This window comes from Pseudoduganella rivuli (genome assembly GCF_009674485.1).
Taxonomy (GTDB): Bacteria; Pseudomonadota; Gammaproteobacteria; order Burkholderiales; family Burkholderiaceae_D; genus Rugamonas; species Rugamonas rivuli_B.
Genome location: NZ_WKJJ01000017.1, coordinates 1 through 56676 on the forward strand (window position 1 = coordinate 1; position 56676 = coordinate 56676).

52 protein-coding genes are annotated in these 56676 nt (G+C 62.4%); 18 read left to right on the plus strand and 34 right to left on the minus strand.

All coding sequences use genetic code 11. The features are described from left to right. The 4 genes from GJ700_RS24355 to ndk form a co-directional block, all read right to left on the minus strand. Positions 1–605 (minus strand): helix-turn-helix domain-containing protein (locus GJ700_RS24355; RefSeq protein WP_195764001.1); only part of this gene is annotated, 605 nt, incomplete at its 3' end. Between the two features lie 13 nt (positions 606–618). After that, positions 619–1437, minus strand: coding sequence for a type IV pilus biogenesis/stability protein PilW (gene pilW, locus GJ700_RS24360; protein ID WP_154378843.1), 819 nt, complete (start codon positions 1435–1437; stop codon positions 619–621). Then, on the minus strand, positions 1437–2609 hold the full coding sequence (rlmN, locus tag GJ700_RS24365) for a dual-specificity RNA methyltransferase RlmN (protein WP_154378846.1): 1173 nt from the start codon (positions 2607–2609) through the stop codon (positions 1437–1439). The genes pilW and rlmN overlap by 1 nt, the downstream gene beginning before the upstream one ends. A gap of 123 nt (positions 2610–2732) precedes the next feature. After that, a complete protein-coding gene (gene ndk / locus GJ700_RS24370) occupies positions 2733–3158 on the minus strand; it encodes a nucleoside-diphosphate kinase (protein WP_154378848.1) in 426 nt (141 codons plus the stop codon). Between the two features lie 240 nt (positions 3159–3398). On the opposite strand from ndk, the gene GJ700_RS24375 reads away from it, so the two are divergent. Continuing rightward, positions 3399–4079: a Bax inhibitor-1/YccA family protein gene (locus tag GJ700_RS24375; protein ID WP_154378850.1), complete on the plus strand. Its 681-nt coding sequence runs from the start codon at positions 3399–3401 to the stop codon at positions 4077–4079. A 62-nt stretch (positions 4080–4141) separates the two neighbouring features. On the opposite strand, the gene rlmD is transcribed toward GJ700_RS24375, so the two are convergent. The 7 genes from rlmD to GJ700_RS24410 all read right to left on the minus strand — a co-directional run bounded on the left by rlmD (position 4142) and on the right by GJ700_RS24410 (position 11743). Next, on the minus strand, positions 4142–5539 hold the full coding sequence (rlmD, locus tag GJ700_RS24380) for a 23S rRNA (uracil(1939)-C(5))-methyltransferase RlmD (protein WP_195764002.1): 1398 nt from the start codon (positions 5537–5539) through the stop codon (positions 4142–4144). Positions 5540–5649: 110 nt separating this feature from the next. Continuing rightward, positions 5650–6672: an RNA polymerase sigma factor RpoS gene (gene rpoS / locus GJ700_RS24385; protein ID WP_154378854.1), complete on the minus strand. Its 1023-nt coding sequence runs from the start codon at positions 6670–6672 to the stop codon at positions 5650–5652. 9 nt (positions 6673–6681) lie between these two features. Further along, on the minus strand, positions 6682–7623 hold the full coding sequence (locus tag GJ700_RS24390; RefSeq protein ID WP_154379135.1) for a peptidoglycan DD-metalloendopeptidase family protein: 942 nt from the start codon (positions 7621–7623) through the stop codon (positions 6682–6684). Positions 7624–7657: 34 nt separating this feature from the next. After that, positions 7658–8536 (minus strand): protein-L-isoaspartate(D-aspartate) O-methyltransferase, encoded by an 879-nt coding sequence (locus GJ700_RS24395; RefSeq protein WP_154378857.1) that lies wholly within the window; start codon positions 8534–8536, stop codon positions 7658–7660. After that, complete coding sequence (surE, locus tag GJ700_RS24400) at positions 8533–9270, minus strand: 5'/3'-nucleotidase SurE (protein WP_154378859.1); 738 nt, start codon at positions 9268–9270, stop codon at positions 8533–8535. The genes GJ700_RS24395 and surE overlap by 4 nt, the downstream gene beginning before the upstream one ends. Before the next feature lie 78 nt (positions 9271–9348). Beyond that, positions 9349–11127: a tetratricopeptide repeat protein gene (locus GJ700_RS24405; RefSeq protein ID WP_154378861.1), complete on the minus strand. Its 1779-nt coding sequence runs from the start codon at positions 11125–11127 to the stop codon at positions 9349–9351. Between the two features lie 10 nt (positions 11128–11137). Further along, on the minus strand, positions 11138–11743 hold the full coding sequence (locus GJ700_RS24410) for a toll/interleukin-1 receptor domain-containing protein (RefSeq protein ID WP_154378863.1): 606 nt from the start codon (positions 11741–11743) through the stop codon (positions 11138–11140). Between the two features lie 166 nt (positions 11744–11909). Here GJ700_RS24410 and GJ700_RS24415 point away from each other — a divergent pair, with 166 nt between their 5' ends. Further along, positions 11910–12890, plus strand: coding sequence for an NADPH:quinone oxidoreductase family protein (locus GJ700_RS24415; RefSeq protein WP_154378865.1), 981 nt, complete (start codon positions 11910–11912; stop codon positions 12888–12890). Positions 12891–12931: 41 nt separating this feature from the next. On the opposite strand, the gene GJ700_RS24420 is transcribed toward GJ700_RS24415, so the two are convergent. The 3 genes from GJ700_RS24420 to GJ700_RS24430 form a co-directional block, all read right to left on the minus strand. Next, the gene (locus tag GJ700_RS24420) at positions 12932–13606 is read right to left on the minus strand and encodes a DUF6683 family protein (RefSeq protein ID WP_154378867.1); all 675 of its coding nucleotides are present in this window, start codon (positions 13604–13606) and stop codon (positions 12932–12934) included. Positions 13607–13686: 80 nt separating this feature from the next. Beyond that, on the minus strand, positions 13687–15711 hold the full coding sequence (gene yoaA / locus GJ700_RS24425; protein WP_154378869.1) for a DNA repair helicase YoaA: 2025 nt from the start codon (positions 15709–15711) through the stop codon (positions 13687–13689). Positions 15712–15749: 38 nt separating this feature from the next. Next, complete coding sequence (locus GJ700_RS24430) at positions 15750–15950, minus strand: YdcH family protein (RefSeq protein WP_154378871.1); 201 nt, start codon at positions 15948–15950, stop codon at positions 15750–15752. A 138-nt stretch (positions 15951–16088) separates the two neighbouring features. Between GJ700_RS24430 and GJ700_RS24435 the strand changes: the two genes are divergently transcribed. Next, complete coding sequence (locus tag GJ700_RS24435; protein ID WP_154378873.1) at positions 16089–16889, plus strand: PP2C family protein-serine/threonine phosphatase; 801 nt, start codon at positions 16089–16091, stop codon at positions 16887–16889. Position 16890: 1 nt separating this feature from the next. On the opposite strand, the gene GJ700_RS24440 is transcribed toward GJ700_RS24435, so the two are convergent. The 6 genes from GJ700_RS24440 to GJ700_RS24465 all read right to left on the minus strand — a co-directional run bounded on the left by GJ700_RS24440 (position 16891) and on the right by GJ700_RS24465 (position 25803). Next, positions 16891–17619, minus strand: coding sequence for a hypothetical protein (locus tag GJ700_RS24440; RefSeq protein WP_154378875.1), 729 nt, complete (start codon positions 17617–17619; stop codon positions 16891–16893). Between the two features lie 68 nt (positions 17620–17687). Continuing rightward, positions 17688–18785: a cell division protein ZapE gene (gene zapE / locus GJ700_RS24445; RefSeq protein ID WP_154378877.1), complete on the minus strand. Its 1098-nt coding sequence runs from the start codon at positions 18783–18785 to the stop codon at positions 17688–17690. Between the two features lie 82 nt (positions 18786–18867). Then, on the minus strand, positions 18868–20301 hold the full coding sequence (gene lpdA, locus GJ700_RS24450; protein ID WP_154378879.1) for a dihydrolipoyl dehydrogenase: 1434 nt from the start codon (positions 20299–20301) through the stop codon (positions 18868–18870). 154 nt (positions 20302–20455) lie between these two features. Continuing rightward, the gene (odhB, locus tag GJ700_RS24455; RefSeq protein ID WP_154378881.1) at positions 20456–21703 is read right to left on the minus strand and encodes a 2-oxoglutarate dehydrogenase complex dihydrolipoyllysine-residue succinyltransferase; all 1248 of its coding nucleotides are present in this window, start codon (positions 21701–21703) and stop codon (positions 20456–20458) included. A 93-nt stretch (positions 21704–21796) separates the two neighbouring features. Further along, complete coding sequence (locus GJ700_RS24460; protein WP_154378883.1) at positions 21797–24652, minus strand: 2-oxoglutarate dehydrogenase E1 component; 2856 nt, start codon at positions 24650–24652, stop codon at positions 21797–21799. 215 nt (positions 24653–24867) lie between these two features. After that, complete coding sequence (locus GJ700_RS24465) at positions 24868–25803, minus strand: LysR family transcriptional regulator (RefSeq protein ID WP_154378885.1); 936 nt, start codon at positions 25801–25803, stop codon at positions 24868–24870. A gap of 112 nt (positions 25804–25915) precedes the next feature. On the opposite strand from GJ700_RS24465, the gene GJ700_RS24470 reads away from it, so the two are divergent. From GJ700_RS24470 to GJ700_RS24490, 5 genes are all read left to right on the plus strand, one after another. Next, entirely contained in the window at positions 25916–26779 is an 864-nt protein-coding gene (locus tag GJ700_RS24470; RefSeq protein ID WP_154378887.1) for an MBL fold metallo-hydrolase, read from the plus strand. A 175-nt stretch (positions 26780–26954) separates the two neighbouring features. Continuing rightward, positions 26955–27662, plus strand: coding sequence for a YjjG family noncanonical pyrimidine nucleotidase (locus GJ700_RS24475; RefSeq protein WP_371868108.1), 708 nt, complete (start codon positions 26955–26957; stop codon positions 27660–27662). A 7-nt stretch (positions 27663–27669) separates the two neighbouring features. Continuing rightward, positions 27670–28986, plus strand: a complete 1317-nt coding sequence (locus GJ700_RS24480; protein WP_154378889.1) for a leucine-rich repeat-containing protein kinase family protein — start codon at positions 27670–27672, stop codon at positions 28984–28986. A 19-nt stretch (positions 28987–29005) separates the two neighbouring features. Then, the gene (locus tag GJ700_RS24485; protein WP_154378891.1) at positions 29006–29392 is read left to right on the plus strand and encodes a BlaI/MecI/CopY family transcriptional regulator; all 387 of its coding nucleotides are present in this window, start codon (positions 29006–29008) and stop codon (positions 29390–29392) included. A gap of 174 nt (positions 29393–29566) precedes the next feature. Next, positions 29567–31591 carry a putative bifunctional diguanylate cyclase/phosphodiesterase gene (locus GJ700_RS24490; RefSeq protein ID WP_195764003.1) on the plus strand — a complete coding sequence of 675 codons (2025 nt, stop codon included), beginning with the start codon at positions 29567–29569 and terminating at the stop codon, positions 31589–31591. Here the strand turns inward: GJ700_RS24490 and GJ700_RS24495 are convergent, their stop codons facing one another. The 8 genes from GJ700_RS24495 to GJ700_RS24530 all read right to left on the minus strand — a co-directional run bounded on the left by GJ700_RS24495 (position 31592) and on the right by GJ700_RS24530 (position 38353). Next, on the minus strand, positions 31592–32089 hold the full coding sequence (locus tag GJ700_RS24495) for a DUF1444 domain-containing protein (protein ID WP_154378895.1): 498 nt from the start codon (positions 32087–32089) through the stop codon (positions 31592–31594). Between the two features lie 181 nt (positions 32090–32270). Continuing rightward, complete coding sequence (gene gltA / locus GJ700_RS24500; protein WP_154378897.1) at positions 32271–33572, minus strand: citrate synthase; 1302 nt, start codon at positions 33570–33572, stop codon at positions 32271–32273. A gap of 97 nt (positions 33573–33669) precedes the next feature. Next, positions 33670–33951: an FAD assembly factor SdhE gene (locus tag GJ700_RS24505; protein WP_154378899.1), complete on the minus strand. Its 282-nt coding sequence runs from the start codon at positions 33949–33951 to the stop codon at positions 33670–33672. A gap of 3 nt (positions 33952–33954) precedes the next feature. Continuing rightward, positions 33955–34665, minus strand: coding sequence for a succinate dehydrogenase iron-sulfur subunit (locus GJ700_RS24510; RefSeq protein ID WP_154378901.1), 711 nt, complete (start codon positions 34663–34665; stop codon positions 33955–33957). A 16-nt stretch (positions 34666–34681) separates the two neighbouring features. Continuing rightward, on the minus strand, positions 34682–36460 hold the full coding sequence (gene sdhA / locus GJ700_RS24515; protein ID WP_371868109.1) for a succinate dehydrogenase flavoprotein subunit: 1779 nt from the start codon (positions 36458–36460) through the stop codon (positions 34682–34684). A 3-nt stretch (positions 36461–36463) separates the two neighbouring features. Beyond that, the gene (gene sdhD / locus GJ700_RS24520; RefSeq protein ID WP_154378903.1) at positions 36464–36829 is read right to left on the minus strand and encodes a succinate dehydrogenase, hydrophobic membrane anchor protein; all 366 of its coding nucleotides are present in this window, start codon (positions 36827–36829) and stop codon (positions 36464–36466) included. Between the two features lie 2 nt (positions 36830–36831). After that, positions 36832–37251, minus strand: a complete 420-nt coding sequence (sdhC, locus tag GJ700_RS24525; RefSeq protein ID WP_154378905.1) for a succinate dehydrogenase, cytochrome b556 subunit — start codon at positions 37249–37251, stop codon at positions 36832–36834. Between the two features lie 313 nt (positions 37252–37564). Beyond that, on the minus strand, positions 37565–38353 hold the full coding sequence (locus tag GJ700_RS24530; protein WP_195764004.1) for a GntR family transcriptional regulator: 789 nt from the start codon (positions 38351–38353) through the stop codon (positions 37565–37567). A gap of 369 nt (positions 38354–38722) precedes the next feature. On the opposite strand from GJ700_RS24530, the gene GJ700_RS24535 reads away from it, so the two are divergent. From GJ700_RS24535 to GJ700_RS24560, 6 genes are all read left to right on the plus strand, one after another. Continuing rightward, complete coding sequence (locus GJ700_RS24535; RefSeq protein WP_154378907.1) at positions 38723–39712, plus strand: malate dehydrogenase; 990 nt, start codon at positions 38723–38725, stop codon at positions 39710–39712. Positions 39713–39844: 132 nt separating this feature from the next. After that, a complete protein-coding gene (locus tag GJ700_RS24540) occupies positions 39845–40840 on the plus strand; it encodes an HpcH/HpaI aldolase/citrate lyase family protein (protein WP_154378909.1) in 996 nt (331 codons plus the stop codon). Continuing rightward, the gene (locus GJ700_RS24545; RefSeq protein WP_195764005.1) at positions 40837–41340 is read left to right on the plus strand and encodes a hypothetical protein; all 504 of its coding nucleotides are present in this window, start codon (positions 40837–40839) and stop codon (positions 41338–41340) included. Before GJ700_RS24540 ends, GJ700_RS24545 begins: the two co-directional genes overlap by 4 nt. A gap of 75 nt (positions 41341–41415) precedes the next feature. After that, positions 41416–44124, plus strand: coding sequence for an aconitate hydratase AcnA (gene acnA / locus GJ700_RS24550; protein ID WP_154378911.1), 2709 nt, complete (start codon positions 41416–41418; stop codon positions 44122–44124). A 128-nt stretch (positions 44125–44252) separates the two neighbouring features. Beyond that, complete coding sequence (locus GJ700_RS24555; protein WP_154378913.1) at positions 44253–45521, plus strand: DUF2863 family protein; 1269 nt, start codon at positions 44253–44255, stop codon at positions 45519–45521. A 147-nt stretch (positions 45522–45668) separates the two neighbouring features. Further along, positions 45669–46961, plus strand: a complete 1293-nt coding sequence (locus GJ700_RS24560; RefSeq protein WP_154378915.1) for an NHL repeat-containing protein — start codon at positions 45669–45671, stop codon at positions 46959–46961. A gap of 61 nt (positions 46962–47022) precedes the next feature. Here GJ700_RS24560 and GJ700_RS24565 read toward each other — a convergent pair whose 3' ends face one another. The 4 genes from GJ700_RS24565 to GJ700_RS24580 all read right to left on the minus strand — a co-directional run bounded on the left by GJ700_RS24565 (position 47023) and on the right by GJ700_RS24580 (position 51345). Next, on the minus strand, positions 47023–47487 hold the full coding sequence (locus GJ700_RS24565) for a CYTH domain-containing protein (RefSeq protein WP_154378917.1): 465 nt from the start codon (positions 47485–47487) through the stop codon (positions 47023–47025). Positions 47488–47490: 3 nt separating this feature from the next. Continuing rightward, on the minus strand, positions 47491–48615 hold the full coding sequence (locus GJ700_RS24570) for a M14 family metallopeptidase (protein ID WP_154378918.1): 1125 nt from the start codon (positions 48613–48615) through the stop codon (positions 47491–47493). Between the two features lie 89 nt (positions 48616–48704). Beyond that, positions 48705–50180: a catalase gene (locus GJ700_RS24575; RefSeq protein ID WP_154378920.1), complete on the minus strand. Its 1476-nt coding sequence runs from the start codon at positions 50178–50180 to the stop codon at positions 48705–48707. Positions 50181–50283: 103 nt separating this feature from the next. Continuing rightward, positions 50284–51345: a patatin-like phospholipase family protein gene (locus tag GJ700_RS24580; protein ID WP_154378922.1), complete on the minus strand. Its 1062-nt coding sequence runs from the start codon at positions 51343–51345 to the stop codon at positions 50284–50286. A gap of 161 nt (positions 51346–51506) precedes the next feature. Here GJ700_RS24580 and GJ700_RS24585 point away from each other — a divergent pair, with 161 nt between their 5' ends. The 3 genes from GJ700_RS24585 (at position 51507) to GJ700_RS35630 (ending at position 53796) form a co-directional block, all read left to right on the plus strand. Further along, positions 51507–53186: an AMP-binding protein gene (locus GJ700_RS24585; RefSeq protein ID WP_154378924.1), complete on the plus strand. Its 1680-nt coding sequence runs from the start codon at positions 51507–51509 to the stop codon at positions 53184–53186. Between the two features lie 27 nt (positions 53187–53213). After that, the gene (locus GJ700_RS24590; protein ID WP_154378926.1) at positions 53214–53405 is read left to right on the plus strand and encodes a hypothetical protein; all 192 of its coding nucleotides are present in this window, start codon (positions 53214–53216) and stop codon (positions 53403–53405) included. A 79-nt stretch (positions 53406–53484) separates the two neighbouring features. Then, complete coding sequence (locus tag GJ700_RS35630; RefSeq protein WP_229507224.1) at positions 53485–53796, plus strand: PEP-CTERM sorting domain-containing protein; 312 nt, start codon at positions 53485–53487, stop codon at positions 53794–53796. A gap of 304 nt (positions 53797–54100) precedes the next feature. Here the strand turns inward: GJ700_RS35630 and GJ700_RS24600 are convergent, their stop codons facing one another. Together GJ700_RS24600 and GJ700_RS24605 are read right to left on the minus strand one after the other, a co-directional pair. After that, entirely contained in the window at positions 54101–54763 is a 663-nt protein-coding gene (locus GJ700_RS24600) for a PEP-CTERM sorting domain-containing protein (protein ID WP_154378928.1), read from the minus strand. Between the two features lie 140 nt (positions 54764–54903). Continuing rightward, the gene (locus GJ700_RS24605; RefSeq protein ID WP_371868110.1) at positions 54904–55788 is read right to left on the minus strand and encodes a dienelactone hydrolase family protein; all 885 of its coding nucleotides are present in this window, start codon (positions 55786–55788) and stop codon (positions 54904–54906) included. 305 nt (positions 55789–56093) lie between these two features. Here GJ700_RS24605 and GJ700_RS35635 point away from each other — a divergent pair, with 305 nt between their 5' ends. Further along, complete coding sequence (locus GJ700_RS35635) at positions 56094–56666, plus strand: hypothetical protein (protein WP_229507225.1); 573 nt, start codon at positions 56094–56096, stop codon at positions 56664–56666. The last annotated feature ends 10 nt before the right edge of the window (positions 56667–56676 follow it).

Genomic DNA, 56676 nt, shown 5'->3' on the forward strand with positions numbered 1-56676 from the left:
GCCGTCGTGGCGGGCGCGGATGCCGGCGCATTCGGATCGGCCGGCGGCGCCACGGAAATCAGCGGCACATTGGCCGATTGCAGCGGCGCGGACGCGGCCGGCGCCGGCGCCACCACGGGCACGCTGGCCGCCGGCGCCGCGGCATCCTTGTGGCCCGGGGTCAAGTTCGGGAACAGGCCCACGTAATACGCGCCCACGGCGGCGGCCACCACGGCCGCACCGGCCACGCCCATCAGCCAGCCGCTGGGCTTGGACGAACGCTCGGTCATGGTCGGGAAACGCGAACCGGAAAACGACGCGGAAATCTCGCGGCGTGCCGGTTGCGGGTGTTCATGGCCCGCCACCGGATTGACTTCGATCATGGCCACCAGCGGCGCCGCATCGAGCTTCACCACCTTGGCATAGGCGCGTACGAAACCGCGCGTCACCGCCATGTTCGGCAGCGAGTTGTAATCGTCCGCTTCCAGCGCCACGACCTGGCGCGGCGCCAGTTTCAGCTGGTCGGCGATCTGGTCCACCGTCAAGCCCATGGCTTCACGCTGGGCCGCCAATTGCGCACCGGGCAACGCCTTGGACTTCGGCTGTTCCGTCCATTCGGAATTCATATTGGTACTCGTGTCACTCATCAAACGCCCCACGTTGATAGGCAGCATATTCAGGCGAGCCGGCATGGTGCCGGCGCAATTGCGTTGCCCAAGCGGCTTCCGCAGCTGTATCGCCCACATGATGCTGCACCCTGATCGCGAGCCAGAGGATGTCGGCAGTCAGCCCATCCATCCTGGCCACCTTGCTCAGCCGGGTAATGAAAAAACCGGCGCGCGCATAATCGCGCCGCTCGAAGTAGATGCGCGCCAGGCCGGCGTTGGTCACGGCCACGTCCGGCGCGAATTTCAGGGCCTGAAGCAAATACTTTTCGGCCGTGTCGTAATCTTTCCGTTTCAGCGCACAGGCGCCGGCATTGTTGTTGGCCGTCGCCGGCGCCTGGTACGCCGGGTTCGACAGCGCCGCGTCAAAGTACTTGAACGCATCCGCCTCGCGGCCCACGCTGCACAGGAAGGACCCGTAATTATTGCTGATGTCCGGGTTGCGCGGCGCCAGTCTCAGTGCACGCTGGAAATTATCTTCCGTCAATTCCCGCTCGCCCATGGCCATGTAAATCAGCGCCCGCATGCCATACGCTTCGGCCAGCTCGGGATCGGCGGCCAGCGCCAGCTTCACTTCATCGAGCGCCACCGCGTACTGGCCCTGCTGGTAATAACCGACCGCCAGCTGCATGCGGATTTCCGCGCGCTTTTGCGCGGCGGTCTGGTCCGACGCCGTGGTCAATTCCGCCTTGCCGGACGAGTGCGACGCACAGCCGCCCGCCAGCATGGCCATGCCCAGGCATACCGTGCCCAGCACGGTTGCCAATGGGCGGCGGGCGGCCGGCCGTGTCATCAGGAACGGATCTCCACGATCTTGCCGAAATCGGCGCCGAACTTTTGCTGGTACTCCGCCATCTTGCCCATGCGCTCCTGCACGCGGGTGCGGTCCTGCACTTCGCCGGCCAGCTGGCCGCAGGCGGCGTCGATATCGTCGCCGCGCGTCTTGCGGATGGTGGTGACGATGCCCGCGTCGATCAGGATTTGCGCAAATTCCTTGATGCGGGGATTTTTCGAACGCAGCAAGCCCGATTCCGGGAACGGGTTGAACGGGATCAGGTTGAACTTGCAGTTGACGCCATAGTCGCGGTGCTTGACCAGCGCCACCAGTTCGCGCGCATGCTCGTCGGTGTCATTGACGCCGTCCAGCATGCAATATTCAAACGTGATGAAGTCGCGCGGCGCAAATTCCAGGTAGCGCTTGCAGGCCGCCATCAAGTCGGCCAGCGGGTATTTCTTGTTCAGCGGCACCAGGCCATTGCGCAACTCGTCGTTCGACGCGTGCAGCGACACCGCCAGCGCCACCGGCACTTCCTGCGACAGCTTGTCCATCATCGGCACCACGCCGGACGTCGACAGGGTCACGCGGCGGCGCGACAGGCCGTAGGCATTGTCGTCGAGCATCAGTTTCAATGCGGTGGCGGTCGGCTCGAAGTTCAGCAGCGGCTCGCCCATGCCCATCATCACCACGTTGGTGATCTGGCGCTCGCCTTTCGGGCCCGGCTCGATGCCTTTGGTGCGGCGCAATTCGAATTCCGCCATCCACAGCTGGCCGATGATTTCACCGACCGTCAGGTTGCGCGAAAAGCCCTGCTTGCCCGTCGAGCAAAAACGGCAGTTCACGGCACAGCCCGCCTGCGTGGAAATGCACAGCGTGCCGCGATTTTCTTCAGGAATGAATACGGTTTCCACCGCGTTGCCATTGCCGACGTCGACCAGCCACTTGCGCGTGCCGTCCGACGACGTGTGGTCGCTGATGATGGCCGGCGCCACAATGCGGGCGCGGGTCTTCAGCTTTTCGCGCAGCGATTTGGCCAGGTCCGTCATCTCGTCGAAATCGGCGGCGCCAAACTGGTGGATCCAGCGTTGCAACTGTTTCGCGCGGAACGGCTTCTCACCCAACTCCGCACAGTAGGCGACCAGTTGCGCCGGATCGAAATCCAGCAAATTGGTGAGGGTCGTGTCCATATTCATGCTCAAAGAAAATCAGTCCAGAAAAGACCGTACCCCGGCCAATGGCCGGGGCGCGGGGTACTACCTATTGCAGTCTACTACTTGCACCACACAAGTGGTGGCAGGCATGGCCGCGAATTAACGCGAGTAGATGTTCAGTGCCGGGAAGTAGTAAGCGATTTCAACGGCTGCGGTTTCAGCAGCGTCGGAACCGTGTACGGCGTTCGCGTCGATGGAGTCAGCGAAGTCAGCGCGGATGGTGCCTTTTTCAGCTTTCTTCGGATCGGTTGCGCCCATCAGGTCGCGGTTTTTCAGGATTGCGCCTTCGCCTTCCAGAACCTGGATCATGACCGGGCCGGAAACCATGAAGTCCACCAGATCTTTGAAGAATGGGCGCTCGCGGTGCACAGCGTAGAAGCCTTCGGCTTCAGCGCGGGACAGTTGGGTCATACGCGCAGCGATCACTTTCAGGCCAGCGCCTTCGAAACGGCTGTAGATTTGGCCGATTACGTTTTTAGCAACTGCGTCAGGTTTGATGATCGACAGGGTGCGTTCGATTGCCATTGAAAAACTCCAATAAAAAGAATGGTTTAAAACAAAATTGATGATTCAATCAACCCTTGATTTTACCATAGATCAAAGCGGGTTACGAATATCGGCTATATCAGCCATGCAAGTTTTATGCTGTGAGGCTGTGGTTCCTGCAAGATTAAGCCGGGTTTAAGGCAAATTTTGCGCCATGTCACGACGACGTGCTATCCTTTTGGCAAGCGGTTATCCGCACTTTTTCACTACGGAGGCAACATGAACAACTTGCAGAACACTTACGAGTGGGGGCACAGCAGTCAGCTGGTGCGCCACAACGTGCTGCGCAATACGTACTGGCTGCTGGCGCTGTCGATGATCCCGACCGTGCTGGGCGCGGCCCTGGGCGTGATGATGCACATCCCGATGCCACGCGGCTTCATGGGCGCGATCCTGTTCCTGGGCGTCGCTTACGGCTTCATCTGGGGCATTGAAAAGAACAAGACCAGCGGCGTCGGCGTGGCGCTGCTGCTGGGCTTCACGTTCTTCATGGGCCTGATGCTGACACCGCTGCTGACCCGCACGCTGGGCTTCTCCAACGGCGGCCAGCTGATCATGATGGCGTTCGGCGGCACGGCAGCCGTGTTCGGTGTGATGGCGACGGTGGCCACCGTGTCCAAGCGCGATTTCTCCGGGATGGGCAAATGGCTGTTCGCCGGCGCGCTGGTGCTGCTGGCCGCTTCGCTGCTGAACATCTTCTTCCAGATGCCGGCGCTGTACATCGTGATTTCCGTCCTGGCGATCGGTATCTTCTCCGCGTTCATCCTGTATGACGTACAGCAGATCATCAACGGCGGCGAAACCAACTACATCAGCGCGACCCTGGCGCTGTACCTGGACGTGTACAACATCTTCAGCAACCTGCTGGCCCTGCTGGGCCTGGGCGGCGACCGCGACTAAGCGTCCACGGTCCTCAACAAAAAGCCGGCTTCGCGCCGGCTTTTTTTTGAAGCTCGGAAAGATTATTCGCCGACGGTTTCCGTCACGCGGGCCATCGGCAATTCGCTGACTTTCGCGTCCGGGTCGAGGTTGAAGACCGCCATCGATTCCACGTGCGACGTGTGCGGGAACATGTTGACCACACCGGCCAGGTCCAGCTTGTAGCCACACAGATGCGTCAGGACGCCCGCATCGCGCGCCAGGGTCGACGGGCTGCACGACACGTACACGATGCGCTTCGGCAGGAATTCCGGCGCATCCTTTTTCAGCTCCGCCAGCGCCAGCGCCAGCGCCATCGCGCCGTCGCGCGGCGGGTCGATCAGCATGCGGTCGAACTTGCCCAGCTTGATCAAGTCGTCCTTCGTGACTTCGAACAGGTTGCGGGTCTGGAACGTGGTCTTGGCGGCCACGCCATTGACTTGTGCATTGGCCAGCGCGCGCTCGGTCAGCGCGGTGGAACCCTCGATGCCCACCACTTCGCGCGCCTGCGTCGCCAGCGGCAAGGTGAAGTTGCCCAGGCCGCAGAACAGGTCAGCCACGCGGTCTTCCTTCTGCACATCCAGCAGGCGCAGGGCTTTCGCCACCAGCACGCGGTTGATGTGGTGGTTCACCTGCGTGAAATCGGTCGGCTTGAACGGCATGCGGATGCCGAATTCCGGCAGCAAATAATACAGTTCCTTGTCCAGCGGATAGAACGGATACGCGGTATCCGGGCCTTTCGGCTGCAGCCACCACTGGATGTCGTATTCGTCCGCGAACGCCTTCAGCTTGGCTTCATCATCGGCCTTCAACGGCTCCATGTTACGCATCACCAGCACCGTGGTTTCTTCACCGATGGCCAGTTCGATTTGCGGCACCTTGTCGAAAATCGACAGCGAGTGGATCAGCGCGCGCAGCGGCATCATCATGTCCGAGACATGCGGCGGCAGGATCTGGCAGCTTTGGATGTCCGCCACGTAGACGGATTTCTTTTCATGGAAGCCCACCAGCACCGTGCCCTTTTTCGCCACGTAGCGCGACGACAGGCGCGCGCGGTAGCGGTAGCCCCACGTCGGGCCATACAGCGGGCGCATCATGTTGCCGGCTTTGACTTTCGACAGGTGCCACAGGTTATCTTCCAGCACGCGCTGCTTGATCGCCACCTGCGCGCTCGGCTCCAGGTGCTGCATCGAGCAGCCGCCGCAATAGTCGAAGTGCACGCACTTCGGCTTGACGCGCATCGACGACTCTTTATGCAGCGCCGTCATGCGCGCCGCTTCCCAGTTTTTCTTCTTGCGGAACGTTTCAAAGCTGACCCGTTCGCCCGGCAGCGCACCTTCGACGAACACCACCTTGCCCGGCGAACCGTCTTCGTTTTCCAGGTGGCCGACGCCACGGGCGTCCATGTCGAGCGATTTGATTTCGATGATTTTGTCTTGCATAGCGGTCAACGTTTCAAGGGGAATGGGCCGGCTGGGCGGCTTGCGGAAGGGCGTAATAATAGCAGAACCCATGCCGTCAACGACATGGGCGGGCCGTCAGGCCGGTGAAGTTATAGCAATGAATCCCGTACCACGCCGCGCGCGGCCATCGCGCGCTTCAGCTTGACGAGGGCTTCCTGCTGGATTTGCCGCACGCGTTCGCGCGTGACGCCCATTTCCTCGGCCAGGGTTTCCAGGGTGGCGGGATCGTCGTTATCGAGGCCGAAACGGCGCATGATGACGATGCGCTGCTTGTCCGGCAGCTTGGTCAGCCAGTCGCGCACCAGTACCGTCATTTCATGGTGCTCGGCCCGCGCATCGGGGCTGTCATCCGCGTCGCCCGGCAGCATGTCCATCAGCGACGATTGCGGATCGTTGTCGAGCGGCGCGTCGAGCGACGTCGCATGCTCGGACAAGGCCAGGATGTCCTGCACTTCTTCCACCGGCCGGCCGACCAGTTCCGCGATATCTTCGGCGGTGGCGTCCTTGCCGTTGTGGTGCTGCGCTTCCAGGTGGTATTTGCCGCGCAGGATCTGGTTCAGTTCGCGCACCATGTGCACCGGCAGGCGCACGGTGCGGGCCTGGTTCATGATGGCGCGCTCGATGCTCTGGCGGATCCACCACGTGGCATAGGTGGAAAAGCGGAAACCCCGCTCCGGCTCGAACTTGTCGATGGCGCGCATCAGGCCGATGTTGCCCTCCTCGATCATGTCGAGCAAGACCACGCCCCGGTTGATGTAATGCTTGGCAATCGACACCACGAGGCGCAGGTTATGCTCGATCATGGTCTGGCGGGCGCTGAAATCGCCCTGCTTGGCCAGGGTCGCGTAATGCACTTCCTGCTGCGCCGTCAGCAACGGCCGGGTACCGATCTGGTTCAGGTAATGCTGCGTGGTGTCGGTGGACAGTTCAGCCGCCAGCACCTTTTTCAGTTCATCGACACTCTCGAGTACCGTGCTGGCTTCCGCAACGATGCCGCCATCCGCGCCATCGGCATTGTCTCCCGCATCGATTGCGACATCGTCGAGCTGCTCTTCCGAAAAGTCTTCCGGCAGCGAATCGTCATCCAGTCGGTCGTGCGGCGAGTGTGTCATGGGCGGTAGCTAGCGGTTAGGCAAGAACTTCGATGGATCCACGGGTTTGCCCTGCTGCCTGATTTCAAAGTGCAGCTTGACGGCATCGGTATCTGAATCCCCCATTTCTGCAATCAGCTGGCCCTTGCTGACACTCTGGCCTTCCTTGACGAGGATGGCCCGGTTGTGGGCATATGCGGACAGCAGACTATTACTGTGCTTCACAATGACGAGATTACCATAACCGCGGATGCCACTGCCTGCATACATGACTTTTCCTGCGCCGGCAGCCATCACATGTTGCCCCGCCTTGCCGGCAATGTCGATGCCTTTGTTCTTGCCTTCGTCAAAGGTGGCGACAATACGGCCGTCGGAAGGCCAGATCCACGTCAGTTCGCGGTCTTCCGCGCTCAGCTGCACGGCCGGTGCGGCCGGCGTGGCGGCGGCGGGCGGCGCCACCGACGCGACCACCGGCGCCTTTTCAGGCCGCTCCGGCTTGTCGCTGTCCGGTTTCTGCAAATCGGCCAGCGCGCCTTCCGTATACGGCTTTTTGTCGCCGCGCGGCGACGTTTTGCGGGCCACGACCGGTTCCGGTTTCGGCGTGGTATTGCCGGGCGGCTCGACCTTGCCGATGACGACACCGCCGTTATCGGGCGGCAGCACGCGCAACACCTGGTCGACCTTGATGTCGTTCGGGTTGGCCAGGTTATTCCAGGCCGCGATATCCGTATAGCTTTGGCCGTGTTCCAGCGCGATCTTGATCAGCGTATCGCCTTTTTTCACCGTGTACAGGCCGCGCTCGTCACGGGCCTTGCTGGCGTCTTCGCTCGGTGCGGGCGGTTTGACGGCAGGATGGGGCGACGTGGGGGTCAAATGGCGGTCCACCACCGGCGCCTGCTGCGGCGTGGTGGTACAGGCGCTGAGCGCGCCCAGGGTGATGCTCAGCAATAACAGGGAACTCTTGTTAATCATATTCATTCTAAATTGTTTGCCCGGCACGGCGCAGTCAGACAGTGCCAGGGCGCAATGGCACAAAGTGGCAATCTTCCAGCGCTTCGCTGGTCCACTCAGCCTTGGCTACGCGGGTAACCAGGTGCAAATGCTGGGTACGGCCGCCCACGGGCGCCACCAGCCTGCCGCCGATGGCCAGCTGTTCCAGCAGCGCCTGCGGCACGTCCATACCCGCCGCGGCCAGGATAATGCCATCAAATGGGGCCGCCTGCGGCAACCCAAGCATACCATCTCCGTAATGCAAACGCAGGTTCGGCACCCGCATCGGCCGCAGGTTCGCCTTGGCCAGCTCATGTAACGGCTTGATCCGCTCGATGGAATACACGTCTTGTGCAATACAGGCCAGCACGGCCGCCTGATAGCCGCAACCGGTGCCGATTTCCAGCACGCGCTTCAACTGGCCGCCATTGCGCATCACCTCGATCATGCGCGCCACGATATACGGCTGCGAAATCGTCTGGTGGTGGCCGATCGGCAGCGAGGCGTCGATGTACGCCTGCGCCGCCAGCGCCTCGTCGATGAAATGGTGGCGCGGCACCCGGTCCAGCGCGCTCAGCACCACGCTATCCTTGACGCCCTGCTTCGCCACCCGCGCCACCATGGCGCGCCGCACGGCTTCCGACACCAGCGGGTTCTGGCGCGGCGCTGCGGCTGCCGCAATCTGGTCCCGTTCCGCCTGCGCCCCCCGCAGCGGTGCCGGCGCGGCGGCCGGCGCCTGCCTTGCCACGTAAGGCTGTGCGCTGCGCGCGTTTTGCGTGGCGTTCTGCGTGGCGGTTTGCGGCGTAGCCACCGGCCCCCGCACCGAGGCGTACGACGGCTTCTGGTCCACCACGGACGACAGCGGCAAGGGGAAGGAACGGGGTTTGTCGGTCATAGCAAAGCGTTGGCCAGGGATGCGAGCTGGGTGCGGTGGGTCAGGTCGATCTGCAGCGGCGTCAGCGACACCAGGCCATGGGCCACGGCATAAAAGTCCGTGCCCTCGCCCGCGTCCTTGCAGGCGCCCGGCGGGCCGATCCAGTAAATTTCCCGGCCGCGCGGATCGTGCGCGCGGATCACCGGTTCCGACTGGTGGCGCTTGCCCAGGCGGGTGGCGGCCAGCGGCCCCATGTCCTGGTAGGCGCGGTTCGGGATATTCACGTTCAGCAGGAAGGGCTTCGTCAGCGATTCGACGTGGCGCTCGACGATATCGCGCGCCACGCGGGCCGCGTCATCGACGTGCAGCCAGCCATATTCGCCCTGCGAAAAGGCAATCGCGGGAATGCCGAACAGATAGCCTTCCGTGGCAGCGGCCACGGTACCGGAGTACAGCGTGTCGTCGCCCATGTTCGGGCCATTGTTGATGCCGGAGACCACCAGGTCCGGCTTGTCCGGCATCAGCACCGTCAACGCCACGTGCACGCAATCGGTCGGCGTGCCGTTGACAAAATAAAAACCATTGGCGGCCTGCTGCACGGACAGCGGACGGTCCAGGGTCAGGGAATTCGACGCCCCGGAACGGTTGTTATCCGGGGCCACCACGGTGATGTCTGCGATGGCGGCCAGCGCGTTTGCCAGGGCGGTAATACCCGGCGCCAGATAGCCATCGTCGTTACTGATAAGGATACGCATGTGGAGAATTTTACCTGAAGCAACGCCCGCGAAGCGCATGCCTGCGGCCGCCGCAACAGATAAATTTCCGGCATGTCATTACGACAATTCCGCGCATCCGGCGCCGCTTTCCGGCTCGCCGTGGACCACCTTGGCGTCGCGCAGCGCGTACACGTTATCCGGGTGGGCCGGGCCCTGCACTTCCGCCGTTCCGTAGCCTGGCACCGGCTGCCGCACGGCTTCCGGCATGGTGTCGGCGCCGATGCGCGACACCACGTGCGCCAGCGCGTCGGCCGCGCGCAACGTGGCCGCATGCTGTGCGCCGGACAGCCGCGTGCGCGCCGCCAGCACCTGTTCCAGCAACAGGCGCGCCGCTTCCATGTCGCCCGCCTGCGATAGCAGCGCAGCCCGCAGCGCCTGGCTGTCCAGCGTGGCGGGATGGCCGGCGCCCAGGGTGCGCAATTGGACGTCCAGGACATCCTGCAGCCGCGCCAGCGCCGCCGTCACATAGCCCTGGCCCGCCAGCGCCTGAGCCTGCATCGCGCCCAGCGCCAGGACTTCCTGATGTTGCGGCCCCAGGGCGGCGCCAAGCGTGTCGGACGCCTGGCGCAGCAGCAAACGTGCTTCGTCGAACTGGCGGCGGTGCAGCAACAGCGCCGCCAGTTGCGCGCGCGCCGCCGCCGTGTCCGGGTGCGCTTCGCCCGCGCCGGCCGCGTACAGCGCGGCACTTTCGCGGAACGCCAGCGCCGCGCGCGCGTCGCGCCCGCCGTCGCGGTACGCTTCGCCAAGCCGGAACAGGTCGCGCGCCAGCTGGACCTGGCGCGCGGCGCTGCCATCGAGCGCGGCGCGCGCTTGCGTCACCTGCTCCAGCAACGGCAATTCGCGCAGCGCGCACCAGGGCGGGTGGCCCGGTTCCATCCAGGCCAGCAAGGCTTCATAGGCGCGCACGGGCGCACACCGGTCGTCATGGTCGCCACGGTCACCTGCCGCGCCGGCCGGTTCGCGCACGTGCGGCACCAGTACTTCATTGAAATAGCTGTCCAGCGACAGGCTTGGTGCGCCGTACGCGTCGGCCAGCACGCGCTCGAACAACGGCTGGTAACCAGGCAGGCCGGCGGCCGGATCGCCGCGCCGCACCCGCGCGCGCTGCCCGGTGTCGTCGGCGGCCATGCGGGCCGGCACGGGATAAATCATCAGCGCGCGGGGTTCGCCGTCCTGGCTGACGCGGAACGTGGTAACCCGCTGCACCAGCGATTCCAGCCCGTCCAGCCCGGGCCGGTTGGCGTCGAACAGCAACACCAGCCGCTGCGGCAGCAATGCCGTGCACACGCCGGCGCCGGCGCTGCGGCCATGCGGCGCATCGACCAGCACATGGCCGAAATGGCGCGCCAGCATGGCGCCAAAACAGCGGAACAACGCGGGACAGGCGTGGAACAGCGCTTCCCAGTCCAGCCCCGCCAGGCGTTGCGCATGGCCGTCATCGAGACGGCCCGCGCGCATCAGGAACAGCGGGCGGCGCTGGTCCACGCGCACCACATGGTGCTGCCAGTCGATGGCCGCCAGCACGGCTTGCGCCAGCGCTTCGCCGCCGTCATCGTCGCCGCCGTCAGCCCGGCCCCGGCGCAGCAACTGGTCGCGGTAGGCGGCGAATAATTCCACCACGCCGGGCGCATCCGGCCCCGCCGGAAAAGCTTCGTGCAGGCCGGGTGCGTCCAGGTCCCAGTCCACCATCAGCACCGGCGTCCCGGCCGGACCGCGGTCCGCCAGCAACGCCCCGACATGGGCCAGCGCCATGGTGCAGCCCGCGCCGCCCCGGTACGAATAAAAGGTCGTGACGGCGCCGGAGTCGGTACCGGCCAGCTGTGGATGATCCATCATATTCTCCTTTTCAGCGCGGGAAATGCGGCGGCGGCGACGCGCGCCACGCGTCTGGAATGGGCGGCAACTGGAACGCGCTGCAATCGTGTTCCGGCGGAATGCAGCGCTTCAGGTAGTGGTAATGGGCCGCGATGCGCTCGACGATTTTCTCGATGTCGGGCAGGTAGTCCGGATTGGTTTTCAAATCGCCCGTCGCCAGCGTATAGCGTGAAAAATCCACGTACATGCCCGGTTCCGTGATTTGCGGCGGCAGGCTGACGGGGTGGCGCGTCATGATGACGGGAATGATCAAATGGCTGGGCAGTGGATACCACGCGCGCCGCTCCGCCTCGATCAGTTGCATGGCGGCGAATTCGCGCCGCGTGTAGGGATGGGCTTCGTACTTCGGCGTATAAATGACGATCATGCAGACGCTTTCGCACATCGCCGTGGCAATGCGCCGGTCCAGGTCATCGCCGCCGCCCAGCTGCTCGGTGTCGACGAACAGCTCGCGTTCCGTGTCGAAATGCGGTTCGAGGTAACATTTCAGCGCATCGGCAAGGTCGTTCTTGAACTTGCTCATATAGGCGTGCTGCCCGTGCGCATAACTGAAGAAACAGCCATATCGGATGCCCATGGCAACCTCCATCAGGCCGGCCGCGCATCTCACACTCTTGCCGGCTCATGTCTACACTGTATGCGGCCGCCTCCCCCTGCGTTTGCGGTAACGCAAACCATGGACAAACCCGCGCATCAGGCGCAAAATGAAACGGTCGTACTATTTTTATTTCAAATGGAGACTTATGAAAGCCATCGTATGCAAGGCGTGGGGCTTGCCCGACACCCTCACCGTTGAAGAGTTACCGGATCTGCAGCCCGCCCCCGGCCACGTGGTGCTGGATGTGCAGGCGGCCGGCGTCAACTTCCCGGATGTGCTGATCATCCAGGGCAAATACCAGTACAAGCCGGAATTGCCTTTCACGCCCGGCAATGAAGTGGCGGGCACCGTGCGCGCTGTCGGCGATGGCGTGGCCGGCTTCAAGCCGGGCGACAAGGTGATCGCGTTTTCCGCGCACGGCGGCTTTGCCCAGCAATTGTCCGCGCCCGCCCATGCATTGATGCCGATGCCTCCGGGCATGGATTTCGACACGGCGGCGTCCATCACGCTGACCTATGGCACGTCGCACCACGCGGTGGTGGACCGGGCCGCGCTGAAAGCCGGTGAAACCATGCTGGTCCTGGGCGCGGCGGGCGGCGTCGGACTGGCGGCGGTGGAAATCGGCAAGGCGCTGGGCGCGCGGGTGATAGCCGCCGCGTCGTCCGATGAAAAGCTGGCCATCTGCAAGGACCATGGCGCCGATGTGCTGATCAATTACAGCAAGGAAGACTTGCGCGAAGCGGTGAAAGCCGCCACCGGCGGCAAGGGACCGGACGTGGTGTACGATCCGGTGGGCGGCGATTTCGCGGAAGCGGCGTTCCGCTCGATCGCGTGGCGGGGCCGCTACCTGGTGGTGGGCTTTGCCAACGGCGAAATCCCGAAACTGCCGCTGAACCTGGCGCTGTTGAAAGGTGCGTCGCTGGTGGGCGTGTTCTGGGGCGAATTCGCCAAGCGCGAACCGAAAGCCAACCTGGCGGGCATGATGCAATTGCTGGACTGGATGAAGCAGGGCAAGATCCGCCCGCACATCTCGGCCCGCTATGCGCTGGCCGACACGCCACAGGCGCTGAACGACATGGCTGCGCGCAAGGTCACGGGCAAGGTCGTGATCCAACCGCAACGCTAACATCCGCTCTTCCCCCGGCGCCAGGCGCCGGGGGAGCCACGTCAGTGAATGCCGCTGTCGTCGATCCGCAAGCCGGCGGGGTCGGAACGCATCACCAGCTTCAGGTTTTCAATCGCGGCATTGCGCATGTTTTCATAGACGGCGGCGGGTTGCGGTTGCTGCTGGTGGGATTTATAGGCCAGCGCCATGAACGCGCCCACCATGGCGCTTTGCTCGAACACGTCGCGTACCTTGTCCTGGTCCCGGCTGTCGCCCAGTTCGCGCAACGCGGGTTGCGCGCGGAATTGCCGCGCCACGGCGGCAAATGCTTCATCGGACACTTCGGTATTGTTCAGCACCATGTAATTGCCGACGACGAAGGCCGCCATGCCGCCCGCCAGGTCGCGCGGCGTCCAGCCCATTTTCTTTTCGACTTTCAGGTAAATATCCATGCTTTGCACATAGATTTTTTCCATTTCCGCGCGCTTGTCCGGCGGGAAGTGCAGTGATAACTTGCGGGCATTGGTCTGCACCGCAGGTTTGGCTTTGGCCAGCCCGGCCGGCGGCGCTTTTTTCGCTTCGGCGTAAGATGGCACCGGCACGCGCAAGTCCGGCGCCGGCCACACCACCACATTGTCGTAACTCATGCCGAAGCCGCAGCACTGGCTATGGCTCAGCGGCGACACACCGGCCAGCAGCGCGGCCAGCGTCACCGCGCGGAACAGACGAACGCTCATCACGGCCTCCCATTGTTTTCGAGGAGGATCAGTGAAGCACAAAACCCGCGCACGATACAGCAGTTGGCGCCGCGTGCAAGTTACTCCGGCTTGTTGGTGAAGAAATCGATGACGACGTCCCGATCACGCGTACGCTTGAATGCAGGCAAACTTTGCCAGATGCGGCGGCCATACGGCTTGGAAATCACGCGGGGATCGCACAGCATCAGCACGCCACGGTCGCCCTCGTCGCGGATCAGACGGCCCGCGCCCTGCTTCAGGTTGATGATGGCTTCCGGCAAGGTGTGGTGCATGAAGCCATTCAGCCCCTGCTTTTCCATCACTTCGATGCGGGCCGCCAGCACCGGATCGTCGGGCGGCGCGAACGGCAATTTATCGATAATCACCAGCGACAGCGCTTCGCCCCGCACGTCGACGCCTTCCCAGAAACTCTGGCTGCCGATCAGCACGCCGTTACCGGCCTTGCGGAACTGGTCCAGCAATTCCGTGCGGCCCCGGTCGCCCTGCACGAACAGGGGGAACGGCAAGCCGCGCTTTTCAAATTCATCGCGCAAGCGCTCGGCCGCCCGCTTCACGGCGCGCAGCGTGGTGCACAGCAGGAACGTGCGGCCGCCCGCCGCTTCGATCACCGGCAGCGCCATGTCCAGCACGGCGTCCGTGTAGCCCATTGAATTGGGGTCGGGCAAGCCGGTCGGCACGTACAAAATGCCTTGCTGCTCATAGTTGAACGGGCTCGGCCACGTGCGCGACGGCTCGCCCTGCAAGCCCATTTGCTCGGCAAAGTGGTCGAAATTGTTTTTCACGGCCAGGGTCGCCGACGTGAATATCCAGCTGCGCGGCACGCCTTCGCGCTGGCCATTGAAGATCGGTGCGATCGACAGCGGCGTCTTATGCAATTGCAGCGAGCTGGTGTAGGCTTCCACCCAGTACACGGCTTCCTCGCCCGCCTTGACCTTGGCTTTCGGATCGAACTTCCAGGCGGCCAGCCGTTCGGCCAGTTCAAAGCCCCGCACGCGGCACTGTTCCAGGGTTTCCGCCCGCTCGGCCGTGCTTTCCAGCACGTCGTTCATACTGCCCAGCGCATCCTTCAGCGTATCGAGCGCGGGGAAGAAATCACTGGACGGGGCAATCTGGGGCAGCGACAGCCGCACGATGTCCTGCGGGAAGGTCAGCCGCAAATCGCGCGCGGCTTTTTCCACCGGCGTCACGGTTTTCGCCCAGTCGGCGCCGTCGCGCGCATGGGCCAGGCCCTCGGCCAGCACGTCGCGGCACAGCTCCAGCACTTGCGACGTGGAGAACGTATCGCCAAAGAACAGCGTGGCGGTATCCGGCAACTGGTGCGCCTCGTCGAAGATGATGGTGTTGGCCGACGGCAGCAATTCCGCCACGCCCGTATCCTTCAGCGCCACGTCGGCAAAGAACAGGTGGTGGTTGACCACCACGACATCGGCCTGCTGCGCTTCCTTCCTTGCCTTCATGACGAAGCAATCCTGGTAATACTGGCACTCCGCGCCCATGCAGTTTTCCCGCGTGGACGTCACCAGGTTCCAGATCAGCGCATTTTCCGGCACTTTCGCCAGTTCCGCCTTGTCGCCGGAATTGGTCATTTTCAGGAAACGGGAAATCTCGCGCAAATAGCCGACGTCCTCGCGCGACGTCATGCGGCCGTTCTGCAGCGTACGCTCGAGGTGGTAATGGCACACATAGTTGCCCCGCCCCTTCAGCAGCGCCACCGAGACGGGCGCCTGCAGCGCGGCCCGCACCGTCGGAATGTCCCTCAGGAACAACTGGTCCTGCAAGTTCTTGGTCCCCGTCGACACGATGGTCTTGCCGCCCCACAGCAGGGCCGGCACCAGGTAGGCAAAGGTTTTACCCGTGCCGGTGCCAGCTTCCGCCAGCAAGGTGCTTTGCGTGGCAATGGCGCCGGCCACGGCTTTCGCCATTTCCGTTTGCGACTGGCGTGGGCGAAAACCGCCCACCGCCGGGCTCAGCGGACCGCCCGGACCGAACAGCCGTTCGATTTCCGCGTCATGGATACCTGGTGGGGGAAGCAGGTCACCGCCGTCAGCTTGCGGGACGGCGGGCGTGTGGTCTGGGTCGGTCAAAATGCGTCAGGAAAAATGCGGGGAAGCGCCGCGGGGTTTCAGGCAGGCACGTCCGGAACGAGCTGCATTTTCAGCAGGGTGATATAGTCTTTCAGTTGCAATTTTCGTTTCTTTAAGCGACGTAATTGTAACTGGTCGTGATGGCCGTCACGGGTCAGCATTTCGATGACGGCGTCCAGGTCGCGGTGTTCCACATCGAGTTCGACGATGCGGCGCTTGATTTCTTCTACATCAGTCATTGGATCCCGGGGAAGTTGTGAATTTTGCCAACAGTTTCACTACGGTAACAACTGCACGCTTGCAACTAAAGTGCTTACCGGTGCATAGTTTAACTCAGCGCATCGACTCAAGCCAGTATCTCTCAGGCCATCCCACCTATGAGCGTCTATAAAATCGAAGCCGGCACTGCCCAGCATATCGGCAGCCGGTCCCTGCAAACCGACCGCGCCGCGCTGTATACGGCGGCCCGCTCGCCGGGCTATGTGATGGCGGTCGTCAGCGACGGCCTGGGTTCGGCCGCTGCCGCCGAGCAGGTTTTACATACGAGCAAGCAGTTGCTGGACGAATACCGTGCCGGGGAAACCGCCAACCTGCCGCGCCTGAAGGATTTGCTGCGCACGGTGGCGCAGGAAGCGCACGACATCATCGTGATGAGCCCCGCCTCGGGCGCCGAACCGCAGGCGACCATGCTGGTGCTGATCCTGACACCGCAGGGCCAGGCCGTGTGGGCCCACGTGGGCGATACGCGGCTGTACCGCTTCAGCGGCGACCAGTGCAGCGGACGCACCAATGACCACGACTATGTGCAATACCTGGTCGAGCACGACAAATTACCGCTGGAAGCGGCAAAAAAACACCGCAGCACGCGCATGCTGGTCAATGTGCTGGGCAACCGGCAAAAAACGCCGTTCGTCACCACCGGCGAACAAACGGGGCTGAAGGCTGGCGATTCGTTCCTGCTGGCGTCGGACGGCTTGTGGCAATACTTCACGGACGCCGAACTGGGCGCCGTGCTCAGCCGCGCCACGCCCCGCCAGGCATCCGAAAAGCTCATCAATAAAGCCATCGAACGGGCCAAGGGCAAGGGCGACAACTGCACCATGGCCATCATCAAGCTGGTGGCGCCGCCGACGGAAGCGCCGGCATACACGGTGCAGCGGATGGGAAAAGCGGTTTAATTTACTTGCCTTCCTTCGCGGCGGCGGCCTTGGCTGCTGCGGCGGCGGCTTCAGCTTTGGCGGCGGCCGCTTCGGCCTTCTTGCGGGCCTTTTCAGCCCGTTCCGCCATGCGTTCGGCGACGCGGGTGCGGCGGCGTTCCGATTCCACCTGTTTCTTTTCAAAGGCCGCCACGTTTTCCGCACGCTTTGGCGCGTCCTGCGCTTCCTGCTGCTGGCGGCGGCGCTCCCTGGCGTCGTGCTCGGCCTGGCGCTGTTCCTGCGTCAGGCCGGGCTTGGCGGTCGGCCCGGTGGCGGCATGTTCGATGTGCGGGCGCTGCGGCGCGGCCGCGCGCCGCGCATCTTCTTCCGTGTCCTTCTTCATGCGCTCGGCCAATTCCGCATCGCGCTTGTCGACGGCGCTCTGGCGCTTGAAACGGTTGGCTTCCACTTCCACCGCGCGCAAGCCCGACAGCGCCACGCGGCGCTTTTCCTTGGCTTCATCGAGGCAATGGTTGACGAAGAATTTTTCGTTGCAGACCTGCTCGTCGGCGGCATATTGCTGGTGCACCTTGGCGCGCGCGGCGGCCACTTCGGCCAGCCGCGCATCGGCCTGCTCGACCGTGTGCGTCAGCGGCACTTCCGGCGCGTGCAGCACGGGGCGGCCGATGTCCTGCGCCGGCGCGGCGCCCGCCATGCAGAAAAGTACGGCAGCGGCAGCCACCGTGCGGAGGTAATACTTGGGCTTCGTCATCCTGATGTGTTCTCCAGTCGAATGGCCGACAGTATAACGGTTCGGGCGCCCTCCCCGCCCTTTCCCTGTCACGACAGGGCGTCGGCCGCCTTGCGCTGTTCCTTGTCCATATATTCGCGCGACTGCATTTCCACGATGCGCGACACGGTGCGGTGGAATTCGTTGGCCAGCGTGCCCGCCGTGTACAGCTCTTCCGGCTCCACTTCGGCCGACATCAGCAATTTCACCTTCTGGTCGTAAAACACGTCGATCAGCCACGTGAAGCGGCGCGCCTCGGACGACATGGCGGCCGACATCATCGGGATGCCGGACAGGATCACGGTGTGGAAGCGGCTGGCGATCTCCAGGTAATCGTTTTGCGAACGGGGGCCGCCGCACAAGGTGGCGAAGTCGAACCAGATGATGGAGCCGGCGCGGCGCAACGCGCGGATATCGCGGTTTTCAATCGAGATCACGGGATTTTCATCCGCCGTCTCGGCGATCCGCGCATACGCGTGGCGCAACTGCTCGTCGGTCGCCGCATTGAGCGGCGTGTAATACGACTCGACCTGTTCCAGCGCGCGCCCCCGGTAATCGACGCCGGCATCGACGTTCAGCACGTCGAGCTTGTCCTTCAGCAGCGCGATGGTCGGCAGGATGCGGTCGCGGTGCAAGCCATCCGGGTACAAGGTCGACGGTTCATAGTTCGACGTCATGATGAACGACACGCCATTGTCGAACAGCGCCGACAGCAGGTTGTACATGATCATCGCGTCGGCCACGTCGGAAATGTGGAATTCGTCGAAGCAGATCAGGCGGTATTTTTTCGCCACGTTGCGCGCCACTTCCTGCAGCGGATCGGCCACGCCGCGCAACTCGTCGAGCTGGCGGTGGATATCGCGCATGAATTCGTGGAAGTGCAAACGTGTCTTGCGCACCAGCGGCACCACGGAATAAAAGCTGTCCATCAGGAAGGACTTGCCGCGGCCCACGCCGCCCCACATGTAGACGCCGCGCGGTGGCGTGGGACGGTTGATGAAGCGCTTGAAACTGTTGGAGCGCAGGGCCTTGTATGCGGCCCACTCGTCATAGCAGGCTTGCAGCCGGTCGACGGCGCGCTGTTGCGCGGCGTCGGCCTTGAAATCGCGCTGGGTCAGCGCGTGTTGGTAGAACTCTTGGACGTTCATGACATTTTGCCTTCACACGGGCACAAAAAAAGCCGGACGGGGTGCAATGCGCAGCCCGCGTCCGGCCTTTGATTAGCTCAGCTTAGAAATTCAGCGTGCGCTTGTCGATTGCCAGTGCGGCTTCCTTGGTCGCTTCCGACAGCGACGGGTGGGCGTGGCAGATGCGGGCGATGTCTTCCGCCGATGCCTTGAACTCCATCGCCACCACGGCTTCGGAAATCAGTTCCGATGCCATTGGGCCGATGATGTGCACACCCAGGATTTCGTCGGTGACGGCGTGGGCCAGGAATTTCACCATGCCCGACGTGTCGCCCAGCGCGCGTGCGCGGCCGTTGGCCAGGAACGGGAAGGTGCCGGCCTTGTACTGCACGCCTTCGGCTTTCAGCTGCTGTTCGGTCTTGCCGACCCACGCGATTTCCGGCGACGTGTAGATCACCCATGGAATCGTGTCGAAGTTGGTGTGGCCATGCTGGCCGGCGATACGCTCGGCCACGGCTACGCCTTCTTCTTCCGCCTTGTGCGCCAGCATCGGGCCGCGCACGACGTCGCCCACCGCCCACACGTTCGGCAGGTTGGTCTTGCAGTCGCCGTCCACGGCAATGAAGCCGCGCTCGTCCAGCGACAGGCCGACTTTGTCGGCGCCCAGGCCGTTGGTGTTCGGCGTGCGGCCGATCGACACGATCAGCTTGTCGAACACGGCGGTCACGGCTTCGCCCTTGGCGTCAGCGTATTCCACGGTGACGTTGTTGTCGCCCTTGGTCACGCTGTTGATCTTGCAGCCCAGGGAGATGGCCAGGCCCTGCTTGGTGAACAGCTTGTGCGCTTCTTTGGCGATTTGCTCGTCGACGGCGCCCAGGAAGGTCGGCAGGCCTTCCAGCACGGTGACTTTCGAGCCCAGGCGGCGCCATACGGAACCCATTTCCAGGCCGATCACGCCGGCGCCGATCACGCCCAGGTTGGCAGGCACGGCGTCGATCGCCAGCGCGCCGGTGTTCGACAGGATCAGTTTTTCATCGAAGTCCGCGCCTGGCAGTGCACGGGCGTTGGAACCGGTCGCCACGATGACTTGCTTGGCGTTGATGGTTTCTTCGGTCTTGCCGGTGATGGCGATCGGATAGCCTTCGGCGCCCGCGGCGCCGGCGAATGCGCCGCGGCCGTGGAAGAAGGTCACCTTGTTTTTCTTGAACAGGTACAGGATGCCGTCGTTGTTTTGCTTGACGACGTTATCCTTGCGCTTGACCATCTGGCCCAGGTTCAGCGACAGGCCTGCCACGTCGATGCCGTGCTCCTTGAACGCATGGCCGGCGTGCTCGTAGTGTTCGGACGATTGCAGCAGCGCTTTCGATGGAATGCAGCCCACGTTGGTGCAGGTGCCGCCTGGCGCGGGGCCGCCTTTTTCGTTGGTCCACTCATCGATACAGGCCACCGAGAAACCCAGCTGCGCTGCGCGGATCGCGGCGATGTAGCCGCCAGGACCTGCGCCGATTACGACGACGTCAAATTGTTTGTTGCTCATGTCTTAAATTCCCAATCAGTTTGAACGGCATGCAGCCCAGACCTGCCCCTTTGTAAAGACAGAGCGCAACGCGTAGGGTGGGTTCCACGAACCCGCCGCAGCGCAGCCGAGGTGCATGCAAGGCGGGTTTGTAAAACCCGCCCTACGGAGTCAATTACAGGTCCAGCAGCAGGCGCGATGGATCTTCCAGCGCGTCTTTCATTGCCACCAGGCCCAGCACTGCTTCGCGGCCGTCGATGATACGGTGGTCATACGACATGGCCAGGTAGTTCATCGGACGGATCACGATTTCGCCGTTTTCCACCACGGCGCGGTCCTTGGTCGCGTGCACGCCCAGGATGGCCGATTGCGGCGGGTTGATGATCGGGGTCGACAGCATGGAGCCGAAGGTGCCGCCGTTCGAGATCGAGAACGTGCCGCCGGTCAGGTCGTCCAAGGTCAGCTTGCCGTCCTTGGCTTTCTGGCCGAATTCACCGATTTTCTTTTCGATTTCAGCGATCGACATCTGGTCGGCGTTGCGCAGGATCGGCACCACCAGGCCGCGTGGCGAACCCACTGCGATACCGATGTCGAAGTAGCCGTGGTAGACGATGTCGTTGCCGTCCACCGATGCGTTCAGGATCGGGTATTTCTTCAGTGCCGCAACAGCGGCCTTGACGAAGAACGACATGAAGCCCAGCTTGACGCCGTGCTCTTTCTCGAACTTGTCCTTGTACTTGTTGCGCAGGTCCATGACCGGCTTCATGTTCACTTCATTGAAGGTGGTCAGGATGGCGTTGGTCGATTGCGATTCCACCAGGCGCTCGGCGATACGTGCGCGCAGGCGGGACATCGGCACGCGCTCTTCCGGACGGTCGCCCAGGTTCAGGTTGCCGACCGGAGCGGCAACTTTTTGCAGCGCCGGCTTGGCGGCGGCTGGTGCGGCGGCTGGCGCCGGTGCGGCTTTCGGTGCGGCGGCGGCGGCCAGGGCGTCGCCCTTGGTCACGCGGCCATCCTTGCCGGTGCCGGCAACATTCGAGGCGGACAGGCCGGCTTCGGACAGGATCTTGGCGGCGGCAGGCATGGCCACGTCGCCCTTGTTGGCGGCGGCAGCGGCAGGTGCGGCGGCTGGCGCGGCGGCGGCAGGTGCGGCAGCGGCTGGAGCGGAGGCGCCGGCGGTTGCTTCGGTATCGATAATGGCAATCACTTCACCAGCAACCACGGTTGCACCGTTGTCCTTCAGCACTTGCACGACCACACCGGCGCTTGGCGCCGGCAGTTCCAGCACGACTTTGTCGGTTTCGATGTCGATCATGTTTTCGTCGCGGGCGACGGCCTCGCCGACTTTCTTGTGCCAGGACAGCAGGGTCGCTTCAGCGACGGACTCGGACAGCTGGGGAACTTTAACTTCGATTTGTGCCATTTAAAAACTCCGTATCTTTCTCGTATCTATTTTTATGTACGGCTGCGCGCCGCCGCGCAATTTCACTTGCGGGCGGCGCGCTGCCTGTCGACATTACTTGGTCAGGATGAAGCCCTTCAGCTTCGAGAACGCCGTTTCCAGCAGCTCTTTTTGCTGGGCGTAGTGCTTGTCGTAGTAACCGACAGCCGGCGAAGCCGATGCCGGACGACCGGCGTACGCCAGGCGCTGGCCCGATTCCAGGCTCTCAAAGATGTTGTGCTGGATCTGGAACCATGGGCCCTGGTTTTGCGGCTCATCCTGCGTCCACACCACTTCGGTCGCGTTCGGGAACTTTTTCAGTTCCGCTGCGAACGACTTGTGCGGGAACGGATACAGTTGTTCGACACGGATAATGGCGGTGTCAGCCTGGCCGCGCGCCTTGCGGGCGTTGACGATGTCGTAGTACACCTTGCCCGAGCAGGCGATCACGCGCTTGACTTTCTTGGCGTCGATCTTGTCGTCCACTTCACCGATCACGGTCTGGAACGCGCCCTTGGCCAGTTCGGTCAGCGGCGAACCCGCATCCTTGTTACGCAGCAGCGACTTCGGCGTCAGGATCACCAGTGGTTTGCGGAACTGGCGCACCATCTGGCGGCGCAGCACGTGGAAGATCTGCGATGCGGTGGTCGGCTGCACCACTTGCATGTTGTTGTCCGCGCACAGTTGCAGGAAGCGCTCAGGACGGCACGACGAGTGCTCCGGGCCCTGGCCTTCGTAGCCGTGCGGCAGCATCATGACCAGGCCGGAAGCGCGGCCCCACTTCACTTCGCCGGAGCTGATGAACTGGTCGATCACGACTTGCGCGCCGTTGACGAAGTCGCCGAACTGGGCTTCCCAGATCGTCAGCGTGTTTGGTTCGGCGGTCGAGTAGCCGTATTCGAAGCCCAGCACCGCCTCTTCGGACAGCACGGAGTCGATCACGGTGAACGGCGCCTGGCCTTCCGCGATGTTTTGCAGAGGAATGTAGGTGCCCGCATCCCAACGCTCACGGTTCTGGTCGTGCAGCACGGCGTGGCGGTGGGTGAAGGTGCCGCGGCCGGCGTCCTGGCCGGTCAGGCGCACTGCGTAGCCCGACGACACCAGCGATGCGAAGGCCAGGTGCTCGCCCATGCCCCAGTCCAGGTTGACTTCGCCTTTACCCATGTTGGCGCGGTCGGCCAGCACTTTTTCCACCAGCGAGTGAACTTTGAAACCTTCCGGCACGGTGGTGATACGGGTCGACAGGCGTTTCAGTTCCGTCATCGGCACGGCGGTGTCGGCCGAGTCGGTCCACTTGCGGTTCAGGAACGGCAGCCAGTCAACGGCGTACTTGTTCTTGAAGTTCGAGATCACCGGATCCACGGTGTGCTTGCCTGCATCCATCGCGGCGCGGTAAGCGGCCACCATGACGTCGCCGCCGTCGGCAGCGATCACGCCCTGGGTTGCCAGCTTGTCCGCGTACAGCTTGCGGGTGCCCGGGTGGGTCGCGATCTTCTTGTACATCAGCGGCTGGGTCAGTGCCGGCGTATCCTGCTCGTTGTGGCCCAGTTTGCGGTAGCAGATGATATCGACAACGATGTCTTTCTTGAATTCCAGGCGGTAGTCCAGCGCGATTTGCGACGCCAGCACCACGGCTTCAGGATCGTCGGCGTTCACGTGCAGCACCGGCGCTTCGATCATCTTCACGACGTCGGAGCAATAGATGGTCGAACGCGCGTCGCGCGGGTCGGACGTGGTGAAACCGATCTGGTTGTTGATGACGATGTGCACCGTGCCGCCCGTGCCGTAGCCGCGGGTCTGCGCCAGGTTCAGGGTTTCCATCACAACGCCCTGGCCGGCGAATGCCGCGTCGCCGTGCACCAGGATCGGCAGCACTTGCGCGCCTTGCGCATCGCCGCGGCGGTCCATACGGGCTTTCACGGAACCTTCGACCACCGGGTTGACGATTTCCAGGTGCGACGGGTTGAACGCCAGCGACAGGTGGACCGGGCCGCCCGCGGTGGAGATGTCGGACGAGAAGCCCTGGTGGTATTTCACGTCGCCGGCCGGCAGGTCTTCGGCGTGCTTGCCTTCGAATTCTTCGAACAGGTCTTTAGGCGCTTTGCCCAGGGTGTTGACCAGCACGTTCAGGCGGCCGCGGTGGGCCATGCCGATGACGATTTCCTGCACGCCTTTTTCGCCGGCGCGCTGGATGATTTCATCGATCGACGCGATGAACGTTTCGCCGCCTTCCAGCGAGAAGCGTTTCTGGCCGACGTACTTGGTATGGAGGTAGCGTTCCAGGCCTTCAGCGGCCGTCAGGCGCTCCAGGATATGCTTTTTCTTTTCAGCCGTGAAATTCGGGGTCGAGCGGATCGATTCCAGGCGTTCCTGCAGCCAGCGTTTTTCGGCCGGGTCGGAAATGTACATGTATTCCGCGCCCACCGAGCGGGTGTAGGTGTCGCGCAGGAATTGGGTCAGGTCGCGCAGCGAAGCGGTTTCCGGGCCGAAGTAGGTATTGGAGATGTTGAACACCGTGTCCTGGTCGGCGTCGGTGAAGCCGTAGAACGATGGTTCCAGTTCCGGGATGTTCGGACGTTCCTGGCGCTGCAGCGGGTCCAGGTTGGCCCAGCGCGAACCCAGGTAGCGGTAAGCGGCGATCAGCTGGGTGGCTGCCACGCGCTTGCGGCCCATGTCGGGGTCGGACGAGGCGATCACGGTGCGGATCGGGCCGGCTTTCGCGCGTTCGGCGAAGGAGGCGATCACGGACGAGTGAACCACGTCAGGCTTGTTGGAACCGTCGACGGCAGGCACGTGCTGCATGGCGTCGAAATAGGCGCGCCAATTGTCTGGCACGGAACCGGGGTTATCGAGGTACGCTTCGTACAGTTCTTCGACGTACGGCGCATTCCCACCGAACAGATAGGAGTTGGACTGGCTTTGTTGCATCATCTTGCTCACCTTTCTTCGCGCTTCGCGAGGAATTAGCGGGTTAATCTAACCTTCCGCGACACGGCCTGACCGGTTAGCGGATTGCATATCAAGTTGTGGGGGAAGGACCTGTAATTCGGTATTGCTATAAAACGGTCCCGTAGAATAGCACGCTGTCTTGAGACAAAACAACCAATAAATATAGAAAAATTGCGGCCTCGCGGGCATGTCAATGACTAATTTTTAATAAATGGTATGCCCCGGTTTTCATTTTCAAGCTGCCAATCCGGGTCGCCGGCGAACCAGTCCAGCAAGTGATCGAGCATGGTGCGCAAGGCCGGCGGCATGTGTTCGCGCGAGCTGTAAACGCCATACATGCCCAGCTGTTGCGGGCGGTAAGCGGGCAGCAGCTGGACCAGTTTACCGGCGCCGATCAGCGGCGCCGCGGCGAACCGGGGCTGCATGGCGATCCCGGCGCCCTCGACTGCCGCCGCCAGCAGCGCCATCGATTCGTTCGACGACAGGTTGCCGCCGACGGCCGCCTGCATGCCCTCGCCACCATGGTCGAAGCGCCAGACACTCTTGCCAAAATAGGAATAAGTCAGGCAATTGTGCCGGGCCAGGTCATCGGGCGTGCGCGGCATGCCGCAACGCGTGATGTACGCGGGCGAGGCGACGATGACGGAATCGCAATCGCCCAGCCGGCGTGCGATCAGGCCCGGGTCCAGCTCATTGGTGATGCGGATGGCGAGGTCGATGCGCTGCTCGACCAGGTTGACGGCGCGGTTGTCCACTTGCAGGTCGACGCTGACATTCGGGTATTTCAGCAGGTAAGCCGCCACCGCGCCGGCCAGCGCAGTCTGCGCCAGGAAGTGGGAACTGGCCAGCCGCAACAGCCCGTGCGGCGCGTCGGGGTCGCTCTGCCCTGCCGCCACCATGTCGTCGGCCACCGCCAGCATTTCGCGGCAGCGGCTCAGCGTGACTTCGCCGGCCGCCGTCAAGCTGATGCGGCGCGTGGTCCGGTGCAGCAGGCGCACGGCGCACCACTCCTCCATCTCGGCCAGGTAACGCGTGACCATGGCGCGCGACATGTCCAGCGCGTCGGCGGCGGCGATCATGCTGCCCCGGTCGGCGATTTCCACAAAGACCCGCGCGGCGGTCAGCCTGTCCATATGTTCGATCCATGCAATTAATCGTTGCAATTTACACTGTTTTTCGTACGAATGCCCGGCGGCACAATGGCGTCACTCAATCACCTCAGTCACTTCAACAAGGACCGACACCATGCTGATCAAATCCGCCATTGCCGCCGCCGCGGTTTCCGCTTCCGCCATCGCCACCGCCGCACCGCTGTCGCTGGAAGTCTTCAATCCGGGCGAAGCGGCCATCTTCCCCGTCGCTTCGGTGCTGGTGAAAGGGGCGAAGGACGCCGTGCTGATCGATGCGCAATTCTCGCGCGGCGAAGCGCTGAAACTCGTCGAGCAGATCCGCGCCAGCGGCAAGCGGCTGACCACCGTGTACGTCAGCCATGGCGACCCGGATTTCTATTTCGGCCTGGACGTCATCAAGGCCGCGTTCCCGGACGCCCGCATCGTCGCCACGGCAGGCACGGTGGCCGCCATGCAGAAAAAAGCCGCCGCCAAGGTGGCGTACTGGGGCCCGATCCTGAAAGACAATGCGCCGCACGGCATCGTGATGCCGGAAGTGCTGGCGGGCGATGAAATCAAGCTGGAAGGCGAAAAACTCGTGGTGGCCGGCCTGGATGGCGCGACGCCGGACCGCACGTTCGTGTGGATTCCATCGATCAGGGCGGTGGCGGGCGGCGTGGTGCTGTTCTCCGGCCTGCACGTGTGGACCGCCGATACGCAGACGGTGGAATCGCGCCAGCAATGGCTGGCCACCTTGGACCGCATTGCCGCGCTGAAGCCGGTGACGGTGGTGCCGGGGCACTTCCAGCCGGGCGTGGCGTTCACGCCGGAGTCGATCGGCTTTACCGCGGATTATCTGCGCCGCTTTGAAACGGAAACCCCGAAAGCGGGCGGCAGCGATGCGCTGATCGCTTCCATGAAATCCGCGTATCCGAAGGCGGGCCTGGAATCGGCATTGCAGATCAGCGCGAAAGTCGCCAAGGGCGAGATGAAGTGGTGAGGCCTGGGAGAGCGTAGTACAACCCCGCACTGGAAAGCGCGTTTTAGTATGGAGTCGCGGACGTTAGTAAAACCGGGATTTGCGGGCAAGCCCTCCACGTCCCGCTGCGGGCAATGCCCCCTCGAGCGCGGCGCCGTGCTAGCATTCCGGCTCGATACACTGCGCCGCCTCACTCGTGAAACACACGCTCTTCCTGTTCGACCTCGACGACACCCTGCTGGACTTCCGCGCTTCCGAACGACTGTCGTTTGAGCGCATTTTGCGGGAACTGGGTTTCCAGGCTCCGGTCGATACGCTGTTCGGCCAGTACCAGGCCATCAATATCGCGTTGTGGCGCGCGTTTGAGGCAGGCACCGTCACGAAAGACTTCCTCAAGGTCGAGCGCTTCCGGCAAACCTTTGCCGCCGGCGGCCTCGAACTGGACCCGTCGCAGGCCAGCGAGCGCTATTTGGAATCGCTGTCCGATACCGTGGTGCTGATCGATGGCGCACAGCGGCTGTGCGAACGACTGGCGGCGGTGGGCGAAGTCGGCATCATCACCAACGGCGTGGCCCACATCCAGGGCCGCCGCATCGCGGCATCCGGCCTCGGTGATTACATTTCGTTCGTGGCGACCTCCGAAGCCAGCGGCTTTGCCAAGCCTGACAGCCGGTTCTTCGACTTCACGGTCAAGATGGCGCGCGCCTTCTCGAAAGACCAAACCGTCATTATCGGCGACCGGCTCGATGCGGATATCCTGGGGGCCAACCGGTTTGGCATCGACAGCTGCTGGTACAATTCGGGCCGACTGGCCAATGACACGGAAGCGGTTCCGACCTGCGACGTTGCCCATCTCGATGACGTGCTTCCGGCACTGACGGATTTGGCCGTCTCGCCCCGATAAGAAACCCATGCACACCCTTGACCAATTACGCGCCGGCGCACTGGCCGGCGTGCAGCGCCTGCAACTGAAAGCCGGCCTGACGGAATTCCCCAGCGAAATCTTCGACCTGGCCGATTCGCTGGAAATCCTCGACCTGTCCGGTAATGCGCTATCGAGCCTGCCAGACGATTTACCCCGCCTGCACAAGCTGCGCGTGATTTTCTGTTCGGATAACCGGTTCACGGAGTTACCAGGCGTGCTGGGCCGCTGCCCGCTGCTGACCATGATCGGCTTTAAAGCCAACCGCATCGCCCACGTGCCGGGCGATGCGCTGCCGCCGAAGCTGCGCTGGCTGATCCTGACCGATAACGCCGTCGAATCGCTGCCGCCGGAAATCGGCCATTGTGCGGACATGCAAAAGCTGATGCTGGCAGGGAACCGCCTCACCGCCCTGCCCGACGAACTGGCCGCCTGCGGCAAGCTGGAATTGCTGCGCATTGCCGCCAACCAGTTGACGGCGTTGCCGGACTGGTTGCTGGCCATGCCGCGCCTGTCGTGGCTGGCCTTCGGCGGCAATCCGTTCTGTTCCGGCCTCGAAATCGACGCGCTGGAACGTGCGCCGGTGCCGCAGGTGGCGTGGACGTCGCTTGCCATCGGCCGCAAACTGGGTGAAGGGGCGTCCGGCGTGATTTACCAGGCGGAACAGAACGCCGCCGCCCAGGTGGCCGTCAAACTGTTCAAAGGCGCCGTCACCAGCGACGGCTTGCCGCAGTCGGAAATGGCGGCCTGCATCGCGGCCGGCCGGCACCCGGACCTGATCCCCGTGCAGGGCCGCATCCATGGCCACCCGGACGGTGCGCAGGGTCTGGTGATGCCGCTGATCGACCCGGATTATGGCAACCTGGCGGGTCCTCCCAGCCTGGCCAGTTGCACCCGCGACGTGTACGGCGGCGATAAACGCTTCGACGCCGCCACCGCGCTGCGCATTGCCTATGGCGTCGCGTCGGCCGCTGCGCATTTGCACATGCGGGGCATCCTGCACGGCGACTTGTATGGCCACAATATCCTGCACTGCCACCGTGGCCGCACGTTGCTGGGCGACTTCGGCGCCGCGTCGTTCTTCGATCCCGCCGGCGCGCAAGCTGCCGGCCTGCAGCGGCTGGAAACCCGCGCCTTCGGATGCCTGCTGGCGGAATTGCTGGAACGGTGCGACGGCTTGCGTCCCGAACTGGCGGCGCACCTGCAAGGCTGGGCGGCCGCCTGCCTGGCCCCCGATCCCGCCGCCCGCCCGCCGCTGGTGGTGCTTGCGCGGCAGCTGGAACAGATACTAGACAATCCGTTCTAGATAATTTATTCTACATCGCATGAGCACCCTGCCCAAACCCACCGCGTCCGAACTGGAGATGCTGCGCCTGCTGTATGCGCTGGGCCCGTCCACGGCCAAGCAAGTGCATGCGGCGGCGCTGGAAACCCGTCCCGACATGAATTACGCGACAGTGCTGCGCCTGTTGCAAGTCATGCACACCAAGGGCTTGCTGAACCGCGACGAAAGCGCCCGCGCCCACGTCTACGCCCCCGTGCAGGAACAGGAATCGGTCCAGACGTCGCTGCTGAAAGACTTGATCCAGAAAGCCTTTGCCGGCTCCGGCAAGGCGCTGGTGCTGGCGGCGTTGCGCGGCGGCCACGTTACGCAAAAAGAACGGGAAGAAATCCAGGCCCTGCTGGATAACGACCCCGGCAAGCCCCGGTAACTCTGCGCTATCGAGCGCCCATGCGCTTCCGCGCGGACTACACTATAAAGTCGCAATGCACATACAGCTTTAGCAAGCTGGCTGAAGAGCAAGTGCAAAGGCTCATAACAACACGCAGGGGAAGGTATGGATAAAAGGGAGCAGGATCCGGCCACAAAGGTCGGAGCCTCGCTGTTGTGCGACATTATGGATGTGCTGCCTGGCACGTTTTATGTCATCAACGAAGCGGGGCATTTTGTACTGTGGAATACACAGGTTGAGCTGGCAACGGGCCGCGACGCCACCCAGTTACGCACAACGCATATGCTGGAATTGTTTCCGCCGGCGGACCGTCCCGTGGTTGCGCAAGCGTTTTGCGACGTCTTCGAGCAGGACGGCATGGTGCAGGTGGAAGCCCACCTGGAAGCCGATGGCCGGCAAGTTCCCTACCTGCTGTGCGGCACACGGCTGGTATCCGGCGACCAGAAATACGTGTTGGGTTGCGGCATCGACCTGTCGTCCCATTACCAGCAAAAAGACACGCTGGAATTGCGCGAACGCGCACTGCACGCGGTCAACAATGGTGTCGTCATCACACGCTGCGACGGCGCCGACAATCCCATCGTCTACGTCAATCCCGCCTTCGAGCGCATCACCGGCTATACCTTGCAGGAAGCGCTGGGACGCGATTCCCGCTTCATGGCCGCGCCCGGACATGACGCCGCGACGCGCGCCCAACTGGCGGCCGCCGTCGCCGCCCGGCGTCCGCTGAACGTGGTGCTGCGGAACCGCCGCAAGAATGGCGAGCTGTTCTGGAATCATTTATCGATCACGCCGGTACGCGACCGGCAGCACACCGTATCGCACTATGTCGGCATCATCGAAGACGTGACGGAACAGCGGCAACGGATGGCGCAACTGGAACACCAGGTCACGCACGATGCATTGACGGGGCTGGCCAACCGCACCTTGCTGCGCGACCGGATCGAGCATGCGGTGACGTCGGCGCGGCGCACCGGCCTGAGCGCGGCCGTCATCCTGCTGGACCTGAACCGGTTCAAGGAAATCAACGATACGCTGGGCCACGACGCGGGTGACTTCGTGCTGTGCACGGTGGCCCGGCGCTTGCAGGAGGCGGTGCGCGACAGCGACACGGTGGCGCGCCTCGGCGGCGATGAATTCGTGCTGGTGCTGCCGGACCAGCCGGACTTGCGCTTCACGCTGGGCATGATTTGCCGCATCCGCCAGGCGCTGATGGCGCCGCTGGACTTCAACGGCCAGCCCGTGCCGACGGGCGCCAGCATGGGCGTCGCCATGTATCCGGCCGATGCCAACAATTTCGCCGCGCTGCTGCGCGCGGCCGACACCGCCATGTACGAAAGCAAGCGCGGCGGCGCCGGCGCTGTGCACTTCTATTCGCCTGAAATGACGAGCGCCTCGGCCTTGCGGCTGCGCATGGAAAAGGCGCTGCGCGACGCGCTGCTGCACGATGAAATCCACCTGGTGCTGCAGCCGAATGTCGGCGTCGCCGACGGCAAGCTGCTGGGGCTGGAAGCACTGCTGCGCTGGCGCCATCCGGAACTGGGCGAACTGTTGCCCGGCGAATTCCTGTCCGTGGCGGAATCCAACGGCCTGATCGTCGAACTGGGCCGGCGCGTCATCGACCGCGTGTGCGGCGTGCTGGTGCAGCTCGATACGCTGGGCTATCCGGACTTGCCGGTGTCGGTCAATGTATCGGGGCGGGAATTCATCCGCCACGATTACCTCTCTTACCTGGCGGGCCGGATGGCGCAGCACGGCATCAGGCCTGCCCGCATGGGACTGGAAGTGAAGGAAGCACAGTTGATACGCAACCCCGACCTGGCGCGCAAATTGTGCGCGGGTGTGCGCAGCCTGGGCGTGGGGCTGACGGTCGACCAGTTCGGCAGCGGTATCAGCAACCTGCACTGCCTGCGTTCATTGAGCATCGACCAGCTGAAAATGGCGCCCGAATCCGTGCAGGAAATCTGCCCGCACGGACGGCACGGGACATTGGCGAAAACCATGCTCGACATCGGCCACAACCTGAACATTCCCGTGACGGCGACGTCGGTGGAAACCCAGGTGCAACGCGACTTCCTGGCCGCGCACGGCTGTCCCGGCATGCAGGGCCGCTATGTCAGCGAACCGCTGGCGCCGGGCGAGCTGGAACACTGGCTGGCCGGGCGAGCATTGCACTGATCACGTCTTTTTGCGGACACGGAACAATTCCCGGCTGAGCAAATGGTCGCCGCCGTCCCACACGCGGTCGATCATGCGCTTCAGCTCGGTCTTTCCTTCATGGGAATCGATATCGCAGAATGCCAGCACATCGCGCGCCGGGGCGGCGATCGCATAACCTTTCTCGACCAGGTTGGCGAAATCCTTTTGCCACAGGCGCTCCAGCAAAAACATCGACGCTTCGAATTTTCCATCGATGAAGACGCCGAAGAAAGCGCCGAATTGCTGTACCCGGATGTGGTAGGCGCACAGCGTGAACAGGTTGTCCATCGCCTGCCGGTGCACATCGGCCGCGGTCGCGGCGCCGGTGGACAAGTGGCGCTGGCGCACCCAGTCGTTATCCACTGCGTACGCAATCATGAAGCCGTTCCCGATCTCCCGCACCAGCCGCGCATCCTCCCCTTCCGGCGGCGCGGAAGGCAGCAGGCAGGCAATGCTGCGCGACAGGAAGTCATCCATGCGGGCTCCTTACAAGGGACAATTCATTGTAAGGCTGCAAAAAAGTGCCAGGGACATTTTTGCAAATTAGCAACAACTCGACATTTTGGGGCCTGGCCCCAAAAGCACTATCGTTCGCGCAGGGGCCGATAGTAAAAAAGCGGGCCGAAGCCCGCTTTTTGCGTCCGTACGACGAACCGGATTAACGCTTGTCCAGTGGAGGTACGTCGCGCACGGTGGCGCCGACGAACAGCTGGCGTGGACGGCCGATTTTCTGTTCTGGGTCGGCAATCATTTCGTTCCATTGCGCGATCCAGCCGATGGTACGGGCCATCGCGAAGATACCGGTGAACAGCGAGACCGGGATGCCCAGTGCCGACTGCACGATGCCCGAGTAGAAGTCGACGTTCGGGTACAGCTTGCGCGACACGAAGTATTCGTCGTTCAGGGCGATCTTTTCCAGTTCCATGGCCAGCTTGAACAGTGGGTCGTCTTGCAGGCCCAGTTCGTTCAGCACTTCGTGGCAGGTTTCGCGCATCAGTTTCGCGCGTGGATCGAAGTTCTTGTACACGCGGTGACCGAAGCCCATCAGCTTGACGCCAGAGTTCTTGTCCTTGACCTTGGCGATGAACTCAGGGATCTTGTCGACCGAGCCGATTTCTTTCAGCATGTTCAGTGCCGCTTCGTTGGCGCCGCCGTGGGCAGGGCCCCACAGGCAGGCGATACCGGCAGCGATACAGGCGAACGGGTTGGCGCCCGACGAACCGGCCAGACGCACGGTCGAGGTCGAAGCATTTTGCTCGTGGTCCGCGTGCAGGATCAGGATGCGGTCCAGCGCGCGCACCAGCACGTCGTTGACTTTGTATTCTTCGCATGGGTTGCCGAACATCATGCGCATGAAGTTGGCGCTGTACGACAGGTCATTGCGTGGGTACACGAACGGCTGGCCGATCGAGTATTTGTAAGCCATCGCCACCAGGGTTGGCATCTTCGCGATCAGGCGGATTGCCGACACTTCGCGGTGGTGCGGGTCGTTGATGTCCAGCGAATCGTGGTAGAACGATGCCAGCGCGCCGACGGTGCCAACCAGCACGGACATCGGGTGCGCGTCGCGGCGGAAGCCACGGAAGAAGAATTGCATCTGTTCGTGCACCATGGTGTGCTTGGTCACGGTGTCGACGAATTTTTTCTTTTCCGCTGCGTTCGGCAGTTCGCCGTTCAGCAGCAGGTAGCACGATTCCATAAAGTCGGCGTTCACGGCCAACTGTTCGATCGGGTAGCCGCGGTACAGCAGCTCGCCCTTGTCGCCGTCGATGTAGGTGATCGACGAGTTACATGCCGCGGTCGACATGAAGCCCGGGTCATACGTGAATTTGCCGGTGGCGCCGTACAGTTTGCGGATATCGATGACGTCCGGGCCAATCGTGCCTTTGTAGATCGGGAATTCGACCGGCTGGCTACCATCGGAGAACGACAGAGTTGCTTTGTTGTCAGAGGTGTTCATGGACTCTTCCTTCCTGGAGAGATGCAGCTTATTAAAAAAACCTTTGGTACTACCAGCGGCGTAAAGGGGGCCGGTTTCGGGTATCCGGCCCGCCCCGTCACGCAAGACGCAAACGTTGCAGCAGTGCGCGCACATGCGGCAGATCGACCTCGCCTTCCGGCTCGGTTCGAGCCAGCACCAGATCCATCAGCGCATTGTCCGACAAGTCGAGGAGCCGCGTGAGCGCGTCCACTTCCTCGTCGGTCAATTCTTCTTCATGCGCATCGAGAAAACGGGTCAGGATGATGTCGTTTTCCAGCAGGCCGCGGCGCGCGCGCCAGCGGAGGCGCGCGCGGTTCGCTGGATCTGCCTGATGCGCAGATTTGTCCAGATGCGTCATAAATTAAATGGCGCGGCGGACCATCAATTCCTTGATCTTGCCGATCGCCTTGTTCGGATTCAGGCCTTTCGGGCAAACATCAACGCAATTCATGATCGAGTGGCAACGGAACAGACGGTATGGGTCTTCCAGGTTGTCCAGGCGCTGGCCGGTGGCTTCGTCGCGCGAGTCGGCGATGAAGCGGTAGGCTTGCAGCAGGCCGGCAGGACCCACGAATTTGTCCGGATTCCACCAGAACGACGGGCACGACGTCGAGCAGCAAGCGCACAGGATGCACTCGTACAGGCCGTCCAGTTCCTCGCGCTCGGCAGGCGACTGCAGGCGCTCGGTTTCCGGCGGAATCGAGTCGTTGATCAGGAACGGCTTGATCGAGTTGTACTGCTTGAAGAACTGGGTCATGTCGACGATCAGGTCGCGGATGACTGGCAGGCCAGGCAGCGGACGCAGCACGATCGGTTCGGTCAGTTCGTTCAGGTTGGTGGTGCAAGCCAGGCCGTTCTTGCCGTTGATGTTCATCGCGTCCGAACCGCACACGCCTTCACGGCACGAGCGGCGCAGGGCCAGCGAGTCATCCACGTCCGACTTGATGCGCTGCAGCGCATCCAGCAGCATCTTGTCGGTGTCTTTCAGTTCGACGGTCAAGTCCTGCATGTATGGCTTGGCGTCGCGATCCGGGTCGTAGCGGTAAATCTTGAATTTGAGAGTGCGTGGCATGTTCTTGAGCCCTTGCTTAGAAAGTACGTGCTTTTGGCTTGAAGGTTTCAACCGTCAGCGGCTTGGTGACGACAGCTTTGTATTCCAGGCGGTTGCCTTCGGAGAACCACAGCGTGTGCTTCATCCAGTTTTCGTCGTCCCGGGTCGGGTAATCGTTGTGCGCATGGGCGCCGCGCGATTCCTTGCGTGCCGCCGCCGAGGTAATGGTGGCCTTGGCGGTTTCGATCAGGTTGTCCAGTTCCAGCGCTTCCACGCGGGCGGTGTTGAACACTTTCGACTTGTCCTTGAAGGCGACGTGCTTGCGGCGCTCGTCCAGCTTCAGGATTTCCTCGCGGCCCTTGACCAGCGCTTCGTCGGTACGGAACACGCCGCAGTATTTCTGCATCGTGGCGCGGATGTCGTTGGCGACGTCCTGCACTTTTTCCGAGCCGGTCGACGTTTCCAGCTTGTTCAGGCGGTCCATGGCGAAGTCGCTGGCGTCTTTCGGCAGCGGCTTGTTTTCCTTCTGCTTCAGGTTTTGCGCAACGATGTGGTTGCCGGCCGCACGGCCGAACACCACCAGGTCCAGCAGCGAGTTGGTGCCCAGGCGGTTCGCGCCGTGCACCGATACGCAGGCGCATTCGCCGATCGCGTACAGGCCGTTGACGACTTTCTGCGTGCCGTCGCCGTTAGGCGTGACAACCTGGCCGTGGATGTTGGTCGGGATACCGCCCATCTGGTAGTGGATGGTCGGCACGACAGGAATCGGTTCCTTGGTCGCGTCGACGTTGGCGAACTTGTGGCCGATTTCCAGGATCGACGGCAGACGCTTCTCGATGGTTTCCTTGCCGATGTGGCGCAGGTCCAGCAGCACGTGATCCTTGTTCGGACCGCAGCCGCGGCCTTCCTTGATTTCCTGGTCCATCGAGCGGGACACGAAGTCGCGCGGCGCCAGGTCTTTCAGGGTCGGCGCATATCGCTCCATGAAACGTTCGCCTTGCGAGTTGATCAGGATACCGCCTTCGCCGCGCACGCCTTCCGTGATCAGCACGCCCGCGCCGGACACGCCGGTCGGGTGGAACTGCCAGAATTCCATGTCTTGCAGCGGCAGGCCGGCACGCGCCGCCATGCCCATGCCGTCGCCGGTGTTGATGAACGCGTTGGTCGATGCAGCGAAGATACGGCCGGCGCCGCCGGTGGCGAACACCGTGGTTTTCGCTTCCAGCATCATGACTTCGCCGGTTTCCATTTCCAGCGCGATCACGCCGACCACGTCGCCTTCGGCGTCGCGGACCAGGTCCAGGGCCATCCATTCGACGAAGAAGTGGGTGCGGGCGCGGACATTACGCTGGTACAGCGTGTGCAGCAGCGCGTGGCCGGTACGGTCGGCCGCGGCGCAGGCGCGCTGCACGGCTTTCTCGCCGAAGTTCGCGGTGTGGCCGCCGAACGGACGCTGGTAAATGGTGCCGTCCGGGTTGCGGTCGAATGGCATGCCGAAGTGTTCCAGCTCGTACACGACTTTCGGTGCTTCGCGGCACATGAATTCAATCGCGTCCTGGTCGCCCAGGTAGTCGCCGCCCTTGACGGTGTCGAACATGTGCCAGAACCAGTTGTCTTCGGCCATGTTGCCCAGCGACGCGCCGATACCGCCCTGCGCCGCCACGGTGTGCGAGCGGGTCGGGAATACTTTCGACAGCACGGCCACGTTCAGGCCGGCTTCCGCCAGTTGCAGGGAGGCGCGCATGCCGGAACCGCCGGCGCCCACGATCACCGCGTCAAAGCGGCGGGAAGGAATTGCAGATTTGATTGCTGCCACGATTTATACGCTCCACAGAATTTGAACCGACCAGGCGGCGCAGCCGACCAGCCACAGGATGGTGGCGATTTGCAGCGCCAGGCGCACGCCAACCGCTTTCACGTAGTCCATCCAGATATCACGCATGCCGACCCAGGCGTGGTAGAACAGCCCGAACAGCGTCACTGCGGAGAACAGCTTGAACCATTGTTTCGCGAACATGCCGGCCCAGCCTTCGTACGTGAAGTTGCTGCCGGTGAGGAAGGAAACCAGCAGGGTGACGGTGTACACCACCATCAGCACGGCGGTCACGCGCTGTGCCAGCCAGTCCTTGACGCCGTAGCCCGCGCCGACGACGAGGCGCTTTGGTCCGATATTATTGTTTGCCATTTTCAGAACACTCCAAACAGTTTCAGGGCGACCAGTACGGTCAGCGTCAGGCTGATGGCCAGCACGGTGGCGGAGGATTTACGCGCCGAGTCCTTGTCCAGGCCGACGTGCATGTCCATGATCAGATGGCGTACACCCGCGCAGAAATGGTGGAAATAACCCCAAACCAGGGCCAGGATGACCAGTTTGGTGATGGGCTGCTGGGCGATGCCCTGGAAGTAGCCAAACGAGATTTCCGAGCGAATGCTCAGTTCCAGCAGATACAGCACGACTGGCAACAGGGCAAACATCATGAACCCGCTGATGCGGTGCAAAATCGACACAATCGCCGCCAATGGCATGCGGTAGTTGGACAATTCCGTTACATGAATATTGCGAAATTCCGGCCGCTGTTTTCTTGCTTCCCTTACGGCTTCTGACATGTCAAGACCTCCCTATCTATAACTAAAATTTTGCAGGACAGCGATTTTCGCCTATTTTCACTGTCCAGACCAATATCTATTGTTACATATAACGATAATTATGTTTTATCGCTTAGTTGCCGCTTAGCTGCCGCAGTCTCTGGCCATGCCTATTAAGCATGACTCTTTTATAAGCGCAGGTCTTGCCCCGTGGCGAGGGGGCTGCGCGTCTCCTGAATCAAATCGGTTCGAATACTTCCTGGCGGCGGGCAACGGGTAAATGCATTGTCATATTGGCCAGCCGCTTCATGCTCTTCGATGTTCTTTTAGTGGATCAGCTCAAATCGTTCTGGTAATGGTGGCGCAGGGTGGAATACAACCCGCGGCGCAGCTCTACCGGCTTATCGCCATACGTGAACGACACGCGTTCCGACATCAACAGTGGAGTACCGGCAGCCAGCTGCAGCAATTCCGCTTCGGAATCGCCTGCACACACAGCGCGGATCTTTTCCTGCGCGCGGATCATGCGGGTGCCAAACTCAGATTCGAACAGGCCGTACATCGGCCCTTTGTATTCATTGAGACGCTCGGCCGTCAGGCCTTTGAAGATCAAGCCGGGCAACCACAGTTCTTCGACAATAGTGGGAGTGCCGTCGAACGATTGCACGCGCTTGATGAAGACCACCGCATCGCCGGATTTCAGTTCCAGCAGGCGCGCCACGTCGGCGGGCGCGCGCATGCGCTTGACTTCGATAAATTTGGATTCGGGATAATGCGGCACGCCTTCGTCCGGCATCAGCCGCAGGAAACGGAAATGCGCGCGCGCTTCGTGATGGGTCGACACGAACGTGCCCTTGCCCTGCTTGCGCACCACCAGGTTTTCCGCCGCCAGCTCGTCGATCGCCTTGCGCACGGTGCCCTGGCTGACCTTGAAACGGCCGGCCAGTTCCACTTCGCTGGGGATCAGTTCGCCCGGCTTCCATTCGCCGGACTGCAGGCTTTGCGTGATCAGCGCCTTGATCTGCTGGTACAGCGGCGAAAACGTCGGCGACGGGCCGCCGGCCGATGGACCGGATGCGCTTTGCATGTTGGCGCTGTTCAGATTGGACGAGGCGGAGTTCATGGGCAGGCATTTCACCACATTTACCCCTCGCCGTCCAGAAAAAACGTCAACTTATCTGTCTTATATAAGACATAAGATAGCGTTGACAGGAAGTCCAGAGAAGCCTACACTCAGGAGTTGTGCTTATTTGGCCAGGATGGTTGACATCCGGCTCAGAAAAGCATAGTCGCAGTTCCGGTGAAAGGCAATCTGAACTTTGCGGTCTTGTATCAATTAGAAGATAGCGGACCCGGCCCGGCGGGCCGATTATTCACGCACCTGATTGAGGCAAAACCAGCAATTTTTCGTGACCGCTTTTGGTATCATTATATTTTTCCCCGAACCGGGCCCATAGCTTCCGTTTTCATTCCATCACTTTGGAGATTCATCATGGCTAAAACCCCAATGCGTGTTGCCGTTACTGGCGCTGCCGGTCAAATCGGCTATTCCCTGCTGTTCCGCATCGCCAACGGCGACATGCTGGGCAAAGACCAGCCAGTCATCCTGCAACTGCTCGAAATCCCTGACGAAAAAGCGCAGAAAGCGCTGAAAGGCGTCATGATGGAAATCGACGACTGCGCCTTCCCGCTGCTGGCAGGCATGACCGCCCACTCCGACCCAATGACTGCGTTCAAGGACGTCGACGTCGCCCTGCTGGTTGGCGCCCGTCCGCGCGGCCCAGGCATGGAGCGTAAAGACCTGCTGGAAGCGAATGCCCAGATCTTCACGGTGCAAGGCAAGGCGCTGGACGCCGTCGCTTCGCGCAACGTGAAAGTGCTGGTGGTCGGCAACCCTGCCAACACCAACGCTTACATCGCCATGAAATCGGCGCCATCGCTGCCGGCCAAGAACTTCACCGCCATGCTGCGCCTGGACCACAACCGCGCCCTGTCGCAAGTGGCTGCCAAGACCGGCACCCAGGTGAAAGATATCGAGAAGCTGACCGTATGGGGCAACCACTCGCCAACCATGTACGCCGACTACCGCTTCGCCACCGTGAACGGCAAATCGGTCAAGGACCTGATCAACGACCAGGAATGGAACGCCAACGTGTTCCTGCCGACCGTCGGCAAGCGCGGCGCCGCCATCATCGAAGCACGCGGCCTGTCGTCGGCGGCATCGGCTGCCAACGCGGCCATCGACCACGTGCGCGACTGGGTACTGGGCACCAACGGCAAGTGGACCACCATGGGTGTGCCATCGGACGGTTCCTACGGCATCCCTGAAGGCACCATGTTCGGTTTCCCTGTCACCACCGAAAACGGCGAATACAAGATTGTCCAGGGCCTGGAAATCGACGCCTTCTCGCAAGAGCGCATCAACATCACGCTGAAGGAACTGACCGAAGAGCGTGAAGGCGTGAAACACCTGCTGCCATAATCGGCGCACCGCGGCGACATGGACCCGGTCAAACCCGCCATCAGCCGCAACCGCCGCCCCGCTCCCGGCCCCGCCGGAAGCGGGGCGGCGTCTTCTCCTGTCCAGCCCGCCCCCTCAACCACTACTTCCAGCATGCATCCTTCCGAGGTCTTATTCCAGGGCACACGCCAGCCACTGCTGCTCCCCGCCTGCGACCATTACGCCGGTTCTGAAAAGCTGATGCGCAAGTCGATTGCCTTGCAACAAGAAATTGGTCCCCTGTTCGATATCACGTTCGATTGCGAAGACGGCGCGTCCGCCGGCAGCGAAGCGGCGCACGCCGAACTGGTGGCGTCCATGCTGCGCGACGACGGCAACAAGTTCCACCGCATCGGCGCCCGCGTGCACGATTTGCACAGCGCCCACTTCGAGCGCGACATTGAAATCATCGTCGGCCAGGCCGCCGCGCAACTGGCCTATGTCGTGTTGCCAAAACCAGACAGCGTGGCGGAAGTGCGCAAGGCACTGGACCTGGTCAACCACCACGCCAACAAGGCCGGCCGCCAGGGCTTGCCGGTGCACGTGCTGATCGAAACGCACGGCGCGCTGCGCGACGTGCACGACATCGCCGCCCTGCCGCAAGTCGAATGCCTGTCGTTCGGCATCATGGATTTCGTCTCATCCCATTACGGCGCCGTGCCCGGCAACGCGATGCGCACGCCGGGCCAGTTCACGCACCCGCTGGTGGTGCGCGCCAAGCTGGAAATCGCCGCCGCCTGCCATGCGCACGGCAAGGTGCCGTCGCACAACGTGACGACGGAAATCAAGGATCCGGCCGTGGTGGCCAACGATGCCCAGCGCGCCGCCGCCGAGTTCGGCTATACGCGCATGTGGAGCATCCACCCGAACCAGATCAAGCCGGTCATCAAGGCCTTCACACCGCGCTTGTCGGAAGTGAATGAGGCGGCGCACATCCTGCATGACGCCATGAGTGCGCAATGGGGTCCGATTTCGCATGGCGGCAGGCTGCACGACCGCGCCAGCTACCGGTATTATTGGACTGTGCTGCAACGCGCACGTCTGGCCGGCTTGACCTTGCCGGAATCGGCAATTGCCCTGCTTAACACCCCTGTATCGGAAGCATCATGAAAACTGTCTCTCAATTATTCCTGGCCTGCGCACTGGCGCTGGGCTCGTTCACCATGGCCGGCGCCGCGCACGCGGAAGTCGACCACCATGCCAAAGCCACGGAAAAGAAGCCGGCCAAGGCGAAAAAAGCCGCCAAGCCATCTGAAACCGGCGCCGCGCCGGCCATTTCGCCGGCCGACAAGGAAGAAGCCGACGAACCGTCCGTGGCGGATTCGGCGGTTACCGAGTTCAACTGTGAACTGGGCAACAAGATTACGATTTATACCAACGCCGGCGACGATGGCCACATTGCGCTGCGCTGGAAAAAGCGTTTGCACCGCCTGACGCGGGTAGGTACGACCACCGGCGCCCACCGTTTTGAAAACAAGTTGTACGGCTTGATCTGGATCGGCATTCCCGCCAAAGGCATGCTGCTCGATTCCAAGCAGAATCGCCAGTTGGCCAATGAGTGCAAGAGCCCTGAACAGGCAGCAGTTGTGCACATGCCGGCCCAGGGCTGAAGCCGGCATCAGCAGCACCCCGAGTCGTAATTACATAAGAATGAATCACTGACGATACTCACTGAAGGAGATCTCATGTCCCGCAACACTCTCAACACGCTCAAGGAATTCGACATCGCCGGCAAACCAGGCAAGTTTTACTCGCTGCCAGCACTGGAAAAGAGCCTGGGCATCAACATCTCCCGCCTGCCGGTATCGATCCGTATCGTGCTGGAATCCGTGCTGCGCAACTGCGACGGCAAGAAAGTCACCGAAGAACACGTCAAGCAACTGGCCGGTTGGGGCGCCACCGCCGAACGCGTGGATGAAATCCCGTTCGTCGTGGCCCGCGTCGTGCTGCAGGACTTCACCGGCGTGCCGCTGCTGGCCGACCTGGCCGCCATGCGCAACGTCGCGTCGAAAATGGGCGCCGATCCGAAGAAAATCGAGCCGCTGGTGCCGGTGGACCTGGTGGTCGACCACTCCGTGACGATCGATCACTTCCGCGAGAAAAAAGCGCTGGACCTGAACATGAAGCTGGAATTCTCGCGCAACAACGAGCGCTATGAATTCATGAAATGGGGCATGCAGGCGTTCGACACGTTCGGCGTCGTGCCGCCGGGCTTCGGCATCGTGCACCAGGTGAACCTGGAATACCTGGCGCGCGGCGTGCACAAGACCGACGAGTCCGTGTATTACCCGGACACCCTGGTAGGCACCGACTCCCACACCACGATGATCAACGGTATCGGCGTGGTGGGCTGGGGCGTGGGCGGCATCGAAGCCGAAGCCGGCATGCTGGGCCAGCCGGTGTACTTCCTGACCCCGGACGTGATCGGCGTGAACCTGACCGGCGTGCTGCGCGAAGGCTGCACCGCGACCGACCTGGTGCTGACCATCACCGAGATGCTGCGTAAGGAGAAAGTCGTCGGCAAGTTCGTGGAATTCTTCGGCGAAGGCACCGAGACGCTGACCCTGACCGACCGCGCCACCATTGCCAACATGGCGCCGGAATACGGCGCGACGATGGGCTTCTTCCCGGTCGACGACGCCACCATCGATTACTTCAAGGGCACCGGCCGCACCAAGGCGGAAATCGACGCCTTCGAAGCGTACTTCAAGGCGCAAAACCTGTACGGCGTGCCGAAAGCCGGCGACATCGACTATACCCGCGTAGTCTCGCTGGACCTGGGCACCGTCGCGCCATCGCTGGCCGGTCCGAAGCGTCCGCAAGACCGCATTGAAATCGGCAACGTGAAGTCGACCTTCACCGAACTGTTCTCCAAACCCGTGTCGGAAAACGGCTTCAACAAGCCCGCCGACGACCTGACCACCGAATACGAAACGTCGAACGGCGTCAAAGTCCACAACGGCGACGTGCTGATCGCCGCCATCACGTCCTGCACCAACACGTCGAACCCGTCGGTGCTGCTGGCCGCCGGCCTCTTGGCCAAGAAAGCCGTGGAAGCCGGCCTGACCGTGGCGCCGCACATCAAGACGTCGCTGGCTCCCGGCTCGCGCGTGGTGACCGAGTACCTGACCGCCGCCGGCCTGCTGCCGTACCTGGAAAAACTGGGCTTCGGCGTGGCCGCCTACGGCTGCACCACCTGTATCGGCAACGCGGGCGACCTGACGCCGGAACTGAACGCGGCGATCCAGTCGAACGACATCGTGGCCTCGGCCGTGCTGTCCGGTAACCGCAACTTCGAAGCGCGTATCCACCCGAACATCCGTTCGAACTTCCTGGCCTCGCCGCCGCTGGTGGTGGCTTACGCCATTGCCGGCAACATGACGCGCGACCTGATGACCGAGCCGGTCGGCAAGGGCACGGGCGGCAAGGACGTGTACCTGGGTGACATCTGGCCGAGCTCGGCTGAAATCCAGGCGCTGATGAAGTACGCGATGAATTCCAAGGTGTTCAAGGATAACTACGCCGACGTCAAGGGCAATCCGGGCAAGCTGTGGGAAGCCGTGTCGTCGACCGAAGGCCAGGTCTACAACTGGCCTGACTCGACCTACATCGCCGAGCCGCCATTCTTCGACGGCTTCACGATGGAACCGAAATCGGCCGCCTCCGGCATCACCGGCGCACGCGCGCTGGGCGTGTTCGGCGACTCGATCACCACCGACCATATTTCCCCGGCCGGTTCGATCAAGGAAGACGGCCCGGCCGGCAAATGGCTGAAAGAAAACGGCGTGCAGAAAGCCGACTTCAACTCGTACGGCTCGCGCCGCGGCAACCACGAAATCATGATGCGCGGCACCTTCGCCAACGTGCGCATCAAGAACAAGATGATCCCGCCAAAGGCCGACGGTTCCGCAGTGGAAGGCGGCATCACGATTCACCAGCCATCGGGCGAACAACTGTCGATCTATGACGCGGCCATGAAGTACGTGGCGGAAGGTACCCCGACCATGGTGTTCGGCGGCGAGGAGTACGGCACCGGCTCGTCGCGCGACTGGGCCGCCAAGGGCACCCAGCTGCTGGGCGTGAAAGCCGTGATCTGCCGTTCGTTCGAGCGTATCCACCGTTCCAACCTGGTGGGCATGGGCGTGCTGCCGCTGCAATTCATCGGCACCGATTCCGTGGAATCGCTGGGCATCACCGGCAAGGAAACCTACGACCTGAAAGGCCTGGAAGGCGAGATCAAGCCTCAGCAGCAATGCACGCTGGTGATCCACCGCGCCGACGGCACGCCCCAGGAAGTGTCCGTGCTGCTGCGCATCGACACGCCGATCGAAGTCGACTACTACAAGCACGGCGGCATCCTGCCATTCGTGCTGCGCCAGTTGCTGGCTGCCTGATCCTCAGCCACAAAGCTGTATAGAAACGCCGGGTTCGCCCGGCGTTTTTTATTTGGCCGCCGCATGCCGCTGAATCCACTACAATATGCCTAACGTGAATTTTCCTACTGAGAGAACCTGTCAGCGCTATGCGTCGCCCATCCAAAGATTCAACACCCAAACTCACTGCCGACAGCCAGCGCCTCGTCACCCTCGCCCAAGCCGTAGGCCAGTCTGCCAGCCGCCTCGAAGAACGCAACTGGGAAGCCGTACTGGACCAGCAAATCCATAAACTGCTGAAATCCAGCCACCAGGATTCCATCGATGCCGCGCTGAACAGCCTGTTCCGCGACGACTTGACCGCCTATGACGTGCTGATGGACGGCGTCGAAGCCGTCAGCGAATCGGCGACGATCACCGTGGAAGCCGACGGCGTTTCCACCAAGTACGATGTCTTGCTGGTCGCCGCCCCTATCCTGGCCTGGACCCGCTTTTCCATTGCCTCCGGCCCGATCCCGGCCGATGTGCTGAACACGCTGTCCGCGCATTTCTCCGCCCACCTGCTGGCCGATGGCACGCACATGGCGATGGCGTCGACCTTGTATTCGATCGACCAGTTGCCGCGCACCCATGCCGAAGCGTATGGCAAGGTGCAAAAGCTGGCGCAAGCCGCGCTGAAAGGCGTGGCGTACAAGACCGATACCAAGGTGCCGGAAACCGCCCCGTTCCTGGCCGACACCCGCTACCTGCTGGTGGCCGTGGTGGCGCCGCATGGCGGTCCCCTGTTCCGCTGGCAAATGCCGGCTGCCGCCGCGCACTATGCCGATGAGCGCAAGAATGCGCTGGAACAGTGGCAAACGCAGGCGCTGCCCACCGTGAACCGTTTGCTGCCGGGCTGCGGCGTCGAACTGTTGCTGCCGGAAGCGTATTACATGGCGTGCCGCGAAGCGGACAAGCTGATCCGTCCCGTATCGATCCGCGCCGCCGTGCACTACCTGACCCACACGCTGGCCGTGGAACCGTCGGACTTGCGCGCCGTGATTGCCGCCTTTGGCGAAGAAGCGGGCGATGGCCAGGTCGATGAATACCGCGTGGCATTTACACCGCGCCAGAGCACCGACGTCGTGTATGGCGTGGTGTGGCCGTTGTATGGCCAGGAAGACGAGGAAGGCACGCCACCGGAAGGCCCGATTTCCAGCGGCAACCTGGCCAGCCTGCTGAAGCCGCGCACGCCGGTGGAAGAGATCGTCGAACACTTGAACGCGGCCGGCGTCACCACCGTCAAGAAACTGGGCGAGCGCTACGTGTCCGAGTATTGCGACGATTGCGGCGCGCCGCTGTTTGCCGATCCCGCCGGCGAACTGGTGCATGCGGAAATGCCGGAAGATGCGCCGGCAGGCAACGAGCACTTCCACTGAAAAAACGGGCGCTTCCAAGCGCCCGTTTTGCATTTCCCGGCCCGCATTACACATCCTTACACATTTAACATGCCAAAGTGACATTGTGTGAGATTGATCAAGGCGCCGCACCGTTACAGTGCTGTTTTTCCATTGAAACGGATCGACATGACCAGACTCTCCCCCCGCTACGCACTTGTCCCCCTGCTGGCAATCCTCGCCGCTTGCGGCGCCGACGGCCCCACCGGCCTGAAGATCAACGCCACCACGTCCACCGTCATGCAAGGCGGCAGCGGCATTGCGCTGACCGCCACCGGCGGCAGGAAGGGAGACAAGGTCAGCTGGCGGCTGCTGCCTGGCAGTTCCGGCTCGCTGACGCCCAGTGACGATACCCGCAGCGCCATCTATTTCCCGGACGCGTCGGCCGGTGCGGCAAGCACGCACAGCATCGAAGCGAAACTGCGCAGCGATACGCAAACCCTGGCGCTGCAAGTGCAGCCGTCGCCTGTCAGCGAACTGATGGCCAGCCTGCCCCAATGGTGGCAAACCGTCAGCCTGCCCGGCACCGGCGGCACCGGCTACACGGGCGAACCGCGCGGCTTCGCACCCGATGGTGCCGGCGGCTATTACGTATCGTACGCGTCGCCCACGTCCAAGGTGATACAAGTGAAAGGCAGCGCGGCGCCGGTGGAAATCGGCGCCCTGGCCGGTTACGGCATCATTGGCGGCACCAAGGATGGCACGCTGTACCTGGTGCAAGCCGCGGCGAACTATGCGCTGACGGTAAGCAAGCGCACACCGGACGGCAAGCTGAGCGTGCTGACCCGCACCGCGGCGCACGACGGCAAGAAGGCCACCATCGACGGCCCGTCCGGCACCGCGACGGCCCTGCTGGCGCGCTTCACGTTCGACAGCGCGGGTAACCTGTTTGCGCTCGACGGCAGCAAGGTGCGCAAGATCGCCGCCGATGGTTCATGGAGCACGCTGGCCGGCGACGGCTGCGGCATGGGCACGGCGCCGGCCTGCCCGCTCTACCCGGTCGCGGGCAAAGGCGCCAGCGCGCGCATCGGGCAGTCGACAGCCATTGCCAGCGCCACGGACGGCACGCTGTATGTGGCCACCGCCAGCGCAATCCTGAAAATCACGAAGGATGGCGACGTCACCATCCTGGCCGGGGCCAACAACGAGCGTTCCGGCCGCATGATCGATGGCGCCGGCACCGATGCGTATTTCCATCAGCCGCTGTCGCTGTCGCTCGATACGGCGGGCAATATCTATGCGCTGGACTACGACACCATCCGCCGCATCACGCCGTCCGGCGCCGTCAGCACGGTGGCGACGGGCATCGGCGCCATGCAGCAGGGCCACGGGGAACTGGCGGCCACGTCCATCCGCATGAACGACAATGGCGCGATCGACTTCCTGCGGTACGTGGATATCCGCCGGGTCAAGGTGCAGTAAAGAGGAGTCGATGCAGGAATTGCCGGGCACGCGACGCGCCCGGCAAGGCTTCAACGGCAGGTCACCAGTTCGAGTACGGATGGGCGATCAGGTTGGAATTGAGATAGCGCTTGTCGTGCGTGACTTCCTCGCCGATCCAGTCGGGCTTGTCGAAGGCCTGGTCTTCCGACGGCAATTCGATTTCCGCCACCACCAGCCCGGCGTTGGCGCCGAGGAACTCATCGACTTCCCACACAAAGCCCCCGTACGGAATGCGGCGCCGGTATTTCTCGATGATGGGCTGTTCGCACAGCTTGTCGAGAAATTCCACCGCATCGTCCATCGGAATCGGGTATTCCCATTCACCCCGGCTCGCCCCCACGTTCTTGCCCTTGATGGTCATCACCGCGCCATCGCCTTCGATCCGCACGCGCACCACGCGTGACGGATGCGACGACAGGTAGCCCTGGCGCAGCAGGACGGGTTCGCCCTGCCGCATCCACGCATCGGATGTGACGAGGAATTTACGCTCGATCTCGATGCCCATGGTTCAATCGTCCAGCGACAGCAGGATTGGTTGCAGGATGGCGCGGCCCAGCGCGGCGCTGCGCGCGCCATTCCAGCCCACGTGCGCGTCAGGCAGGTCCGCGTTGTCCTTGAACGGCATTTCCAGGGTCAGCGACAGGCACTGGAAGTGGTGGCCGATGTATTTCGACGCCAAGGTCAGCATGTCTTCCTTGTACTTCGACGCGGCATAGCCATAGGTATCCTGGAAGTCCGGCGACGCGTTCTTGTAGCGGTCGATGAACGCCTTTTGCGCGGCAGCCTGTTCCGGCGTGAAGTTTTCCAGCATTTCATTGCCGGCCACGAAGTTGTACGGCAGCGCTTCATCGCCGTGGATGTCGAAGAACATGTCGACACCGGTTTCATGGATCTTGTTTTTCACGCACAGCACTTCGGGCGAACGTTCCAGCGATGGCGTCATCCATTCGCGGTTCAGGTTGGCGCCGGCCGCGTTGGTGCGCAGGTTGCCGCGGATCGAACCGTCCGGGTTCATGTTCGGCACGATGTAGAACGCGCAGCGCTGCAGCAGCTTGCGGGCGATCGGGTTGGCGTCGTCCAGCAAGCCATCGATCATGCCCTCGACAAACCATTCCGCCATCGATTCGCCCGGGTGCTGGCGCGCGATGACCCAGATTTTCTTTTCCGCTTCGGGTTCGCCGATCACCACCAGGTTCATGTCGCGACCATCCAGCGACGAACCGATGTCCAGCACGCGCGCCACCGGGTTTTCCGCCACTTCGCCCAGCAGGCGCAGGTGGCGTTCCCACGAATACGGCTCGAAGTAGGCGTAATACACGCTGTCGAGGTCCGGCGTGTGCTTGACGGTCATGACTTCGCCGTCGAACGTGGTCGGCACGCGGAACCAGTTTTCCGAGTCATAGCTGGCCACGGCGTGGTAGCCCTCGTAACCCTTGGCGTACGTGGCCTGGCCCGCGTTGGTGAAGCGCATCGTCACGGCCTGCCCGCGCGCGCCCTGCAGGCGGAAGTGGAACCACTGGCGGATATCGGCTGCGTTATCGTCGCGCAGCTTCAGTTCGATGGTGGCCGGGGTATCGGCACGCACCACTTCGATGGCGCCGGAATCGAAGTTTTGGCTGATTTTGATGGTCATGGGGGTGTCCCGTGTTAGTTCTCCAGGACCGCTATTTTAACGGTCCTTGGCCCCCGGTGTTTCAATTTGCCATGCGTGCCCGGGATCCTTCAGTCGACGTTGCGGCCCAGCGCCTTCAACGCCGCCCGGACTCCCGCGCCATAGGCCGGATCGGCCTTGTCGAAATGCCCCAGCTGGCGCTGGATAATCTCGTCGCTGACCTGGCTCAGCGGCCCGGCCAGGTTGGCGCACAGGTTTTGCTTTTCCGCCGTGGTCATCAAACGGAACAGGTTGCCGGCCTGCGTGAAGTCGTCTTCCTGGCCACGGCCATCGTAGCGTCCCGCCGCGCCCTGCAGCGCCAGCGGCCCTTCGCCGTGGCCCATGCCCGTGTTGGCGCCGCCGCCATGGCCGGCCGCGTCCACGGTGGCATAGTTTTGCGCATCGCCGCCGTTATGGATCGCCATCGCGCCGTCGCGCTGCTGGTTGTGGAACGGGCAGCGCGGCGCGTTGACCGGCAAGTGCTGGTGGTTGGTACCGACGCGGTACAGTTGCGCGTCGTGGTAGGCGAACATGCGGCCTTGCAGCATCTTGTCCGGCGAATAGCCCATGCCGGGCACCGCATTGGCGGGAGAAAAAGCCGCCTGCTCCACTTCCGCGTGGTAGTTGACGGGGTTGCGGTTCAGTTCCAGCACGCCCACGGCGTGCAGCGGGAAGTCCGCGTGCGGCCACACCTTGGTGAGGTCGAACGGATTCCAGCCCGTGCGCGCGCTCCACGCGTCGAGTTCCTGTTCCGTCGCCACCTGCACTTTGACGTCCCAGCGGGGGAAGTCGCCCCGGTCGATGGCGTTCACCAGGTCGCGCTGCGCATAATCCGGGTCGGTACCGGCCAGCCGTACCGCGTCCGGCGCCGACAGGTTCTTGATGCCCTGCTGCGTTTTCAAATGCCATTTCACGTAGACGCGCTGGCCCTGGTCGTTGATCAGGCTGTACGTATGGCTGCCGAAGCCATCCATATGGCGGTAGCCGTCCGGCGTGCCGCGGTCGGAAAACAGCATCGTCACCTGGTGCAGGCTTTCCGGCGCCTTGCTCCAGAAATCGAACATCATCGTGGCCGATTTCAAATTGGTGCGCGGGCAGCGCTTTTGCGTGTGCACGAAGTCGGGGAACTTGATCGGGTCCTTGATGAAGAACATCGGCGTGTTGTTGCCCACCAGGTCCCAGTTGCCCTCTTCCGTATAAAAACGAATGGCGAAACCGCGCGGATCGCGTTCCGTATCGGCGCTGCCCCGCTCGCCGCCCACGGTGGAAAAGCGCACGAAGGTTTCCGTCTGCTTGCCGACCTGGCTGAACAGTTTGGCCTTGGTATAGCGCGTGATGTCGTGCGTGACGGTGAAGGTGCCGTACGCGCCGGAACCCTTCGCATGCACGACGCGCTCGGGAATGCGCTCGCGGTTGAAATGCTGCAGTTTTTCAATCAGGTGGAAGTCTTGCAGCAGCAAGGGGCCGCGCGGACCGGCGCTCAGCGAATTCTGGTTATCGGCAACGGGAATGCCGGAAGCGGTGGTCAATTGCGGTGGCTGGCTCATGGTCTCTCCTGGATGGGTGGCAATCAGTGAGGCCAGTGTACGGAAGCCTGCACAATAAATAAATTTAATTGATTCTATTGGGTCAATAGCTTTATTCTAGTCATCAGATCTCATGGATCGCAATCCCTTCAATGGGGGATGCCGGCGTCACCCATGGCCGGGATTCCAGCGCTTTTTTCATGTCGGCATAACCGGCCTGCCAGCGCGTATGGATGCCCAGCGCCGTGAAATCGATGTCCTTGGTGTGGTCTTCGCTATCGAGCCGGGGCGCTTTCAGCAGCACCACGTGCATGTCCGTGCCGCAGCCCCACGATGCCAGGTCGCGCACTTCCGGCAGCGCGGCCACGTCGGCCGGCAAGCGGTGCGCCAGTTCGCGGATCACGTGCCGCAGCCGGTGCAGGCGGCGCTGCTGTTCGATGTGGCTGGCGCGGCTGGCGTACTGGATTTCCTTGTGCTTTTCCAGCACGTCCAGCACGCTTTGCGGCTCCTTGCCGTCCGGATTCCATACCTGTACCGAAAAGATCAGCGAACTGCGGCGCGGTTCGTCATCGAGCACCGCCTCGATCGGCGTATTCGAATAAATGCCGCCATCCCAGTACGGTTCGCCATCGATTTTCACGGCCGGGAACGCCGGCGGGATCGCGCCGGACGCCACCACGTGGTCCACGCCCAGCGTTTCCTTTTTCGTGTCGAAGTAACGCATGTGCCCGGTGCGGGCGCTGACGGCGCCCACCGTCAGGCGCAAGCCGTCGCGGTTCAGGTAATCGAAGTCGACCAGCATGCCCAGCGTCTTCAGCAGCGGGCCGGTGCGGTAAAACGCGGCGTTTTCCACGCCCACGTCCGCATCGGGGTTGAACCACGTGGCCGGATTGATGGCAAAGAACGCGGGTATCCCCTGCGTCAAGGTCAGCGCGTTGGCAAACGCGCGCGGCATGCCGGGATATAGGGTGGAATGATGCTCCATCAGCGTCCAGAACTGGCGCAGCCGGTCCAGCCGCCGCGCCGGCGGATTACCCGCGATAATCGCGCCATTCAGCGCGCCGATCGACGTACCGATCACCCAGTCCGGTTCCATGCCCGCTTCATGCATGGCCTGGTAGACGCCCAGCTGGTACGCGCCCAGCGCACCACCTCCCTGCAACACCAAGACCACCTGGTCGGGCATGTCATTCTCCTGTCGGGTTGGAACGCATTTCATTTTAGCCAATATGCGGCGCGTGCAATGCCGGTGTGGTTTTGCAATATTGTCTGTTGCGAAAATTTAACAAGATGCCATAGCTGCGCAGTGAAATTAAGCGCACACTATCAATCTGGGAGGGCGAATCTATGGACCGTCACTGGATCAAGCATTACCCCGGCCACGTCAATCCACATCCTGACATTCCCGGCCTTACCGTGGTCGACCGCTTCCACGAAGCGTGCACGGTCCACGGATCGCGGCCCGCACTGGCCGGCCTGGGCACGACGATGACATTTTCCCAATTGCAGCAGCATGCGGACGAATTCACGTCGTGGCTGCAGCAATCGGGCTTCGAGCGGGGCGAGCGCATCGCCATCATGCTGCCGAACATCCTGCCGTATCCCGTGTGCTTCTTCGGCGCGTTGCAGGGCGGCTATGTGGTGGTCAATTGCAATCCCCTGTACACCGTCCGAGAACTGACGCACCAACTGGCCGACAGCGGCGCGAAAGTCATCGTGGTGCTGGAAAACTTCGCCCACGTGGTGCAGCAAGTGCTGCCCGCCACCCAAATTGAAAAAGTCATCGTGGTCAGCCTGGGCGACTTGCATGGCTTCAAGGCGCCACTGGTCAATCTCGTGGCGCGCCACGTCAAGCACCTGGTGCCGGCCTGGGATATCGACGGCCACGTGCTGTTCGGCACGGTGCTCAAGCAGGGCCACTCGCCCCATCCCCGCCCCGTCGCCCTCACGCGCGACGATATCGCGCTGCTGCAATACACGGGCGGCACGACGGGTACCTCCAAAGGCGCCATCCTCACCCATGGCAACCTGGCCGCCCACGAAGCATTGCTGGAAGCGTGGGCCATGCCCTCACTGCAAGCAATGAAAGACGATGGCACGGTGGCCATGGCCATCATGCCGCTGTATCACATCAGTGCGCTGATGCTGGTGCTGGTGCCGTCCATCCTGCATGGCGTGTGCTGTGTGCTGATCGCCAACCCGCGCGCGCTCGATGATTTGATCAAGACCATGCAGCACTACCGCATCGGCATCCTCAGCGGCATCAATACGCTGTACAACGCGCTGCTGAACCACCCGGACATCCTGAAAGTGGATTTGACGGCGCTGCGGCTGTGCACGGCGGGCGGCTCCGCCACGCAGCACAGCGTCAACGAGCGCTGGCATGCGCTGACGGGCATGCACATTTGCGAAGGCTATGGCATGTCCGAAGCCTCCGGCGCGCTGACGGTGAACCGCACGGACAACGTGCACTTCACGGGCACGGGCGGCATGCCGCTGCCGTTGACCGACATTTCCATCCGCGACGACGCCGGCCAGCCCCTGCCGCTGGGCACGCCCGGCGAAGTGTGCGCCAAAGGGCCGCAAGTGATGCGTGGTTACTGGAACCGGCCGGAAGAAAGCGCGGCGGCGCTCACGGCCGATGGTTTCTTGCGTACCGGCGATATCGGTTACCTGGACGACACGGGTTTATTGCATCTGGTCGACCGCAAAAAGGATATGATATTGGTTTCAGGATTTAACGTTTTCCCCAACGAAGTCGAAGAAGTACTGGCGATGCTGCCCGGCGTGATGGAAGCGGCAGTGATCGGTGTGGAAGACGAACGCAGTGGTGAAGCCGTGTGTGCGATTGTCGTGCCGCGCGACCAGTCGCTGACCAAGGACGATGTCGCCAGGCACTGCCGCGCCAACCTGGCGCCGTATAAATGCCCGCACATCATTGAAATGCAGGACACGCTGCCGAAGACGCCCGTCGGCAAAATCCTGCGCCGCGCACTGCGCGAACAGTGGATGCAGCGCCCCCATTGAAGCCATAACGACAACGAGGATAGAACGATGGACCAACACCAGCCGGACCGGCAAAACCATGCGATGGCCAACGACGTCGATACCGCACTGAACATCGAAAAATCCAGCGGCGCCGCCAATGCGTGGGTTTACATGACGCACAAGGCCGTGCCGCGTGGCGTCATCAAGCGCGTACTGGCCTTTCCCGCGTTACGCAGAAACATTGTCAAAATTAAATGATTGAGTAATGCGCCACACTTGAGGTGAATCGTGCTAGGCTAGCAGCCTGCCACTCACGGTTCAGCCTTCGGGAGGCGCCATGCAAACTGTTTGGAATAAAGCGTTGTTGCTGGCAACGCTATTGACTGTTGCGACGATGGCGCACAGCGCCGCCACAGTCGACGTAACGATCGAACCTGCGCTGCCGCCGCTGCAATCCCTGGACGACACCTATCTCATCGCGCTGGCCGACGCCGCCATCGCCGCCAGCCAGGCGCCGCCCGCGCCCCAAAGCATCAGTCCGATCCCCGAACCGCCCGTCTACATCATGCTGCTGGTTGGTGTCGGTTTGCTGGGTCTGGTTGCGCGGCGGGAAACCATTCCCCCCATCTTCAAGACCGATCAGGACTGACCTGCCGCTGGTCCTGCTCATCGGCTCGAACCACTGCGTCCAGGACAATAAAGTTGTTGCGGTAACGTGACTAAACATTGCGCCCGGGCAAGCGCGGGCATAAACTTCAGTTACTTCATAAAACCTGAAGCCCTACACTGCGCTGCCCGACCCCTGCACGCGACCAGATGCCGCCAGAATGCCTGGTGTGCCATATGCGAGGGCGCAATGTCCGAACTTTTATACCCCTTTGATGACACGACGGCCGTGAAAACGTACGCCGTCCTGCTGGACCGCCAGGTCGGTGTACTGGCCGCATGGAAATTCATGCTGGAACGGGGCTTTGCTCCGGAAGAAATCGTCGTAACCCTGACACGCACAGCGCACGACGAAGTGCGGGAAGAGGTGCAAAGCTAGCTTTGCGGCGGGCCGCCAGCCATCCGGCCAGGCCCGCCAACGTCAGCCACAGTGTGGAGGGTTCCGGCACCCGCACCGGCAAACGCTCCGCCTGGAAATAGCCGGTGGTACCGCTGCAGAACGTGGGACCGCCGCACTGCGTACCGACATAAGGATCGCCGCGCAGCAAGTCGACCGACCACAGCGAGTGGCCGGACATGTCCAGCTCCACTTCCGTCGTATTGAAGCTGATACTGCCCGTCACGCCGCCCAGCGCATCGAATTGCAGGTCAAACCTGTCATACACGCCAAGCTCCAGCGGCGGCTGGTGGCCATGGCCGCCCAGCGCAAACGAATAGCCCATGTAGACGATGCCGGCATCGACCGCGCTGAGCGCACACGGGGTACCCGAGCAACCGGCGAAATCGATAAAGGCATTCCCCCGCCAAAACGCGTCGTCGGTAATGCGCAGCACCGCATCGAAGCCCGGCAAATCTGGCGACTCCGTGACGGTATGCCAGCGGTAAATCACGTCGGCCATGGCCGGCAGCGCGGCAAACAGTCCCAGCAATAACAAAATGCAACGTTTCATAATCCTCTCCTTTTGATAAAGTGAAAGATTATTTACTTTGCAATTTTCGTGCCGCGCGATTGGCGCAGGGAGTTGTAAAACACCTACACAGAAATGTTAAAAAATCCGACACGCCGCAGGGTGTGCCGGATGACCGGATATCAAGCCAGTTTGGACTTGAAGAAGTCGACCGTGCGCTGCCACGCCAGCTTGGCGGCAGCCGCGTCGTAACGTGGCGTGGTGTCGTTGTTGAAACCGTGCTCAACGGCCGGGTACGTGTAATGCTCGTACTTGACGCCCGCTTCCTTCAGCGCGGCTTCATAGGCGGGCCAGCCGGCCAGGATGCGCTGGTCGTTGCCCGCATCGTGGATCAGCAGTGGCGCCTTGATGCGCGGCACGTCGCTTGCTGCCGGCTGCGGGCCATAGAACGGCACGGCGGCAGCCAGTTCCGGCAATTGCGTGGCCAGGTAATTGGCGATGCCGCCGCCTACGCAAAAGCCCACCACGCCCAGTTTGCCGTTGCCGTCCGGGTGCCCGTGCAGCCATTTGGCGGCGGCAACGAAGTCGGCGCGGGTTTTCGCCGGATCGAGCTTGGCGAATTCCGCGCGGGCCTTGTCTTCATCGCCCGGATAGCCGCCCAGCGGGGTCAGCGCATCCGGCGCGAACGCGATAAAGCCGTCGGCCGCCAGGCGGCGCGCGATATCCTCGATGTGCGGATTCAGGCCGCGGTTTTCATGCACCACCAGCACCAGCGGCAATTTCCCCTTGACGTTGGCCGGCGTCACCAGGTAGCCGCGCACCGTGCCATAGCCTTGCGGCGACGGGTAATCGACGAACTTGGCATGGATGCGCTTGTCGTCTTTTTCCACCACCGGCGCGGCAAAGCTGGGGCTCAGCGCCGTCAACAGGCTCGCCGCCGTGGCGCCGCCCACCGCGTAACGGCTGGCGCTGGACAGGAATTCGCGGCGGGAGATGCCGCCGTGCACATACTGGTCAAACAGTTTCAACACTTCAGGATCGAAATCAGCTGCGGTTTTGCGGGTCACGAATGCACTCCTTCACGTGGGACGGTGGCCGCCAGTGTAGCGCACGGCCCCCGTATTGTTGATCTACTTTTGTTGCATATGCTTGCACTTTTATTGTAAATCTTGTCGACTAAACCATTCATACGGGAAATATCTATGATCAGAACAAAAAATTGGACTAGATAGCGATATCACCGTATCATTCACCTGTCTCCTCCATTTCTTCCCAAAGAATTGGATTTAGCCCGCTCCCAGAGCGGGCTTTTTTTTATTTAATCTCAGCAACAACCGGCGCATACTTGCAGTCTCTGACTGAGGAGGATGACATGGCCTTGAATGAAGAATTAAGCTGGGGCGAAGTGGGCAAGATCGTCACGGATTCCAGCACCGGCGCCACGGTGGCCGATGCGTTCCAGCTGATGTTTGGCGAGCCCACCAAGGATTTGCTGCCAGCCGGCATGCTGATTTACAAATTCAACAGCGAAGGCAGCGTGGTGCCGGCCCGCTTCGGCGGCGACGCCAAGCTGGGACCGACCTCCCCCATGAGCCCTTGGTGGAGCGCCAGCCTGCCGTACAAGCACGATGGCGGCCTGGAACAGCGCATCAAGATCGCGCAGGCCAACGGCGTCAGCACCCGCGAATGGGGGCGCCTGACGTCCGTCATCAAGGAAGACTGGAATTCGCTGGCCTTTATCCTGGAAATCGAACTGGCCGAACCTGTGTATGGCTGGTTTGGCGGATTCAAGGGCATGGCGCGCAGCGGCGGCGGCAAATCGATGCGCGACGACAGCGCGGAAAAATCCGGCGGCGGCAAGAACCTGCCCGGCGGCGGCACCCAGTTCTACATCCCGAACCTGAAATACGCGCACGTCAAGCGGCACAGCCTGAAACCAACCTGACCGCCCGGCT

Bases quoted from the DNA above. Each gene is read 5' to 3' on its own strand.
- pilW (WP_154378843.1), bottom strand. From the start codon at position 1,437: ATGACACGGCCGGCCGCCCGCCGCCCATTGGCAACCGTGCTGGGCACG.
- rlmN (WP_154378846.1), bottom strand. From the start codon at position 2,609: ATGGACACGACCCTCACCAATTTGCTGGATTTCGATCCGGCGCAACTG.
- ndk (WP_154378848.1), bottom strand. From the start codon at position 3,158: ATGGCAATCGAACGCACCCTGTCGATCATCAAACCTGACGCAGTTGCT.
- GJ700_RS24375 (WP_154378850.1), top strand. From the start codon at position 3,399: ATGAACAACTTGCAGAACACTTACGAGTGGGGGCACAGCAGTCAGCTG.
- rlmD (WP_195764002.1), bottom strand. From the start codon at position 5,539: ATGCAAGACAAAATCATCGAAATCAAATCGCTCGACATGGACGCCCGT.
- rpoS (WP_154378854.1), bottom strand. From the start codon at position 6,672: ATGACACACTCGCCGCACGACCGACTGGATGACGATTCGCTGCCGGAA.
- GJ700_RS24390 (WP_154379135.1), bottom strand. From the start codon at position 7,623: ATGATTAACAAGAGTTCCCTGTTATTGCTGAGCATCACCCTGGGCGCG.
- GJ700_RS24395 (WP_154378857.1), bottom strand. From the start codon at position 8,536: ATGACCGACAAACCCCGTTCCTTCCCCTTGCCGCTGTCGTCCGTGGTG.
- surE (WP_154378859.1), bottom strand. From the start codon at position 9,270: ATGCGTATCCTTATCAGTAACGACGATGGCTATCTGGCGCCGGGTATT.
- GJ700_RS24405 (WP_154378861.1), bottom strand. From the start codon at position 11,127: ATGATGGATCATCCACAGCTGGCCGGTACCGACTCCGGCGCCGTCACG.
- GJ700_RS24410 (WP_154378863.1), bottom strand. From the start codon at position 11,743: ATGGGCATCCGATATGGCTGTTTCTTCAGTTATGCGCACGGGCAGCAC.
- GJ700_RS24415 (WP_154378865.1), top strand. From the start codon at position 11,910: ATGAAAGCCATCGTATGCAAGGCGTGGGGCTTGCCCGACACCCTCACC.
- GJ700_RS24420 (WP_154378867.1), bottom strand. From the start codon at position 13,606: ATGAGCGTTCGTCTGTTCCGCGCGGTGACGCTGGCCGCGCTGCTGGCC.
- GJ700_RS24430 (WP_154378871.1), bottom strand. From the start codon at position 15,950: ATGACTGATGTAGAAGAAATCAAGCGCCGCATCGTCGAACTCGATGTG.
- GJ700_RS24435 (WP_154378873.1), top strand. From the start codon at position 16,089: ATGAGCGTCTATAAAATCGAAGCCGGCACTGCCCAGCATATCGGCAGC.
- GJ700_RS24440 (WP_154378875.1), bottom strand. From the start codon at position 17,619: ATGACGAAGCCCAAGTATTACCTCCGCACGGTGGCTGCCGCTGCCGTA.
- zapE (WP_154378877.1), bottom strand. From the start codon at position 18,785: ATGAACGTCCAAGAGTTCTACCAACACGCGCTGACCCAGCGCGATTTC.
- lpdA (WP_154378879.1), bottom strand. From the start codon at position 20,301: ATGAGCAACAAACAATTTGACGTCGTCGTAATCGGCGCAGGTCCTGGC.
- odhB (WP_154378881.1), bottom strand. From the start codon at position 21,703: ATGGCACAAATCGAAGTTAAAGTTCCCCAGCTGTCCGAGTCCGTCGCT.
- GJ700_RS24460 (WP_154378883.1), bottom strand. From the start codon at position 24,652: ATGATGCAACAAAGCCAGTCCAACTCCTATCTGTTCGGTGGGAATGCG.
- GJ700_RS24465 (WP_154378885.1), bottom strand. From the start codon at position 25,803: ATGGACAGGCTGACCGCCGCGCGGGTCTTTGTGGAAATCGCCGACCGG.
- GJ700_RS24470 (WP_154378887.1), top strand. From the start codon at position 25,916: ATGCTGATCAAATCCGCCATTGCCGCCGCCGCGGTTTCCGCTTCCGCC.
- GJ700_RS24480 (WP_154378889.1), top strand. From the start codon at position 27,670: ATGCACACCCTTGACCAATTACGCGCCGGCGCACTGGCCGGCGTGCAG.
- GJ700_RS24485 (WP_154378891.1), top strand. From the start codon at position 29,006: ATGAGCACCCTGCCCAAACCCACCGCGTCCGAACTGGAGATGCTGCGC.
- GJ700_RS24495 (WP_154378895.1), bottom strand. From the start codon at position 32,089: ATGGATGACTTCCTGTCGCGCAGCATTGCCTGCCTGCTGCCTTCCGCG.
- gltA (WP_154378897.1), bottom strand. From the start codon at position 33,572: ATGAACACCTCTGACAACAAAGCAACTCTGTCGTTCTCCGATGGTAGC.
- GJ700_RS24505 (WP_154378899.1), bottom strand. From the start codon at position 33,951: ATGACGCATCTGGACAAATCTGCGCATCAGGCAGATCCAGCGAACCGC.
- GJ700_RS24510 (WP_154378901.1), bottom strand. From the start codon at position 34,665: ATGCCACGCACTCTCAAATTCAAGATTTACCGCTACGACCCGGATCGC.
- sdhD (WP_154378903.1), bottom strand. From the start codon at position 36,829: ATGGCAAACAATAATATCGGACCAAAGCGCCTCGTCGTCGGCGCGGGC.
- sdhC (WP_154378905.1), bottom strand. From the start codon at position 37,251: ATGTCAGAAGCCGTAAGGGAAGCAAGAAAACAGCGGCCGGAATTTCGC.
- GJ700_RS24530 (WP_195764004.1), bottom strand. From the start codon at position 38,353: ATGAACTCCGCCTCGTCCAATCTGAACAGCGCCAACATGCAAAGCGCA.
- GJ700_RS24535 (WP_154378907.1), top strand. From the start codon at position 38,723: ATGGCTAAAACCCCAATGCGTGTTGCCGTTACTGGCGCTGCCGGTCAA.
- GJ700_RS24540 (WP_154378909.1), top strand. From the start codon at position 39,845: ATGCATCCTTCCGAGGTCTTATTCCAGGGCACACGCCAGCCACTGCTG.
- GJ700_RS24545 (WP_195764005.1), top strand. From the start codon at position 40,837: ATGAAAACTGTCTCTCAATTATTCCTGGCCTGCGCACTGGCGCTGGGC.
- acnA (WP_154378911.1), top strand. From the start codon at position 41,416: ATGTCCCGCAACACTCTCAACACGCTCAAGGAATTCGACATCGCCGGC.
- GJ700_RS24555 (WP_154378913.1), top strand. From the start codon at position 44,253: ATGCGTCGCCCATCCAAAGATTCAACACCCAAACTCACTGCCGACAGC.
- GJ700_RS24560 (WP_154378915.1), top strand. From the start codon at position 45,669: ATGACCAGACTCTCCCCCCGCTACGCACTTGTCCCCCTGCTGGCAATC.
- GJ700_RS24565 (WP_154378917.1), bottom strand. From the start codon at position 47,487: ATGGGCATCGAGATCGAGCGTAAATTCCTCGTCACATCCGATGCGTGG.
- GJ700_RS24570 (WP_154378918.1), bottom strand. From the start codon at position 48,615: ATGACCATCAAAATCAGCCAAAACTTCGATTCCGGCGCCATCGAAGTG.
- GJ700_RS24575 (WP_154378920.1), bottom strand. From the start codon at position 50,180: ATGAGCCAGCCACCGCAATTGACCACCGCTTCCGGCATTCCCGTTGCC.
- GJ700_RS24580 (WP_154378922.1), bottom strand. From the start codon at position 51,345: ATGCCCGACCAGGTGGTCTTGGTGTTGCAGGGAGGTGGTGCGCTGGGC.
- GJ700_RS24585 (WP_154378924.1), top strand. From the start codon at position 51,507: ATGGACCGTCACTGGATCAAGCATTACCCCGGCCACGTCAATCCACAT.
- GJ700_RS24590 (WP_154378926.1), top strand. From the start codon at position 53,214: ATGGACCAACACCAGCCGGACCGGCAAAACCATGCGATGGCCAACGAC.
- GJ700_RS35630 (WP_229507224.1), top strand. From the start codon at position 53,485: ATGCAAACTGTTTGGAATAAAGCGTTGTTGCTGGCAACGCTATTGACT.
- GJ700_RS24600 (WP_154378928.1), bottom strand. From the start codon at position 54,763: ATGAAACGTTGCATTTTGTTATTGCTGGGACTGTTTGCCGCGCTGCCG.
- GJ700_RS35635 (WP_229507225.1), top strand. From the start codon at position 56,094: ATGGCCTTGAATGAAGAATTAAGCTGGGGCGAAGTGGGCAAGATCGTC.